The following is a 57,671-nucleotide window of genomic DNA, read 5'->3' as shown; positions in this document are numbered from 1 at the left end:
GCCTTCAGCCGCTTCTCTTTGGCCTCTTCGCTGTCCGGATAAGCCGTGGAGTGAATAAGGCCGAACCCGTTCAACTTGGACGGGTACCGCTGAGCAAGCGATAAAGTCACATATCCGCCCATGGAGTGGCCCAGAAGTATACAACGCTCAATGCCGAGCGAATCGAGGAGCAGCGCCACGTCATCCGCCATCTGCTCTATGGTGTAGGCGCCAAGCGGCGCATCGGTAGAGCCGTGGCCGCGAAGGTCGGGCGCAATGCAGCGATAATGCTTGGAGAGAATCGGCAGAATCCAATCCCAATATGCGGAGCTGCCGCAGAATCCGTGAAGCAGAACGATCACTTCTCCTGCTCCCTGGTCCTCGTAAGCCATTTTTATGCCATTAACGGTTGCACGTTCCATAATCTCAGCCCTCTTTCGTCTATGTACTCGAATAGATAACTACTACTATTATTAAGCCATAATCTGTACCTCTGAAACGTTCGTCAGGTTATATCCCTTATCCTTTTAAAAGCGGCTGCGGCCGCTGCGGCAATTTCATCAGCCATCTTCATTACCCGGTAAAGGGATGTCACCTGAAGAGCCTGATAAGGCCTCGGGCCATTACGGTTAACGACAGCTGCAATGCTGTAGTCTCCGACGGCCGGCAACTTGCCGCCTACAGACTCTGCCGGAAGCAATGGCGAGGATGATATAAGATAAGAACCGACAGAATGTTCGGAGCCCAGACAAGCGTCGATTGCGATCACGGTTTTGTCCTCTGGAACGGATAAGAGCTTTTGCTTCAGGTTATCCGCATCACACGGCTCCGGCAGCGTGCCGATCACGGACGAAATCCCGTATTCCCTAAGCCGGCTGCCTGTCAGCGGCCCGAGCGCATCGCCCGTGGAACGGTCGGTTCCGATGCAGACAAAAACAATGCTGTCCGCAGGATGATGCGTCAGAATATCCCGAAAGAATCCTTCGAGGCGCTCTCCGCCTACCTTTTCCCGGACAGCAATTCCCCCCTGCCCATCCGTATCCCGGTAGGTTGTCATAAGGCAGCTCTCCTCTTTTCCATGTCTTGTTCGATTATTGTAACCGATCTTCGGAAAGATCACAAAATAGTGTATCCCCCTCATGGCCATGGTACAATACGAACAGAGCACGCTTAAATGGAAAGGATGAACGCGGGTGGATTTGACTCAAAAAACACAGGAAAATGTAGAGTATATGATTGAAGCGATCAAGAACAAGCTTAGAATGGCTACAGGCGCTGCCATGCAGTCATCGGCTTTTTCCGTGGAGCGTTATGACGATATCCTTGAAGTATATGAAATTGTCATGAGCAAAGAACGGCTGAGCATATCCGAAGTGGAAGCTTTGGCCACTGAGCTGGGGCAGCTTCGGGGAAAATAATTTCAGCCAGAAGCCAGGCCCGCCAAATGGCGGGCTGGTAATGCACTGTGGCCGGTCAAATTGCCATCCAAAAGGGATGCAAGGTGTTTACTTTTTTTGGAGACGGTCCAACCATAGATTTTTGAAAAATTAAACAACTGCTTCCCGGTATTTAACTGGGAAGCAGTTGCTGCTTTAAGATGCCCTTTTTGATTATCTACCTAATGGATAAAACAATCGCATTGTGGTTTTGAACAAGATAATTTTCAATGCCCGAAACTACACTCTTAACAACTTGCAAGCTTATATCCCAGTTGTCTTCATGGATGCCGTTCACTTCAAGGTGAAGCAGAATGGTTATTGTGAAGTTTTACATGGCTGTAAGCTAGACATATAAACACACTCGATGTTTTTTTTCAAATTCTTCGGTTAGGTAGGGCTGATGCAATAATGAATCCCACAATGACGGTAGTTCCCAGATGTATTTGAATCGGGCTCGTCTTGCATCTCCATTCTTTAAATCATCAAGCTCCCTTTCAAATATTTGTTGCATTTTGGCATCGTTGTGGAGGTCTGTCATAGTCAGGACAGCATCATTGGATGGCTTTAGATACAACAAGTAATAGCCTACCTCCAGCAAGATGATGATGGCTAATATACTCATAGCTAATTTTCTTTTGGTCATTATCCGCCCCTTTAAATTGACGAATTTTGGATATCTTCAATAAACAGATCATAACACAAGAATGTGTAAATATAAACCATTTTGTAGAGTATACTACGTGTTTTTGTATCAAAATGTACGTCAATATGGGGATAAAACGAGGTTGATCCTTTGAATCCAGAATCTGTATTTGGCAAAGTCCTCAAAGCCCTTCGTATTAAAAATGATATTAGCCAAGAAGAATTAGCTTTTCGGAGCAACTTAGACAGAACTTATATTTCCATGTTGGAGCGCGGTATTCATCAACCAAGTCTAAGTTCATTAATGTCTATTGCTCAAGCAGTTAATATCAAAGCGTCTGACCTGGTGCGACTGTATGAAGTTGAACTAGGGAAACAAATTTCACTCCATGAAAAATCAAATGACAGCGAGCCATAGATAGCACCTATTATTCAGTGAAAAGACCTAGGTTGACTTCTGGTTCGAGTCGACATAGGTCTTTGCTTGTAATTTGTATTTTATTCGGTTATTGATTGACTAATGGATCATTCAGTATTGGGCGGGAGATACGCAGTAAAAAGAAACCACAATACGAGTATTAGTCTGATTGTGGCATTAAAACTTTAAGTTCTATCTGAAACTAGCCGGTTCCAGTCTGCACTGATTATTTTTTCCGTAAGTATATACTGTTGCATACTGCGAAAGTTTAGTTAAGAAAAAAGACTAGGTAGCGCAAATTTAAACCTAACACAAACCCAGTCTGATTAGATGATGTGCGCTATTAAAATTCAGAATTATACCATCACTGGATAAAATTTTTTCAGATCTTCATCCTCCTTCACCCAATCGTATTTCATCCACAATGGTATACCTAACAGCTCTTCAAGTTCTTCAATTACTAAATTCATCTCGTCATTAGTATTGAGGATTGATTTATAATCATCCTCTGTGAGTTGCAATACTTTAAAAAAATCGGTAATAAAGGAAATATCTATGGGGGTATATTCTAATCCGTACTCATCTAAGTTTTGTCCTGCAGTTATTACTTTAATCTCTTGTCCATTTTGATAGAAACGCCAGGTCAAAACATCATCATCAAAATAACCAAGAGCCCCTACTGGTTGAACAATTCTCCTCGACAGCTCTTCACCCAGTTCTCCAACCGTTTCCCAACTAAGCGTATTGCCTAATATAGATATCCAATCACCAAAAATACCCAAAGCAAACTTTTCTAATTCACTATCAGATATTAATCTCAACACAGATTGGACCGCCTGTATATCTTGACTATGAACTTGAATGTTGGCAAATGAGGTTCCCACGCTATCACCCACTTCATTGCGTTTTAGTGCCGTCGAATCGCTCCTGTGCTGCGACTATTCGTCTATCTTTTTGGAACCAAGCGTTACCGTCTCGAGAGTATAAGTAAAATCGTACTAGCAAGATGATCCTGCAACCACTACCACAGGCAGAAAAAACAGTGTTTCATCAAGTATGCCTACCACCAAGTCCAACACCGTGTCTTACTCTCCCTAATTAAAAAGTCCGCAAAGTGGCATAGGCCACTTTGCACTTTTTTTGTTCACAAATTTTCAAGCTACTATTGGCAAGTACAGTAATGAATTAAATACTCTTTTCCACAGAATAAGCGGTTAATTCAAGCAAGTAAGTGTCAGGATCAATTGTCCTAGTAACTAAACCATTATACGGACTGAAGCCAAACCAATTCAAAGCATGGTTAATCTTTTGACTCCATAACAGATTTCCTCGCCTGTTGTAGCACCACAAATTAGATGTAACTTTCTTCTTTTTTACATGCGTATAAAAGTAAACCTGATTTCGAGAGTCCAAAATAGGAGTAGACTGTATCATCTCACCAACTTTAGCCTGCCACAGCAAATTACCATTAAGATCTAAAGCGACTATTTGAAAGCCCGTAATTCCCATTACTAGATGACCCTCTTGGCTAATTGCTGGAGAACCAATAATTCCACCGTTAGTTAACTCAAATTTCCATTTAATCTCTCCCTGTTGGTCGATAGAGAATAGAGCATGATGAGGCTCTTCCCTAGCTGCGGCTAAATAAATATTGCCGGAAGTATCCATGACAGGATCATCTTCTAAAAAACAAGGAGCAAACTTTTTCTTCCAACACAGCTGGCCTTCAGAATTTAAAGAAATTAAAACTCCTCCATCCTCCCTGCTTGTGAAATATACATTCCCGCTTTCATCAATCACGGGACAAGAACTGATATTCATACACGCAAAGTGCCATAAACGATCACCTTCCGCATTAAATTTAATTAAATTGTCCCACGTAGCAATTAATATCTCGTCGTTTTGAGACAAGATAGGGGGATAGTGAGCTTCATTATTGAATCTATATCTTTTTATGACTTCGCCACTTGATGTTAAAATAACTAATTCCGACTCTGAGCTTTCTTTAGATACAATGATTAAACTTCTGCTAGAGTTAATAGTTGGGCCGATAATATTGCCACTGGTGACTTGATTTTTCCAAAGTACCTCACCATCTTTATTAATGCAAATTAACTGCCCACGATTAGTTCCAAAAATAATATTGGCCTCTTGATCAATAACGGGACTTGAAATGGATAAAGTGTTCTCAAATGAGACCTTCCACTTTTCAACACCTAATTGGGTAGGTCCTGTAAATGAAGATTGTTTGGACCAACCCCAATTGGCTGGATAAATTCCGTTCTGTTCCATACATTTTGTCTCCTTTAAACTGCAGGAATTGGTATTGGAATTGGAGCTAAACCTGGTATTGGTATTAAAGGGAGGTCAAACAAATGTTTTTTTTCGTAGTCCAGATATAATTTGTGATAAACCTCTTTGGTTTTCACCTCCGAAATGTGTACTACTCCTCTACTATCTACTTCTTTACGGTAAAACGAATATCTTGCTTCTCCATTTGAAGGAAATTCAACTTCCATGTAGATATTACCTACTACTTGGATATCTGTCATGGTATTTAGAAGAGTTACAGGACCAGGTACATAATCCGATAGAGCTGTGTACTTTTCAATTTGTTTTTTAGCTGAAGCCCCCCCTCTCGGTTTAACCTCCCACAAATATATTCCCGCGACAACGTCTGCCTCAACCGTCTTATACTTACCAAAAATATTCTTCTCATTAGATTGTATTGATTTTTCAAGTATAGGCGAGTAACCTTTTTTTACAAGTTGCTTATAGATATTAACTTGGGCTATTTCATGGAATGCAGTATAAAAGCCTTTTTTATTAGCCGTAATTATTGCTGCCGATGCTTCTCCTGAAGTCAAGATACCTGAGCTATAGAGAGCAGCTATTCCGTTAAGTTCATCAACTGCCATATGGCCTGTTGGATCCGTATAAACTAGCGGACTATTCTCCACATACGCATACAAGTTCAACGTCTGCGGGTTATTAATCTCCCCTTCATACGTATCCTCACTGATAAATCGCCCTATCGAAGGATCATACCATCTCGCCCGAAGATACTGCAGTCCCGTCGTATCATCCCACAACTCGCCAGAGTAACGGAATGGGTTATACACCTGTTCGTCTTTACTTAAAATGTTTCCCCAAATATCATACTGGTACGTGTTGAGGATGTTGCCTGAAGCATCCCGAAGTTCCGTAATATCCCCATGCCCATTCGTTTGAACATAAGCTTTTGATCCATCTGCGTACTCAATGGCCTCTAACTTCTTCCCACGGATGTAGTTCGCTTTAAGCTCGGGTTGTCCATTCACAATTTTAGCTTCGGCAATGATTTGATCGCCGTCATAGTAATAGCGTGATGTACCATTACTGTCCGTGCGCTCGGTCAACACCCCGTCACCATTATACCGGTAGTGAACAGTCGTGCCATTTATGGTCACATCCGTAAGATGGTCCCTTGAGTCAAAGGTATTGGTTATTTCCTTAATGTCAGGCATACGATCTGAACTCAACACCTGACGGTTGCCTTGCTTATCATAGGTATAGGTTTCGTTTCCTGGCGATGAAGTCGCTATGCGATTGACTTTATCATACGTAAACGTATCTGCCGCGTTATTTTGTACACGAGTCGTAATATTCCGGTTTGGATCATAATGATACTGGTAATTAGCCAGGCCGATCTGATCTCTAACCTGCTGAATATCAGTTAGGTTCGCACCATCATATGAATTTGTGGTTACTACCCCATTATTTGAAATCGTTCCTTTTTGCAAACCATTCAAATAGTAGCTATATTCCGCATCGGCTTGACTTGTGGATGTACCCACTGTTTTCAGCCGATGAAGCGGATCATACGAGTAGTAAACGTGATTGCCGAACGGCCCGGTCATTTCAGTCCGATTGCCCGCTTTATCATACTGGGCAGTTAATTGAAGGCCATCTGGATACGTGGTTTGGACCAGATTACCGGTGTAGGGATCATACTGATAAGACGTTGTACCGGTATTATCGGTCATGCTCAGCCGTTTCCCGGCAGCATCGTAAGTGTAATTGACGCTTCCGTCTATGCTATCCCTTTGAATCAAACGATCACGTAAGTCATAACGATAACTGAAGCTATTTCCGTTACGATCAATTAGCTTTGTCAAGTTTCCGTTTGGATCATAATAACTTTTTGCCTGCTGACCTGCCTTATCGATGGTGAGAATTTTGTTCCCAAGTTCATCATACCGGGTTTCTTTTACATTCCCTGCAGGGTCTATCGTTCTCGTCAAGTTCCCGAGCATATCATACTCATATCGGGTTTGATCACCATTTGCATCCGTCACCGTAATAAGTTGCCCTAAGCTATCATAGGCAAATTGCGTTGTATTCTGGTTACCGTCTATTTGCTTGACCACTAACCCACTGACGTTATCATAAACGTTTTGTTGTAAAAGTTTTGGAATGCTATCCAGCTGCGTCTTCTCTTCTGTCTTTAACAACTGGCCCCACGGATCATAGCTCTCGATCTTGGCGTAACCTTCTGCATCGGTTTGAGTCACGGTTCTTAAAGCATCGTCATAGCTCACATTGCTGGCGGACCCATCCGCAAAAGTCGTTGAAGCTAATCGACTCCATGAATCGTAGCTGTATCTGGTCCGGTTTCCAAGAGCGTCCTCGCTCCAGCTTTGTCTGCTGTATGGATCATACCCGATTCGCTGAGTAACCTCATAGTCGCCATTTTTGTAAAATCCTTGTTCAGTTTGAACCCCTAAGGCATTCCAACGGGTTAATGACTGAACACCAAGTTCATCGGTTATGGTCACTGTATTCTGTTGGTCATCATAAGCAGCAGACAAACTGTTACCATCCGGATAAGCAACCTTCACCGTACGGCCTAAAGCATCATATTGATAATCCGTTCGATGATGATTGCCATCCACAAAAGCTGTCATATGACCCATCGTCGAATCATATTCCGCTAATGTAGAAATGACATTGGTTTGTCCATCCACATCCGTTACCGTTACACTTTGTCCCGTTGGGAAGGCATAGTTATAGGTGCTACTGTAATCCGTTGTTGTCGTAATACTTTTCGATCCATTGGCTATGGTTTGAGTTACCGGATTGCCGTAAGAATCAAATGTATAATCTATTTGCTTAAGAATGGGGCCATCTGCATTGTCTTTCTTGACAACAACCTGAGCAACTTCACCTTGTGGTGTCCTTGTGAATTGACTATATTCCTTAGCATTTGATGCAACGTCAGTAACTGTACTTAATAACCAGTGCTTTTCACTATCATACGTATTGATTGTCGTTCGTCCTCGTTCATCGGTTGTCTGCGTAACATTCCCATAATCATCATATTGAGTACTGGTCGTTAAAGTATTCCCTGATAAATTGTCGCTCGTGGATGTAGCCGTCGCCGCAGGAGCAAAGTAAGCTCTACTTCCTACCTTTTTCGCATAGGAGTAGGCTGTGGTTTGTTCCTTTCCATCCGCTTTGACAAGTGACCGATCCACGTAAAACTGAGCCGGCGTATTGTCATCGATATAATCTTTTCTATACTCCAAAGTAGTCGATGTAAGACCATTGTTTAGTACCGTTGAGAATGTAAAATCTTGGCCATAACTCATTCCCATATCAGAGGTATAGCTTAGGGTCTGCCGATTGTAATCTTCTGTTGTGCCATTCTCATAGATAATTTGATCCTTACGGGAAAGAATCCGGTAAGCTTGGTCTACGGAGTCCGCGCCAATGTACCTGCTTACTGGGGTCTCATCATATTCGTAGAGGGTCTTTGCACCTGTTGGATGTACAACCGATGTAATGAGTGCATAAGGATTAGAAATAGCCCGCTCCGGGTAAGAAGCCATCAAATTAAATTTGGCTGCAGCTAATTTATACGAGAAAGTTGTTTTGCGGCCAAGTTCGTCCGTTACCGAGTCTAAAAGTTCAACTCCATCCTGAGTATGCTTATCATATACTACGGTTTTATCTCCTTGAGTGACAGTTACCTTGGTTGAAGAGTACGTAATATTGATGGTATTTCCTATTGCATCTTTGACTTGACTAAGAAGTTTGCGGCCATAGGCTTCATTTTGTTCATAACTGAATTGAATAGAGTTGTTATAGGCATCGGAAATTTGAAGAATCCGTCCGTCAGCAGTGAAATATTGCTTTTTAGTGCCGTCAGCCGAAACTAAAACGGAATCAGACGTTTCCCCGTTTACCGTAACCGATGTATCGCTGTTAAAGGTAGGCCCTTCCCAATCATAGCCTTTTAAGCTAGTACCGCTGATTTCATACGATCCACCCTCAGCTAAATGCATATATTTTTTATTCTCTTTAGTCTCAATGTAAGGAAGCTGCCAAGACCAGCCTTTGCCTAGAGGGTACATCAGTTCCTCAATTGGCTGAGTGGTCTTATTATAATAGGTTCGATCTGTTCCCGTGCCATATTGAAAGGATTGTATAGTTGCATTAGGCGAACTAGAGGTATAAATACTGTAAACTTTGTCCCCCTCATAAGAGTAATCGACAAACTTATTTGGATTACTGTTAATAAGATTTTGTAAATTGTATACATCCGTCCAGTTTTCAGTAGCGTCGGTGGAAATCGTAGTATTTGTGCCAGGTCCCTCATAATGTTCTGGTTCTACCCAAGGCAGTTCAGTTACATTGTAAGCGTACCTTTGTCTTGCTCCATCAGATAATGTAACCCATGGTTCATATTTCGTGTCCGATACACTTGCAGGTTTGGTGACTGTCCCTCTATAATTCTGCTGATAATTCCGAGTATCCGTTGGAGGTATTACCTTCGAACCGTTATATGTCGCTAGCCATGACTTGGTGCAAACATAGTTTGCAGATGACGGATTTGGCGAAGGACACGATTTCTGAACTTCAACGGTACGAGTCAATGTGATTGTGTAGCCTTCTACAACAGATGTTTTCGTCTCAGGACAAGTGCTTGCCTGTCCTGTTTGTACCCAATATCCTTGGCTGTCATATTTCCCTGGTACTGAACTTGTACAATATTGTGTTGTAGCAGTTATAGTTCTTTCAGGTGTATACTGTCCTGAGATAACAAATGGGGTTCCGCTTGGGTATAAGCTCCCACTAAACCCATCGCTATTATAGTAAATATAGGAAGGAAAGCTGCTAGGATCACTACTGTATCTTGCAGCATCTGCAGTGATACTTTGTGCAGGTATTTCATATTGAAATCGATGACTAGCTGCCTCGTTCGCCTCTTCTTGAGCATTATATACCCCAAGGTTTTTCACTGTGGAACTTATAATGGCCGTCTCCATATCCACAATACCATCGCCATCTTCATCCATCTGAACCCATTTATTTTCACGATATTTCACATTATATCTAGTTAATATTTCCTTTTTTACCGCATTAAATTGAACAAAGTATTTATAGAGCGAATATGTGTAAGTATTGTATCCATAGTCCATATCATAAAATTGAGAAGCACTTGAATCATATTGTCTTGTAAGAGAGAACGACATTCCATTTCTTCCAGGTAGCATCGCGTCCGTTTGTTTCAATGTAAGACTACCGGATACGCTTGAGATGGATTCACCATTATCTCCTACCGAATAAGGAGCCTCGTTAAAAGATGATTTGCTAACGTTGGGTGCTTTTTCGATGATATGTGGCTGTTCAGGTTCTGATAAAGCCATCATTTTCACGCTCATATCATCTGCATACACGTCGTCTGTAACTGAACTTGGCTGATCGTAAACTGCTTCAGTAACGGGAAAAAAGTTATAGTTTTGAACAATACTTGACTTAGATGATTCAACTACATTCACTAAATTTAATAATGGTGAAGACAAATCACTGTACACTTCACTTGTAACGGAATTGGACTGATTATCTTCTGAAGGAAATAAGTTTTTTAGTGCCTCCTCAAAGCTTGTATGGTCTTCCTGTGCCTTATAAAAGGCAGTAATAATTTGCTTAAGTGTATAGCCTTGGTCTAAATATTGTTGAATAAAGACTTCCGATGTGCCGAATAAATCAACAATGCGCTGAATGGTGCTTTGATCAGCAGCATCAAAATCACTAGCATATGTTTTTTGAGGAACGATATCCGAAACAATACCAAGTAAAATACTAAACACTAGAATAATGGATAATATTTTCTTTAGCCAATTATGATTTATCATAGAATTCTCCAATCTAAAAATATGATTTTTTAGTGTAGAATCACTTGGTGTATACAAATAAACTTCGTTACTCCCTAGATCCAATACACTGCAGATTAATGTTTTTTACAAAATCATTCGACAAAGGAATAGTTAGCCTCCATCGTTTAAACAGTACATTTTTTGAAGAATACTCTAGTGGGTGTTTTAAAGTTTGGAAGAGATGAAAAAATAAGCAGTAATAATAACGCCACTAGTTTGAGGCGTTGAGCCTGTGATGTGCTTTAATGGCTATTAATCTTACATCGCAGGAGGCTCAGGAACCTCAATCCAAGATCCGCTCTTAACGAAAAAAAACCGAGTAAAGGTTAGTTGCTTTCCATCCAGTCCCGTAAATACGACTTTTAATTGTTGTGACCCGGCTTCAGTAACTCCAATTGGATACAAAAATCCGCTATTAACTTCTCCATATTCTGGATGCAACTCAAAGATATCCTGACGTTCCTTCTTAAAATAAACAATAGATTGAGCACTAAGAGTAGTAACTAGCTCATTATTGAGATAAAAATCAATTTTAGAAAATCCCTGATCATTCAAAAACCATCCGCTTACAAATATTGTAGGAAGGTCATAGTCATCTTTTTTGGGAAGGAATATTGAGTTGAACGTCTCATTATCAAGAGGGCTTTCTAAAGCTCCAATTGTAGGTAGTGAAACTGTAAAGCTTCGGGTTAAAACGGTTTGCTCTCCATTTTTTCCAATGCCAATCACTTTTAGCACGTGAGTCCCTTTTGAAAAGGTATAACTTTTATCAAAACCGGCATTATGTAGGTTATATTTAGGATAGGCATTATAAACATCTTCACGTTCAACAAAGGTAGTGATGGTATCGATCAGCGTGTTGTTATCATAAATTTCAACTCTTGAATTGCCCCCCTCATTCAGAAACCATCCTTTAACTTCTACACCCTCATTTGATAAATAATCGGCATTAGCAATAGGGATATCCAAGTAACCTATTGGAATTAAAGTTAACTTTCTTTGAATTAGATTCCCATTTTGGTCATAGAGGTAAGTAACTCTCATGCCAGAATTATATGTCGCAGTCTTTAAACGCCCATTACTATCATATTCGTAGGTTATATTGCCTACCTCTCCAGCCGCTGCACTATACGGGTACAATGATGCGGTTAGTAACGTAAATAATGTCACAACTAAAAGCCTCATTCTTTTGAATTTCATTTTGATCGCTCCTTTAATATATTCTGAAATAAGAAATGCAACATTTGTAACAACGTACTACTGAAAACCCCATTTTTTTCAAGATAAGATTGATCCTTTTTCTATCCATGAAGAGCACTTCAATGTTATCTGTATGCCCTGATTTCTGTGTAGTGACCATCAAATATTTTTAGAATGGCTCATGAAAGATATTAAAAATCCACTTTCTTTCATATACATATTACGAGGCACACCTCGTCGTGCAGGGATCCGTAATAATAATGTTGCTTGATCCTTTTACAGTAAACGTTTCAATATAAGTCGTCCTTTGCCCATCTACGTCCTCTATAATTATCTTTAATTCTTTCGATTCTGTTCCAAACCATACTTGTGGTGTCGAGATTATGGCACTATAACCAGAGTATTGATTGGCATAAAGAGGATGTAGATTATAAATATCATTTCGATAGAGATTGATTGAGGTGCTTATAGGGGTAACCAGATAGTTGTCAATATAAATCTCTATTTTCTTCATTCTTACAAGTTCCAAATTCCAGCCTGTGATGGTCATTCTATTATTATTAGTCCCACCATTTATATAGTAGATGACAGTACTATTAGCTTGAGGGGTTTCTATTTCTCCGATTGGTTCCAAGATGACTTGCTTGAAAGACTTGGTATAGGTCATCTCTTCGCCATTATTATTTCTTACAACCACTTTTAGGTCATAGTTGTTATTTTCTTTAGGCAGTACCAAATCGAAATAAAAACCAGCATTATGGTTATTATAATTAGGATACTTCGAATATACATCCTCTCTGCTCTGCCCGTATGTAGCTAAGCCTTTGAACTCATTATTTAAATAAACTTTGATGCTTTCTATACCGGCTTTATCTAAATGCCATCCTTTTATAGAAAGAGTATTGGTGTAAATTTGATCCACTGCAGGGGATTCAAGTACTCCAAATCCTAATGGATCTTTTAGTTCTTTTCTTAACAGATTACCGTTTGAGTCATATTGAAAGTAAATACGGCCTTCGGTTGATTCTATATATGTTAACCTCCCATTTAAGTCATAGTGATAAGTATATGTGGCTCCGTATACATCAGGCATAAATAATACGGTCATAATCAAAGAAATAAATATTAATTTAAGACCTTTTTTCATATTTTTTTACTCCTTTTGGAAATATATAAACGATAGCTTAAATGCATAAGAAAAAAATAAATCTAGAATCGAACAGCCCTCCAATACTTCTTTAGATTTCGACTTCTAACCCCTTAAAAATTAGTTATTTTGCACTAATCGACTCCTTTCAAGAACACTTCATGAGATTTTGCAATTTTCACGCCACAAATAACATGCATCCATTTTCCTAGTGTTAATTCAATAATGCTATAACTATTTACTTAATTTACTACAAATATCCTGTTTTTTGAATCTTTTTCCGCAATTTAATTAATATCGCTCCCTGATCAAACCACCCTAACTAATCCCCCTTTGTTTCACGCCCCCCACTTCACGTTTATATACGAAGTAAGCAATTCTCTTTACTATGCGCCTTTGGATTCACGCTTGGGATCTAGGGCAGTCCTCGGCTGTTTCAGGACTTTGGTCCGGTTACCGGAGGCTGCACGGTTTTTTCTGGCCGTAAGAGGCTGCAAGATCTGAATTTTCCTTAGCCTCATCTCCAGGCTTCTGGCCCGGGCCTTGTAAAATATATACTAAATTAAGGAGTGATCTGATATGAGCAACACGGAAAAAGAATACCCGGTGAAAAGCGGCGCCGCCTTTGTAAAAGGCGCCCTGATCGGCGGTTTGATCGGCGCGGCGGCAGCCTTGCTGTTCGCTCCCAAGACGGGACGCGAGCTTCGCAGCGATCTGTCGGATAAAGTCAGCACCGCTGCGGACAAGTCTAAAGACGTGTACTCTGCCGCCAAGGAGAAGGCTGTCAGCCTTTATCAGAATGCGACCGGAAAGGCTCATTCGATCAGCGACAGCACGAAGACGGTCGTGAGCAGTCTTAAAGAAGTCTCGGCTGATGCAGCTGAGGAAGTCAAAGAGGGAAGCGAAGAAGTGATAAAGGCGGAAGCCGATATAGCCAAGGACGTACAAGAAACGGCAGCCGGCGCTGCCAAGGAAACCAAGTAAAGAACCGAGCGATCCCTTAACAAATAGCCAGCTGAACTTACGGCTGGTTATTTGTTGTCCGTCCATTAGCAACCGCAACCTGAAAGCGAGGGATGACCATGGCGAAAACCTATGACATGAAAGAGCATCCGTTCGAACTCCGGCATGAAGTGAAGCGTCTCAATACGCGTCTGGACAAAATCGCCGATACTTTGGAAAAAGCCGAGTTCCTGGATTTAATCGAGAACTATACCAATCCGAGAAAGCGGGTCATCTCCAACTTTATCGCAGGCTTGTCCAGGGGTCTCGGTCTTACGGTCGGCACGGCGATTGTGCTTGCTCTCCTCGGCTAGCGGATCAGCCTGTTTGTCCGCATTCCATTAAAAATGCTCCCTATGAAAAAAGACACGTCCATTTATGAAAAATGACGTGTCTTTCAAGGGTAAGCTGCGATCATGTTCCACTCCTCCTTATAACCCGGAGTTTGACATAATCTGCTTTAGTTTTTCAGTGGCCCGTTTTTGAATTCGGGAGACACTCATTTGCGAAACGCCCAGCTTCTGCGCAATGGCGCGCTGGGACTGCCCCTCCTGGAAGGCAAGCAGCAGTACCTTCTGCTCCTGCTCCTTCAATTGGCTCATGGCCTGCTGGAGGTCCATCCGTTTCTCAACCGTGTCGTAGTCGTTCGCATCATAGCTGATCAGCTCGCCAAGCGTGGCGGCACTCTCATCCTGGGAAAGTGGAGAATCCAGCGATACGTAATGATAGCATTCACGGCCTGCCAGCACTTCGACCGTTTCCTCTACGGACAGTTCAAGATAACTGGCAATTTCCTTGACGTCCGGCGAACGTTCGAGCTTAATCGTCAGCTCATCGATTGCCTGCTGAACCAGAGCTCCTTTTTCCTTGATCCGGCGCGGCACCTGAATATACCAGGACTTGTCCCGCAAAAAGTTTTTCATATGCCCGATCATACTTTTCATCGCATAGGGTTCAAAAGGAATCCCCAGCTCAATATCATACTGCTGCAATAATCTAATAAGCGCCATCTGTCCAACCTGGTATAAGTCTTCGTATAAGTCAGGGCGATTGCGGGCAATTTTGCCAGCAGCCATTTTCACCATAGGCTCGTATTTCCTGATCAACATTGTAGCAATTTCGTTGTCTTTGGTCTGCTGGTATTCCCATATCAATCCCGTTGACTCATTCAAACCTTCGGGGGGAGTCAGCTTATCCGTCATACTTTCTCCTCGCTTCGGGTGAGTTTTCGGGTCAGGGTAACGGTTGTTCCTCTACCTGATTCGTTGACCACGCTGACATCATCCATGAGCGCCTGCATCAGATAAAATCCAAGACCTCCAATCGGCGCTTCACCAAGCTCCTTGCCATGAAGAGTCGCTCCTTCATCGCTCTTTTCATACGATTCAAAGCTCTCCCCTTCGTCCTTGACCGTGATGATCAGCGCTTCCGGACTAACTTCAAAGGTAACTCCAACGAGGCCGTCCTCGTGGTTGTAGGCATACAATACGGAATTGTTGCAGGCCTCGGAAATCGCAACCTTCATATCTTCAATATCTTCGTAAGAGAAGCCCATCTTGGAAGCTATGCCATAAAGATTTAACCTGACAATATCGACAAAGTCCGCAGTCGCCGGTAAATTCAATTGTACTTTCTGCATTTCTTCTTTCATACTTTCTTCGATCCTTTCCTTATTGAGAATTCTCTTGTGAGGCAAAGAACTTCGCAATTCCTGTCATATCAAACAGCTTTTGAATTTGTGCCGGCACTTCGCGGACATAAAACTGCGCATTCATTCCATGTCTTACTTTGAGAATAGACAACAAGATTCCGATTCCCGTACTGTCAATATACTTCAAATCTTTCAGATTGAGAATCAAATCCAGATCGCCGTTTTCAACGAGCGGTTCCATCACCTGACGAAAGTCGGGAGCAACCGACAAATCCAGTTCACCGTTTAAAAATACGGTGCACGTTCTATTGTCCATTTGAGTAGCAGTTGTAAATTTTTCGCTTTTATTTGTATTCATAAGGCACTCTCTCCCTGGCCATGTGGTTTCTTTAGTCTTTACCCTTTTAAAGCCCCGTATGAAACAAAGCCTCTTTACATAGTTTCTTCCAAATCGTTTACTTCGTGCTTTCTATAGCCTGCTTATTCCCCACTACTGAATGGGGACGGCCCGCATATTTCGTCAGCATTTGCTTGACTGTGGCGAAACTTGCAGGCTTGCAGAAACAATCGTCCATGCCGGCCTCCAGGCAGCGGCTTTTGGTGCCTTCCATGTCCTTGGCCGTCATTGCGATAATCACCGGATGATGGCCATCTACAAGCTCCCTGCGAATCCGCCGGGTGGCTTCGAGCCCGTCCATGACAGGCATGTGCAAATCCATAAAAATATAGGAATAATCCCTTTGAGTTACGGCCATTTGGACCGCCTGCTTCCCATTCTCGGCAAGATCCGTCTCGTATCCCAGCTTGGAGATCATGCTCGCGATCAGCTTTTGATTGATCGGATGGTCTTCCGCAATCAGAACGCGTTCTTTGGGTACAGGCCGCTTTTGTTTCTGCCTTTCGTCGTGGAATGGATGAGGCCTCGGTTCTTCTTCACAGCGTCTGGTCACAATCGTGAAGGAGAAGATTGCCCCCTTATCTTCCGTCGATTCCGCTCGAATGTCGCCGCCCATCATCTGTACGAGCGTCCGGCAAATGGCAAGCCCGAGGCCTGTCCCGCCATACCTGCGCGTCATGGATGAATCAAGCTGGGAGAACGGCTGAAACAGACGGTCCTTTTTGTCCTCTGCAATTCCGATTCCCGTGTCTTTAATGGTAAATTCAAGCGTCAGCTGATTGCCATGCTCCTCCTTGGGGAGGACAACCAGATAAATGCCCCCCTGATCCGTGAACTTGACGGCATTGGAAATAAGGTTGATGAGCACCTGTCTAAGCCGCCCCATATCCCCATACAGCACACCGGGAATGGCATCGTCGATGAAATGGACAAGCTCCAGATGTTTACGGCCCGCATCCGCCGAGAACAAATTGAATACTTCCTGTACGCCGGCCCTGAGCTCAAAAGGACTCTCTTCCAGTTCCATCTTGCCGGATTCCATCTTGGTGAAATCCAGAATGTCATTGATGACCGAAATCAGCGAATGCGCGCTGCTGCGGATAATTTCGGTATATTCTTTCTGCTCTTCCTTCAGATCCGTCTCCATCAGGAGATCGATCATGCCGATGACGCCATTCATCGGGGTGCGGATTTCATGGCTCATCATGGCCAGAAACTCCGTCTTCGCTTTGGCGGCAATCTCGGCCGCTTCCTTGGCTTCCACCAGTTCCCGGTTCGTCCGCTCAAGCTCCTGCGTCTTCTGATGGAGCAGCATGGTCTGGGTTTTCAGCTTCTGATTGGTCCGGAACATACTGACGAAACCGTCGATTTTTGATTTTAAAATCTGCGGAATGAACGGCTTGACCATGTAATCAATCGCACCGGCCGAGTAACCGGCAAATAAATGCTCTGCCTGCTTGCTGTTGGCTGAAATGAAAATGATCGGAATATCCTTGGTTTTATCTCTGGCCTTGATCAGCTTGGCCGTTTCAATGCCATCCATGCCCGGCATCTGTACATCGAGGACAATCACGGCAAACTCATTTTTCAGCAGGTGTTTTAAAGCTTCTTCCCCAGAAGTTGCTTTTACCAGATTGTACTCTTCGCTCTCCAGCACAGCTTCCAAAGCCAGCAGATTTTCAGGACGATCATCAACCAACAAAATATGAATCGGTTCCTCTATCCCCATGTGATCCTCCTAAACAAAGTCGGCGTTCTCCAGCTGAATCATTTGATTTTGCGATAAATCTTCTCGGCCCTGTCAAGCGGCTCATAACAGCCTGCATAATCCGTGAAATGAATCGATTCCTTGGCGCCCAGAACGAGAATGCCGAAGTGGCTTAAGCTTTGATAAAACAAATCATGAACTCTGTTCCTCAGTTTCTCATTAAAATAAATCATAACATTCCGGCAAAAGATGACGTTAAATTCGTTGAACGAACGGTCTGTTGCCAAATTATGCTCCGCAAAAATAATGTTCTTCCGCAGAAACGGTTGAAAAATAACCGAATTGTATTTTGCCGAATAATATTCCGAGAAGGAGCGCCTGCCTCCAGCCTCGATGTAATTCTTCGTATAAAGCTGCATCTTCTGGATTCCGAAAATGCCTTCCTTGGCCTGCTCCAGCGACCGGTCGTTCATGTCCGTCGCATAAATGCGGGCTTTATCGATTAACCCCTCCTCATGCAAAAGAATGGCCATGGAATAAACCTCTTCGCCCGTGGAGCACCCGGCGTGCCAGATCCGAATATAAGGATACGTGCGAAGAATCGGCACAACCTTTTCCCGGAAAGTCCGGAAAAGCATCGGGTCGCGGAACATTTCCGTAACCGGAATCGAGAGATTGTGTACAAGACGGTCAAAGCAGCTCCGGTCATGCAGCACTTTTTCCTGAAGGGCGGAAATCGTCCTTAGATTCTCCCCTTGCACGGAATACCAAATGCGCCGTTTCAGGGAAGGAAGGGCGTAGTTTCGAAAATCATATCCATACATCTGATGAACGCCTTCCAGCAGCAATTCGATCTCGATCATCTCAACCTCATCCGAGGCTGCGCCGGAAGAAAAATCAATGTCTTCATCCTCCGAGGGCTCTCTTGCTGTCATCATCCAACCTCAATTCCATGTAAACTTTCGTGCCGATTAAATATCCTTACCTCTATTACCCCGTTTCGTTCTTTACGAATACAGCCATACTCTCATAAGCGATAATAATTGGTCCGTCTGGATCGGTTTTTTCATGTAATCGGAGGCCCCGGCTTCAATACATTTCACTCGGTCCTCTTTCATGGCTTTGGCCGTAAGCGCAATGATAGGAATCTTCTCGAACTCCTTCAATTCCCGAATCCGGCGCATGGCTTCATAGCCGTCCATTTCGGGCATCATCATATCCATTAGAATCAAGTCAAAATCACGCTGCTGTTCCAGCAGTTCAATCGCTTCCCTGCCGTTCTCCGCGAACACGACTTCCATCCTGTAGCTTTCAAGAATGCTGGACAGCGCAAATACGTTGCGGACATCGTCGTCTACAAGCAGAATTTTTTTTCCCTCAAATAACGTTTCTTTATTGTGCAGCTTGCGCAAAATGCGGCGTTTATCCTCGGGCAGGTCCGCCTCGACCCGATGCAGGAAGAGCGTCGTTTCATCCAGCAGCCGTTCAGGCGATTTGACGTCTTTGATGATGATGGATTCGGCATATTTCCGAAGGCGGGTTTCTTCTTTGTTATCCAGCTCCTTGCCGGTATAAATAATGATCGGCAGATCATTTAAATGCTCATCGTCCCTGATCTGGTCAAGCAGATCAAAACCGGTCATATCGGTCAGCATCAAATCGAGGACCATGCAGTCATAATGCTGCCGGTGCAGCTCCGCGAGCGCATCCTGGCCCGTGGATACGGCTTTGATGGCCACATCGTCATGACCGATCAGCTCGATGATCGCTCTTCGCTGCGTCTCGTCGTCTTCTACCACAAGCAGATGCTTCAGACTCTTCTCTATATACGATTCGATATGGGCGAAGGCGCCTTCCAATTCTTCCCGGCTGGATGGCTTCTTCAGAAAAGCGATTGCTCCCATCATTAACCCCTGTTTGATATCATCCACAACGGAAATGACATGAACCGGAATATGACGGGTCTCCGCGCTGTTCTTCAGTTCATTCAGAATGGACCACCCGTCGATGACAGGGAGCTGGATGTCCAGAATGATCGCATCCGGCAAGTACTGATGCGCCATCTCGAGACCCGTATCGCCTTGCATGGCCACTAGGGTTTTGTATCCATAGTCTCGCGCCATATCCAGCAAAATCTTGGCAAAATGGATATCATCTTCGATGATGAGAAGTACCCGGTCAGAGGGCTCGATGCTCTCTCTGTCATCCTCGAACAAATCCGGGTCTGCGCCCGCGAGCAGAGCCGGTTCATGTACAGGTTCAGGCTCTCGTTCCGAGCCAGCCGGCTTGTCCTGAACCGTGATCTCCCGGGAAGCGGCCGCCTCCTCTTTGGCCCCTTGTATGCTTGGTTGTTCAGCTTTCGGCAAATACAGGGTAAAGGCGCTTCCCTTGCCCTCTTCAGTCCTCAGGCCAATCCCTCCGCCAAGCAGTGAAGCGAGTCCTCTGCTGATCGACAGGCCCAAACCGGTTCCTCCGTATTTGCGGCTGGTCGTTCCGTCTACCTGTTGAAACGCATCGAAGATGAGCTCGGTTTTATCGTGCGGAATACCAATTCCCGTATCCTTTACCGTAAATGCCAAATAATCGACCGATTGATCAAGGTATGACGGCAACTCATCCTTGTCTGCGTCCGCAATAGTAAAGGTTACCGAACCCCGGCTTGTAAATTTGAATGCATTGGACAGCAGATTGCGCAAAATTTGCTTCACCCGGTATCCGTCTGTCATGATCCGGCCCTGCACTCCTTCTTCTACCTTGACTTCAAGAGCAAGCCGCTTCCTCTCCGCAACCGGGCCGAAGTTCTGAACCGCAAATTGTTCGAGCTCCTCCATGCGGACAAACTCAAGGGTTATCTCCATTTTGCCCGCATCCACTTTCGCCAGATCCAGGATTTCATCGATCATCTTGAGCAGGTCCGATCCGGACATATAAATCGTCTGCGCATATTCCATCTGCTTCTGAGTCAGATTATGCTCCTTGTTCTCGGACAACAACTGGGACAGAATAAGCAGACTGTTCAGAGGCGTGCGCAGCTCATGCGACATATTGGCCAGAAATTCCGATTTGTATTTGCTGGCCAAAGACAGCTGCATCGCTTGCTCCTCAAGCTGATCTTTTGTTTTCTCGATTTCCTGATTCTTTTCCTCAACCTCCTGAACCCGTTCCTCGAGCGCCCTTGTCTTGGCAATTAATTTGGTATTAAAATGCTCCAGCTCCTCCTGCTGCCGCTGCAGCTGGTCCTCGGACCGTTTAAGCGCAGCCGCCTGCTTCTCAAGACTGTCATTGGAACGCCGCAATTCATCCTGCTGGGTCTGAAGCTCCTCAGACTGAGCCTGCAGTTCTTCGGTAAGTGCCTGGGAATCTCTAAGGAGCTCCTCAATCTTGAGTCTTCCGGCAATGTTATTCAGGATAACCCCCAGATTGGCTGTCAGTTCGTTCAGTAGCTGCTCCTCAACCTTGGTAAATTCATCCAGACTGGCGATTTCCACAACCCCCAGCAGTTCCTCTTCAAATACGATCGGGTGAATGATCACGACCCGCGGAACACTCTCCCCGGTAGCCGAGCGTACAGAGATATAGTCCTCCGGCACTTCGCTCAGCCTGATCGGTTTTTTATCGACGGCTGCTTGTCCCACCAGCCCTTCGCCGAGCTTAAACTCTCTTCTGGGGCGTGCATCCTGATCCATTCCGTAAGCCCCCGCCAAATAAAGTCCGCCAGGACTTTTGGCTTCATCACAGATGTACAGGGCCCCGAGTTTGCCCCCGAGCATCGGGGTAAATTCGCTGATGAACATTTGCGAAACCTGCTCCATGGAATTAACCCCATGAAACAGGTCGGTAATACGGGCCAGGTTGGAACTGATCCAGGCTTGCTCCTTCTGGTTCTGAGCGAACTTTCGCTCCAGCTCCTGCTTCTCGCCCAGGTCCTCGGCCATCTGCTGAAATACTCTGGCGATCATTCCGATCTCGTCTTTCGTCGTGACCCTCATCCTGCGGATCGCTTTAAACTTGCTCTTGCCAAAGCTGTGGATCATAAGCTGCACCGTATTCAATCCCTTTGTAATACTCGGCAGCACCCAGACAATGATGCCCAGCGCAAGCAGCAATCCCGCGGTCATGACTCCAATGGTCATCTGCAGCGAATTCTGGTAGGCCTGATTCGCATTCTCGACTTCCTCGTCGATTTTAAGGTCCTGATAGGTAGAAAGAGAGTTCAGGTTGTCGAGCAGATTGTCCTGCACAGCTATGCCGGTTGCATTACGGTAAGCATTGGCCTTGCCGACGTCCCCGTTCTTCAGCAAAATAAACTGTTTCTCCAAATAAGCCGAGTAATTATTCCAGGAGTCTCTCACCTTCTGAACGATAAGGCGCTCGTCAATTTCCAGATCGGAATCGTAAATGTCCTGCAAATATTTATTCGCTTCATTCCTGAGCTTGTTGACCGCAGCCTGGCTGTCATCCAACGAAACGGCCGGACTCAGCATGATGTTCGCCATCTGTTTCGTTATTTCATTGACCGGCGTACGCATACTTCCTGAATTTCGGACCTTCATGTACCGCTCATGATACACCTGATCAAGCCTGTCATTCATATATTTCATCCGGTCATAGCTGATGAAAGTCAGCGCCAGCAGGATGGCGATCAGCATGCTGAAGCCAATCAGCAGCTTGTTCCTAATTTTCATGAGACGACTCCCCTTTTTTTAGCGATATCCATACCAGGCATTTATCGTCTTCACGTTCCTGTACGGTCTTATCGTCAAAAAACAACCGTTTCAGCTCCTCCTTGTCCATCCGGTGTCTGCCGCGGAGCCGGTTTGTCAAATATTCAATCTGGGTGTCCTGATCCCCCTCAACAGCTTCCAGCAGCCCATCGGTATAGAGCACAATGTGGCCCTCCCCTTCATAGGACAAGGTTCTTGGCGTCACCTCAATTTTGTCAAAAAGCCCTACGGGCGCGCAAACAGTCGACAGCTGTTCCACAGTTCCGTCTTCATGATAGAACAGTCCGGGCGGGTGTCCGGCGTTTACATAATCGATCCGCTTGAACCTGGTATCCACCACCATATAGATAGCGGTAAAATAATACTGCACGAGCCGATTCTCGATGTGGAGCTGGCTGAACCTGCGGTTAAGCTCCTGAATCACCTTCTCCGGATCGACATACGTATTCACCGTATCTTTCAGCACGGAAGCTATAAACATGCAGAACAGCGACGATGAGATGCCGTGTCCCATCATATCCAGCAAAATAATGCCATAACGGCCCTCGCCGAGCGGGTACCAGGCATATAAATCTCCGGCCAGCTCGAAAGAAGGCTTGTACAAAGCATCCACCGCAAATTCCCGTTCCGTAATCGGGGAGCTCAATACCGCATTTTGGACGAGTGCGGCCAGCTTTAATTCCTCCTGAATCCGTTGATCGCGTTCTTTATGCCAGTCTTTCTCCTGCTTCAGTCTGAGCGCCAGACGGATGCGGGCCATAAGCTCGACTTTATTGATCGGCTTCGTTACATAGTCTACAGCCCCGGCATCAAGCGCTTCGGCAAGCTTCTTGGAATCTCCGACGGCCGTCACCATAATAATCGGGATATCTTTCAGGTGTTCATAGCGCTGAACGATCCGGCATGCTTCAATGCCGTCCATCTCAGGCATCATCATATCCAGAAGAATCAAATCGATGGGGGAAGCCGCAGGCTTCCGGGAGGCTAGATCTTCTCCACCCCCAACCCCAAGTTCAAGCAGCATTTCATGCGCGGAGGATACGGAAGTAACGTTGCGGTAATTTTCTTTCTTTAATATTTCCCTGATAATAATCAAGTTTGTCGGATTGTCATCTACAATTAGTATTCTCATAAACCTCTCCTTATAAGCTATCGCGCTTCTATAGCTTCCGCTTGAGACTCTTGTAATAACTATACCACTTCAGCTAATTTACTCGCCAAAATAATACCTTTTCGCCCCTCAAATGACACAAGTTTCAAAAATGATCCAAAACACAGATAAGGAATGGAAGCATGGAAGCTTCCATTCCTTATCTATAATTTGAATAATGGCTATTAACCGGGTGGCGGCCCGTCTGAAACAGGAAAGCGGGCTTTTTTAAGAGGAATTTCTGAAATTATGAACGATATTTTTGCCATAGCCCTGCGGCCACATCCACCCATTTCACCCAGCTGGCTGAAGAGGGCTTCGGATTGGCGGCTGCAGCGGATTGTACAGCGCTGTCGGAAGAGACCGCCGCAACGGCAGCGCGTTCAGCCTGCCCCCGCGAGCCCTGCGGTTTTTTGATGCGTTCTATAAGCGTTGTGGAAACCTGCTTGGCAGCGAGCGACACTTCGTTCAGCACATCCCCGACATTTTTGACCGATTCGAGAACGGGATCGATCTGCTTCATCTTATGTTGTACATCCTCTGTAATTCCTGTAGCCTGCCGGAGCACCTGTTTGACCTCATACCCCAGCTCATCAATCGTCTTCTGGACCTCCTGAAGCGTCTGCGAGGTTTTGTTCAGCGACTTTTCCGCCGCTTTCAAGGTTTTGACCAGATAAATGACCAGTCCGGTAAAAGCAATTGCAATCAGCGCTACACTGAGCTGCCAGATTAATGATGACATAGCGTTCCCCTCTTTCTTTGCTATATATTTAGGTTAATTTCTAGTTACCCTAACCTATTTTCCGCGAAACAAAGCGCCTGCGAGCCCTTGAAAACATGCGGTTTCAAGCCCGCAGACCTTCAGCCCTTCAACTCTTCAGACTTCCAGGCCGCCTCTTGAAGGCGTGTAGTCTTTACCATTTACTTATGAATAAAGGCCCCATTTCATGTTGAAATGGACCCGAAAAATATCACCAGATCAACGAAGGAAGCTTGAACCAGTTCACCGAAAGGGTCACTTTCATTTCATTTGCCCCAAAATCGATGTCCGAGACTTTAATGACGCTTGGCAAATAACGGCCCGGCTTAGCCTCAATTGTCTTGAGCCCAAACATGGACGGAGACATCGTTTTGTTCCGAACCTGCACCGATTCCGGCGTAAGCTTCAGCATCCCCTCGCTGAAGGCCATGGAATAAATTACAGTTGCTTCCCCTCGCAGATATCCCCATCCCGCAATCACATCAGCCGAAAGCTGATTACCGTTTATATGGAAATCAGCCCCCTCAATATTGAACTCCAGTTCCGATCCCGATTCAGCGGCATGCTCCACGATTCTCTTCTTCGCCAGGTTGTTAATCTCTTCCTCGTTTAAAGTGATAACCGGCCGCCTGGTTTCCAGGATACTTTCGAGCTTGTCTTTCCAGTTTACATCCGTATAATCCAGATTCAATGATTTCGTCGGCTTCATATAATACAAGATTCCTGCCAGCGCAATAACAATGACTAGCAGCACGCACAGGGGGATTCCCCATAATAAACGTTTTCTGATCTTGATTTCCCCTTTCCATTTCCAAATTAATGCAGGCAAAAACAGGGCGATGATCTTGCTGTTGGAAAATTTTTTCGCTAAATCTGATTCTTAAGTTTACAATAGAGTTTATTATATAATGCAAACTATCAACCTAAATCAAAGGAGGAACTTTGTTATGAAAAAAATGACAGCCCTTACCGCTGCACTTACTTTAAGCGCAGCGATAGCCGCAACGGCAGCTACAGCAGCAACTGCTGCCTCGTCTGATACGCCTGCGGCTGAAGGTGACGTTGTCACAGGTCAAGTGGTGTCCGCTACAACTGCTACATATGCTACATACAACGGATCACCCATATTTGACGAACCGATTATTGTCTCTGATTTGATCACTGTTGCCCCAGCTCCGCTTGTACTCAGCAAATTCACTTACTTCTGCAAGGAGCCGAAAGGAACGGCCTGGGGAGCTCTCGCACCACAGACTGTCACACCAACAGGCAAAAAGGTCGGTGAATGGGTGGAAATTTACACCTGGCTTGGCACAGCATGGGTATATGCCCCCGGCTATATCCCATATCCATAATACCACAGTCCTGAAGCCTGTCTGTAGCGAAGGTAAATAACCCCGCAAAGCGGGGCTTTCACTTCGATACGGATTCGGTTACTTGGCTTCGGGCCCCGAAAGACCCCGAAACTTATAATTCTTTAGTAGCCAAAAAGGTTCCCGTTCATATTAGAACAGGAACCTTTTTCTTTAGAGCACGCTTCCGCCAAACAATAAGCGGCGCTGCCAGGAGGCGGATACATTATCGATTCGTACTCCGCCCGTGGAAACCGGGTAAGTATGCATCATTTGCCCGTTGCCCAGGTAGATGCCTACGTGAGTAATACGCTCCGCCGCCTTGCCCGGCTCCCTGATAGGCGGCATCCGTCGAGCCTTTTGGTTGTTTGTCAATGAGGTTCGGTTGGAGATGCTGAACAAAATTCTCGGGTTTGCCGCACTCCTATGGGCGATCGCACATAATTTATTTAAAGAAGGGATCTCTTATCCGTAAGGAGGCAGTACATTGGCATATTCGAGTTTCGAAGCAGCATCCCTGTTTGAAAACCGCTTTTGGATGCAGGTATTGGGGGATCACGCAAGGTTTATTTTTGGAGCTCTTGCTTCCAATGAGATTGAGGAAATACGGCAGGCAGAGAGGTTTATTCATATCTTCGACCGTCTATTGGAAACGGCAAGGAATGAGCTATCAGCGCCTTATATAGTTAACCTGAATTCGGCTGCCTATCAGAGAACGCAGGAATTTCGCTCGTTCAACCTGCATTTGCTGAAGCGACGCATTAGCGAGAAGATCGACATCAATATGCCTCCTACATTCCTGAACCATATGGTCAATGAGGCTGAAGAAGCGCTATCTGTCATGAAGTTCCTGCAAGCAGGACAAATTCCGCCGCTGGCTGATGCGCTGCATCACCATTTGGTCTGGCTCCAGGACGCTTACGGTCATGCGGCGGGTATCAACGGCGGGTTGGATTGGCTGGAGAAGAGAACGAAAGAGACGACCGAGAGCTTCGAGAAGCACTTTGAGGAGTTTTATTTGAAAGCCGTGGAGTTGGCCGGTTTTACGAGAACAGGGCTTAGGCATTTTCCGGGACTGGACCGCTTTAACCGCGAGGTGGAACTAGAAATGCTGCTGTTTGAAGAATTCCTGAATGAACTGAAAGAACTGAGGATCACCCAGGAGATTTTGGGCACGCTTATGCCGCTGTTAGCCGATCATATGGCCAGAGAAGAATGCTATTATTTGACGAAGCTATCTTGGGTGTCCGAAGTGAAAGCCCCGAACTGCGATCCAGGCAAGCCGAGAGTTATGAGCCATTTTTCAAGTGAACTGAGAACTTAAAGAGTCATGCATGTCTAAAATTACCCCTCAGGCAAGGACGCTTGCCCCTCTGGCATCAGACTCTTGCTGATGTCTATTTTCCCCGTTGTCCGCCCCTTTAAAAACGTTTAAAATAAGGACAGCCCCTTATCTGAGGAGATGAACGTATGAGTGATAACGAAAGCCGGCAGCCGAAAAAAATTGATCTGGCCGAAGCGGTCCGGCAAAAGCTGCAGCAAAAAAAGCAGCAGCAGGCTGCGAACGGCAAACCGTCTGCTGCTGGGAACCAAACTACAAAAATGCTAAAAAGCCAAAACAACAAGAAACCCAACAACCAGCGACGCCGAACGGGCGGATCATAAGCAGTATATCCATCTCCGGCCGCTTCGCCTGAGGCGGATTGTTCCTCTGATCGCTGTTATCCTCAAATTTTTTGAATCTTCTATGTTGTATAAATTTGAGGATAAAGGCGAACGCTGCGCTTCTGCAGAACAATTCCGCCCCTTTTTCCCTACTTAACAAAACCAAAACAAAGGCTGCCCGTGTTGATATGCTCCCCTTTAAGTAGACAGGTTTAATAAATAAACCGCTACTTGAAGGGGAGTTTTCTTTTTGGCAAAAAAGAATGAATATAACGCTGCTGAGAAATTAGCGATCATAGAAGAGCTAGAAGCCGGTGAAGGTACTCGGGGGGAAGTCTCCCAAAAGTACAACATCAGCGTTAACACGCTAGTGAAATGGCGTCATCGGTATGAGTTGTATGGAATGAAAGGATTGGAAATTCGCATTCGTAATAACCGTTATCCCTCGGAACTGAAGCTTCAAGCTGTCCAGGATTACCTCTCCGGTCAGTATTCACAATATGAAATCATTGATAAATACAAAATTGCAAGCCGTACTCAACTCAAGAGTTGGATCGACAAGTATAATGGTCATAGCAGCTTTAAATCGGTTAACGAGGGAGCAAGAGCTATGACAAAGGGTCGGTCTACCACTTGGCAGGAACGAATCGATATCGTGCTCTATTGTGTGGCGCATGAGCACGACTACCGGAAGACAGCGGATCAGTTTCAAGTCTCCTACAATCAAGTGTACCAGTGGGTTAAGAAGTACGAGAATGGCGGACAGGATGCTTTGCAGGACGGCCGGGGACGCAAGAAAGCAGCGGAAGAGTTAAACGAAGCCGAGCAGCAGAAGCTCGCCATGAAGAAGCTGGAGTATGAAAATGAGCGGCTTAGAGCGGAGAATGCATTCTTAAAAAAGTTACAGGAATTGCAAAGGAGGCGAGTTTGAGCGGGCACCGACAAGCGCATGTATACATGACCATCCAATCGGTTCACGAGGAACGGGGATTTAGCCTGCAAATGCTCTGTGACATTGCACAGGTGCCACGGTCAAGTTATTACAAATGGCGAAACCACAAGCCTAGCCAGCGTGAGCAAGCAAACGAGCAGCTGACACATGCCATGTTGGCCCTCCATGAGCAGGTAGGAGGCATTTACGGTTACCGGCGGCTTACCCTTCATTTGCGTCGTCAAACCAAAATTCAGATTAACCACAAACGTGTGACTCGCCTGATGAAGCTGGCAGGCATCCAATCGGTCATTCGCAGGAAGAGAAAGCGATATGCACGTTCCACTCCCCAACATATTGCCGAGAACCTGTTAAACCGCCAGTTTCACGCCGAAGCGCCAAATGAGAAGTGGGTAACGGATATAACGGAACTCAAATACGGACATGGCCAGAAGGCGTATCTCAGCGCCATACTAGATCTCCACGGCAACAACATTGTTTCTTACGTGCTCGGGCATTCGAACAACAACAAGCTTGTATTTGAAACACTGAACCAGGCGATCCAAGCCGCACCAGACACCACCCCCATGCTTCACAGCGATCGAGGGTTTCAGTACACCTCGCTGGCCTTCAAGAGGCGACTGAAGGCAGCAAGCATTACCCCGAGCATGTCCCGTGTCGGCAGATGCATTGATAACGGGCCCATGGAATCCTTTTGGGGAACGCTGAAATGCGAGAAGTATTATTTGCATACATACAGCACGTTTGAAGAGCTAAAGAAGGACATTGATGCCTACATCCACTTTTACAATAACGAGCGTTTGCAGGCGAAATTAAACGGCCTCAGTCCCATGGAATTCAGGACCAAGGCCGGCTAAACGTTTTACTTATTTGTACTGTCTACTTGACGGGGTGCAGTTCATGTTGGGCAGCCTTCTTCGCATTAGGGGAAGCAAAACATAATCAGTCAAGCACTTCGGCGGGGTACAGTTCCTTGCGCAGATTCTGGATTTCTTCGTTCTCCAGATATTCGTCATAGGACATTACACGGTCAATGATGCCGTTCGGCGTAATTTCGATAATGCGGTTCGCGATCGTCTGTACGAATTGGTGGTCGTGAGACGTAAACAGAATCGTTCCGTCAAAGTCAATCAAGCCGTTATTGAGGGCCGTAATCGACTCGAGATCCAGGTGGTTGGTAGGCTCGTCAAAGATAAGGACGTTTGCCCCGTTAAGCATCATTTTAGCCAGCATGCAGCGAACCTTCTCGCCCCCGGACAGCACGCTTGCCTTCTTGAGCGCCTCTTCGCCCGAGAACAGCATCCGGCCCAGGAAGCCCCGCAGGAACGTCTCGTCCTGATCATTGGAATATTGGCGCAGCCAATCAACCAGATTCAGATCAACGCCGTCAAAATAAGCCGAGTTGTCTTTCGGGAAATAAGCTTGCGACGTCGTGACGCCCCAGTTGTATTCCCCGGAATCCGCCTCAAGCTCGCTCATTATAATCTGGTACAGCGTTGTTTTTGCAAGCCCGTTAGGTCCGACCAAAGCGATCTTGTCTCCTTTGTTTACCACAAAGCTTGCATTGTTCAGTACGGTTTCGCCTTCCACGCTCTTCGAAACGCCGTCAACCGTCAGAAGCTGCTTGCCCGCTTCACGCTCCGCCTTAAAGTGCAGAAACGGATATTTCCGGTTCGACGGACGAATATCGTCCAGCGTAATTTTCTCGAGCTGCTTCTTCCGGGAGGTCGCCTGCTTCGACTTGGAAGCATTGGCGGAGAAGCGCTGAATGAACGTTTGCAGCTCCTTGATCTTCTCTTCCTTTTTCTTGTTCGCCTCGCGCGTCAGCTTGAGCGCAAGCTGGCTGGACTCGTACCAGAAATCGTAGTTGCCCACATAAAGCTGGATTTTGCCGAAATCGATGTCCGCAATATGCGTGCACACCTTGTTCAGGAAGTGACGGTCATGGGATACAACGATAACGGTGCCTTCATAATCGAGCAGGAAGTTCTCGAGCCAGGCGATCGACTCCATATCAAGGTGGTTGGTAGGTTCGTCAAGCAGCAGGTTGTTCGGTGACCCGAACAGCGCCTGCGCCAGCAGCACGCGCACTTTCTCGTTGCCGCTCAGGTCGCGCATCATCTTGTCGTGAAGATCGCGCGAAATGCCCAGGCCAATCAGAAGGGAAGCCGCGTCCGACTCCGCATTCCAGCCGTCCATCTCGGCAAATTCGCCTTCCAGCTCACCTGCGCGCAGACCGTCTTCTTCGGAAAAATCAGGCTTCGCATACAGCGCATCCTTTTCCTTCATAATGCTGTAGAGGCGCTCATGTCCCATGATGACCGTCTCCAGCACCGGAAAATCATCATATTCAAAATGGTTCTGTTTCAGGACCGCCAAGCGTTCCCCGGGAGTCATGTGAACTTCGCCGGAATTCGGCTCGATTTCACCGGACAAAATCTTCAGAAACGTCGATTTCCCGGCGCCGTTAGCTCCAATCAAGCCGTAGCAGTTGCCGGGCGTAAACTTTATATTCACATCTTCAAAAAGTGCCCGTTTTCCATAGCGGAGCGTTACACCACTGGTACTTATCATGAATTAATTACCATCCTTTATATAAAATCACACTACTAGCTTCCTATTATAACATAACCCCTGCCTCATTCGAACCCTTTTACAAGACAGATGCCATAAAAGTATTCGGGTCACTCCCCGGGCAGCCGCAGCGTTTCGCCATGAATCATGACGCGGATGGCTTCTTCGGAGATCCCCCGCTTGATGCGGTCCTGCTCCAGGCGGTCCAGAGCCTCGCGCGCTGTATCATCTGCGAGCCGGAACGTCCCGTAATGCATGGGGACCATCATTTTCGCCTCGACATCGATAAAGGCCTGGACAGCCTCCTCAGGTGTAGTATGCTGCTGGGTCATGAACCATTCCGGTTCGTAGGCGCCGATCGGCAGAAGCGCGACATCGATATCGAACCGGCTGCCGATTTCCTTGAAGCCTTTGAAATAGCCGCTATCGCCTGCAAAATAAATGACCGGCGGTTTCGCTTCCTCCCGCGGCTTCCCGGGTTCCAGCACATATCCGCCCCAATGGGAAGTATTTGCATCGAACGCAGTGCGGCGCGTCCAGTGCTGAGTCGGCACAAAAGAAATGTCTACCCCACGTATATGAAGACGATCCCACCAATTCATCTCTTCACAGCGGCTGAAGCCTTTACGCAGAAGCTTTTGTTTTAGCCCGGCCGGAACAATAATTTGCGTCCCTTCCTGATAAAGGCGCCGGATCGACGAGACATGCATATGATCATAATGCGAGTGGGATATAAGGATCAAATCAATAGGCGGAATATCCTTGATCGCAATGCCTGGAGAGGCGATGCGGCGCTGATGCCCCATTCTGACCGCCCATACCGGATCTGTAACGATATTCAAACCTTCATATTGAATAAAAAAGGTAGAATGTCCGATCCAGGTCAAAGTAGGCAGGGTCCGATTGTTACGCAGGAACTCAAGTTCAGGCGGCTTACTTGGGACAATAAAGGAGTAATCCTTTTTCTTGCACCGGCGTTCTTGCCGCCACTTACGGAACTGTTTAATTGTCTTGTCTGTACTGACATTGTCCAGGTTGCTGTATCGGTGTCTGGCCATGAAAAGGGGCTCCTCCCTTCCGTTATAAAAAGACAGCAATAGTTCGTATGCTTTATTCATTATTTTAACCAATATTATCTCCATTTCAAAACCGTGTACACCCGTGACGCTGGATGACGGCCTCCAAGACACTTTCGGTTAGGACGGCCATAGCCACGCTTGGGACTTCGCCGACAATTGTTGTAGAATAGTCTACAAAGGGAGGATGTGAAAATTCTATGAAAATTACATTTATTGAACCTACGCCAAGCCCTAACACAATGAAGCTGCATCTGGACGAGTCGCTGGCTCCAGGTGTACGCAAAACATATACGCTGGAAAACGAACGCTCGGCCCCGCCTTTTATTGTACAAATGCTGCATATCCCGGGTGTTAAAAGCGTATTCCATACCGCTGATTTTATTGCGCTGGACCGCAAGGGGAATGCGGACTGGTCAGCCATTCTGTCCGCAGTTCAGGAGCAGTTCGGGCAGGAGGGCGTGAATGCCGCCTGGTCGCCCGAGGACAATGAATCTGCAGCCGGACACTACGGGGAAGCTGAGGTTCTCGTCCAGTTTTTCCGGGGAATTCCGATGCAAATCCGGGTCAAATCGGGAGGCCGGGAGGAGCGGATCGGCTTGTCCGAACGTTTTGTAAAAGCCGTAACGGAGGTGGCCGGCGCCACCATGATCAAGGAACGCAAGCTCGTCGATTTCGGCGTCCGCTATGGAGAGCTGGCGGATATTGCGCGTGAGATCGAGCAGGAAATCGAAGCGGCCTTCCCGGAGGAACGGCTGGCTGATATTGTGAAGCAGGCGATTGCCCACGGCCGGAACGAAACCGAATTCGTGGAAGAGCGGCGCGCCTTTGCGCTTGAAGAAGTTCAAGAGCGTATGGCAAGTGAAGACTGGCATGAACGTTATGCCGCTTTGGAAGGCCTGAAGCTGGACGATAACGCGCTGCCACTTCTGGGCCGGGCCCTGCATGATGCCCAGATGCAGATTCGGCGTCTGGCTGTCGTCTATCTCGGTGATCTCCGTACACCGGAGGCCATGACTCTGCTGTATGAGGCCCTGCGCGATTCTTCCGCTGCCGTAAGACGCACCGCAGGCGATACGCTGTCCGATATCGGAGACCCCGCCGCAACGGGGCCGATGATTGAAGCGCTGCGGGATAAGAGCAAGCTCGTGCGCTGGCGGGCGGCGCGGTTCCTCTATGAGGTCGGCGGCGATGATGCCCGGGATGCGCTGCTCGAGGCTGCAGGCGATCCCGAATTCGAAGTTGGCCTTCAGGCCCGCATGGCGCTGGAGCGGATTGACTCCGGCGAGGAAGCGGCCGGAACGGTATGGCAGCAAATGGCCAAGCGGAACCAGGGGTAACTCGGTTTCACAGTATAGCGGGTTCACAGCACATAAAGCATCCACACCTGTATATCGTCTAACAAAGAAAGGAGCGTTCAGCGCGCTTAAACCGCGTTTTGAACGCTCCATTTTTCTATGACAAAGCCTACTCCCTCCACTCAATGCGGACCTTCAAATCACCCGTGCCGTCCAGCGGCTCGCAGGAATAGGTAATATCCGTGATCATCAGCTCATACAGATGGCTCAGATCTTTAAGCAAGCTGGCTTCTTGTCCGGCATAACGGACTGTTGCCGCATGTTCGCCGGCTTTAACGGCCTCGCCTACTTTTTCCATCAAGCCTTCGCTGTCTTTAACGGCCTGATTGTCCCGGTAAAGGTCATAGCCCAGCTCCCGTTCCAGGGCTTTATATAACTCGGCCTTGGAAGAATCGGTCTTCTCAAGCGAAGCAAGGGTCTGGCGATAAACGGCGTCAGCCTGCGGGTAGGATTTGCTCCAGGCGTGGTCTTTGCGAATCTGACGGTCGGAGAGCAGATAATACGAATAATCGATCACATTGTCCGGATTCGGCACAGGGTCGTCCCAAGTCGTGTCAAGGTGATACCACTTGTTTTGCAGGAGCACCAGATTCCAGGCATGCGGCTGCCCTCCCGCTGTTCCTTCCATGATGATATTGTGAATCCCCGCTTCCTTCAATAGCTTGTAGGTGAGCAGCGAATACCCCTGGCAAACCGCCTCACCGGTTGCAAGCCCTTCATACGCGGTATATTTACGCAGGCTCAGATCATACTTCAAATCGCGAACAACAAAGTCATGCACCGCTTTGACTTTCTCATGAGCGTTCATTCCCGGTGTAAGGATCTCCGCCGCAATCTCTTTGACCCGCTGGTTAACATAGGCGGACTGTTCAGCCGATTCCCGGTATACAAATGAGACCGTAACCTGAACCGCCGTGGAACTTCCACGCCATTTGTAGTTGTAACGGTCAATGATATAACGCATGTAGGGATCGTGCTCGATCGAGGAGAGCAGTACCTGATCAAGCATATGCTCAAATTTTTTGATATCTCCCTTGTATTTGAAAGTAACCGTGCTCAGATGGGCCTTAATTGACGTGTCCAACAGCTGTTCAACCTGGTATTTCGAGACAAGTGTCGTCTGTACAGGTTGAATAGGCGCATTGTCTCCAACAGCCCCTGCCGGAGAAGTACCCGCTACGAAAGAACTGATCAGAGCAGCTTTCCAAACCACTGTCCGGAGGCGTTTCATCCTTTTCTCCCCTTTGTCACGGCATGGGCAAGAACCGTCTTCAGCCGATTTATGCCCCGATACACTTGTACCCTGATTGTACCACAGCCGTTCTTACCCGGCAGGTTCTAGTTTTGTCGAGGCAGAACGAACAATTGCCTGCAGACACTATACAAAATACAACAATTTCCTCATAGACCGGATCGCCCCGAGCTAGAAGAAACGAAAGGCGCGATGATTTCAATATAGAAAAAAGGAGCTGTCCTCCAAGCTTGTTTCCGCTTAAAGGTCAACTCCCCGCCTGTTTCTCGTATAAATGCTTAGGCCAGTTCAGCCAGCGCCTTGTCAAACTGGGTTTTGTTCATGCCCATAATCTTATATTCACCGATCAATGTGAGCGGAACGGCCCGAACGCCCATATCCCATACTTGCTGTGCAAATTCGTCATTGGTCTCGATGTTGCGTTCTTCATAAGCAATGCCTTTGTCTGCAAGAAAGCTCTTGACTTGACGGCAGTGCGGACAGTTCGTGCTGGTGTACACAATTACATTTTCCATGGTTCCCATCTCTCCTTCTGATTAAAATGATTTATCCCAGAATAGCAGCCTCATGATGCTCGAGCGATTCAATAAACTTCTCGCAATCGATCGCCGCCATGCAGCCGCTGCCTGCAGCGGTAATCGCTTGGCGGTAACGGGTGTCCTGTACGTCTCCGCAGGCGAATACTCCCGGTACATTCGTTTCGGACGTGCCCGGTTTAACCATAATATACCCGTTCTCATCCGTCGTGATTTGTCCGCCAAGGAAACCGGTATTCGGATGGTGGCCAATCGCTACAAACACGCCGTTTGCGCCGATGATTTCTTCTTCTCCGGTCGCGTTATTGCGGACTTTCAGTCCGGTTACGCCCGAACCGTCCGTCAAAACTTCAAGAGGAGTCCGGTTCAGCGCCCATTCTACCTTCTCGTTGGCGCGAACGCGGTCCTGCATGATCTTCGAAGCCCGAAGCTCGTCTCTGCGGTGAACCAATGTTACTTTGGAAGCAAAGCGGGTAAGGAAGCCGGCTTCCTCAAGCGCGGAATCCCCGCCGCCGACGACAATGATTTCTTTACCCCGGAAAAAGAATCCGTCGCAAGTCGCGCATGTGCTTACGCCGCGGCCAACATTGTCCTCTTCTCCCGGAATGCCCAAGTATTTGGCGCTTGCGCCGGTCGAAATAATGAGCGTTTCGGTTACCAGCTCTCCAAGCCCCTCAACCTGCAGTTTGAACGGTCTGGCGCTCGTATCAACGCTGTTTACCCAGCCTGTGCGGAACTCGGCGCCGAAGCGTTCGGCTTGCTGGCGCATGTTATCCATCAGCTCAGGTCCCATAATTCCTTCCGGGAAGCCAGGAAAGTTCTCGACTTCCGTCGTTGTCGTCAGTTGTCCGCCTGGCTGCGGCCCTTCAATAATCAACGGCTTCAAATTCGCACGAGCCAAATAAATAGCCGCAGTGAGTCCGGCAGGACCCGTTCCAACAATAATAGATTTATACATATCAAATACCTCCCCAAGGCCAAAATAAACAATGAAATCTGTCAAATTCACTAAATCAGTTTCATTCGCTGTATCTATTTATTATTATCTGGCACGGTGAAAATGAAGTCAACATACGTACCGGGAGTATGCCATGAAAGTTAGATGAAGAAATCATGAAGATGAAGGCGATCCGTACCGCAGCAGGCGAAGCCCGTTTAAAATGACCAGAATCGTGCTTCCTTCATGTCCGACCACGCCAAGGGGCAGCGGAATGTTAGCGCCGAAGTTGCCCGCAACCAGCAGAGCTATGACCAGAATAGCAAACGTGATATTCTGCTTCACAATGCGGCGTCCCCGGCGGGACAACGCGATCGCTCCCGCAATCCGGTCGATGTCGTCGTTCATCAGAACGACATCGGACGCTTCCAGTGCCGCTCCGCTGCCCGCTCCCATCCCGATGCCTACGCTAGCGGAAGCCAAAGCCGGCGCGTCATTGACGCCGTCTCCGACCATAACGACGCTGCCGTAGCGCTCGCGGAGCGCCTTGACCTGCTCGGCCTTATCCTGAGGCAGCAGATCGCTGAGCACGATGTCCACTCCGGCTTCGGCTGCAATCGCTTTGGCCGTAGCGGCATGGTCGCCGGTCAGCATCGCGACCTGGATGCCCAGCTTATGGAGGCGGTCGATCGCCGTCTTGGCGACCGGTCTGATTTCATCCCGCAATGCGATCAGACCGACCGTCTGATCGCCGCGAATAATGACGGAAACGGTCTTTCCTTCCGCTTCAAGCCGGCTCAAGCCTTCGCCCCACCAATCCGGCGAAGCGGAAGAAAAGTCCGGCTTGCCGATCTTCCACGGCTCCCCGCCAATTCGGGCCTCCACTCCCCACCCGGCAACGGCTTTCATTTCGGCTGCCGGCCGAAGCGTGAGGCCGCGGCGTCTTGCTTCCGCCACGACGGCTTTGGCGAGAGGATGTGCGGACAACAGCTCGGCCGAGGCTGACATTTGCAGCAGCCTGTCAGGGTCCTCCCCTTCCGCAGCCAGCACATCGGTCACCACCGGTTCGCCCAGTGTCAGCGTACCCGTTTTATCGAAGGCGATCACACGGGTCTCAGCCAAATTTTCCATGTGAACACTGCCTTTAAACAGCACCCCTTTTCGCGCGCTGCTGGAAATGGCCGACAGCATCGCAGGCATGATGGACGCAACAAGCGCACAAGGGGAAGCGACGACGAGAAATACCATCGCTTTATAGAAGGATGCTGCCCATGACCAGCCAAACAGCAGCGGCGAGAACGCAATGAGCAGAACGGTTACCCCAACGACCGTACGGGCATACAGCCCTTCAAAGCGTTCGATGAAACGCTGCGAAGCCGGCACGGCTTCCTGCGCTTCCTCGACCAAGGCAATTATTTTCGCAAAAAGCGTGCTTTCTGCCTTGCTCGAAACTTCTACATACAAAGCGCTCTCGCCATTCAGCGTGCCTGCATAGACGCCGTTCCCTTCCGTTTTGTCCACCGGGATGGATTCCCCGGTAATTGCAGCCTGATTGACCGAAGAAGATCCGCTTTGAATCACGCCGTCGGCAGGAACGATTTCTCCCGGACGAACCAGCACCAGATCCCCGATCTCAAGCTCGTTCACCGCCACACGCTGCATTTGGCCGCCATTCAGGCGCATCGCCGTTTCCGGTCTAAGCGCGATAAGCGATGAGATGCTTTTGCGGCTTTGATCGGTGGCAAATGATTCAAGCGCCCCGCTCAGCGCAAAAATAAAGATCAGCATCGCCCCTTCGTTCCAGTAGCCGATGGAGGCGGCGCCAATGGCGGCGGCGATCATCAGCAAATTGACATCCAGGTCGCGCTCCTTGATGAGGGTTGCGATCCCTTCCTTCGCTTTCGTCCACCCCCCTACGCCATACGCCGTTACATAAAGAATAACGGCAAAGACATGGGACCAGTGGTTCACGCCCCAGCCTGCCAGCATCAAGGCACCGCTGATCAAGGCCTGCAGCATTTCTTTATGTCGAAGCAGCGCCGCAAAAGACATCTTTCGTTTGTTCCGCGGATCCCGCCCTAGGGTCGTCTCACTGACGGAAAGCAGCTTTTTTTCGAGTGCCTGCATTTGTTTGCACGTCCTTTCCGGATTTCATTTCTACTCGCTGAGAATGAGAAACATTTTTATTCCCCTTAAAACAGGACATGCTGCCCCGGGATCCCCCGAAGCAGCATGGTAATGAGAATGATAATCATTTTTTCACTTATACAATATTGTTTACTTGATGAAACTTTTGATGCCATTATATCCCTTCCAGCAGCAAATGTAAATAGGCTGACAGGCTTACAAACTGGCAAAGAACGCATTACACAAAAAACCGTTCCCTCACGAGGAGAAAACGGCTTTAGATGATCGGATTCTGCTATACGTCAAAAGATGCGGCAGCCCTCAGCCTGCTTTAGATAGCAGTAGCCTGAACAGCAGCAGCTTGAATGGCCTGCTCCACATCGTCAATAATGTCGTCAATGGCTTCCGTTCCGTTCCCTTCCGTTCCGACGGACAGGCGGATGAGCTCAGGGCTGACTCCAGCTGCAAGCTGTTCCGCTTCGGACAACTGCAGACCTGACACCATTTGAACAGATTAAACCTACTATTTACATAGGGTTATATCATGATTTTTTACAATCATTCTTCTGATAAAAAAAGCATCCTCCAGCGTGGGCTCAGAGGCGTCCAGTCCTTCCGCCGGGGCGTCATATGCGGCAAAGCGCACGTAAACGGAATGGTCCGCCGGTCTGAAATGAATCATCCGGTCAAGGGGGAGCGCTTTGAAGCAATCGGCGGACACTTCCCCCGTCCACACCTTTAGCGGCAAATTCCGCTTCCAGTTCGCGGCGCTTCCCTCAAAGCAAATGGTTCCGTTTTCGAGCCAAATCACCCTGTCTGCAGCGGCTTCCCATTCATTCAGCTCATGCACGCAGGCCACCACAATTCTTTCGGCCGCATAGCGCACCAGATAAGCAATGATGAGCTTTCTTTCCTCGGCATCCAGTCCGTTCAGCGGCTCATCCAGAAACAGAAACCTGGGCTCGGCCAGCAGCGATTGAGCCAGGGCTATCCGGCGCTGCTGACCCTGCGACAAGCGTCTGATCCGGGTTTTCGCATATTCGCCCAAACGAAAATCGGCGATAATATTGCGAACTGCCGAAGGCGCATAGACACCTTTGAGTTCAGCCAAATAGCGCAGCAATTTTTCCGCAGTCATCCCGCCGTAAAGCTCAATTTCGGAAGGAACATATCCGATCTGGCTTCGAATCAGCGGAAGATGGCTTGCCGCTTCCATTCCCTGATAGGTAATCTTGCCCTTTTCGGGGATGCGGACTGTGGACAAAAGCTCCAGCAAGGTTGTTTTGCCAGCGCCGTTTGCCCCAACAAGCAGCGTGATGCCCGAAAATAGCCGGGACCGGTCTATATTTAAAGTAAAAGAAGGCTTCTGATGTTCCACCTGTTCAATTCGAATCATCCAATTCACCCGCATCACACGCCCATGGCGATAATTTTTCTGCTCCGGCTATAGGAGCCGAGCAGCAGCAGGGCCCCTGCCGCCATCATTGCAGCTTCGGCCGCCAGTCTGATTTGAAACGTGACATGTTCCGGACCCATCATCCCGAACAAGATCCACAGCACATAGAGAACGGCCGCTCCCCCTATCGCCGTACCTATGCCCTTACGAAACAAAAGCTCCATGATGATCCCCGCCGTCAAAAGCGTAATGCCGAGCCATTCCAGCAGGAAAGGACCGAAAGGCAGTCTGGCATCCTCTCCGGCAATCCATATCCGGATTCCCATGATGAGGGAGCTTAGCCCGGCCCAGCCGACGATAAGCGCGATGACGGTAATCATTCGGCTGAATAGAACGAGAAACGGCGGATAGGGAGTAATGCTCTCGATCATCCGCATCCCGGGGTCCCAGGTCCGATAGCTGAACAGGATCGATGCCATCAACATGAGCGGGGTGATTAAAGAAAATAAACTTGCCGGCAAGAGTGGGGACATTGAATCGATTCCGGCCTTCGGATCGATCAGCAGCACCAGCATCAGAAACACCGCCGCTCCCGAAAGCATCAGCGCCTTGTGATTCAGCCTGAATTGATTCGACAGCAGTCTTCCCAAAGAAGGCGGCTTGACCTCCGGATTGAACGTCAGCGCCTTACCGGACGCCTTCTCTCGCAACTGGTCAAACTCCGGCTGCAGCGCCCCGAGAAGAAGCGCCGTCTCTTCGGGTGAAGGAGGCAGCTCCAGGGCTCTTCTAATCGGGTCCCGCAGCTGTGCTTCGAGCACCTTCAGCTCGTTATCGACAGGATGGTTCATGCCAGTTCACCTCGTTTTTTTGGACTTTGACTCTTTCCGGGTCGTTCCATAATTCGCCTGAGCTTTCTCAATCCGCTATACAAATTGGATTTGACCGAGCTCAGCGGAATATCCAGAAGTTCGGCTATTTCCTGAAGCTTCAGATCCTGAAGAAAACGCAGCCGTATAATATTCCCCTGCTGTTCGGGCAGCGAATCCAGGCAGGCGGCAACTTCCGCCGCCATCTCCCGTCGCTCCAGAATGCCTGGCACGTCATGATCCAGGTCGGCGTGCTCCGGCATTTCCCCATGGGCTACAGTCTCGGAACGAAACGCTGCGCTGCGCCAATAATCCCGGCACAAATTCAGGACAACCTTGTAGAGCCAGGGACGAACATGTTCCAGTTCACCATGAAGCCGCAGATGGCGAATGAGCCGGATGAACACTTCCTGAACGATATCCTTCGCTTTCTCACGATCGTTTAATTGTTGGGCCGAATAACTAAGCAGCGGACCGTGATAACGCGTCACCAGCATTTCAAAGGCTTCCTGCTCGCCCTGAACCATTCGCTTCACAAGTTCTTCATCTGTAATCATGCGTCCCTCACTCCTCTCCTCCCGGGCTTGTTAAAGCTTCATTATTCTTCTTCGTCTTTCGCCGTCCATCTTTCCCGCTGCGCAATGAACCAGATGGCCGCCCCCGCCAGCAGCGCCGAGCCTCCAAGCAGCATTACGCGGTTCAGCGGAAAAGAAGCCGTTTTCGGCAAATAGGCCGTATACAGGGTCCAGCGCTCCAGCAACTGGCCGGAAGTGATTGTATCAAGCATAAAGACAGCAGAACCGATCAGCAGACCGGCGAAAATCTTTTTAAACACAATAATTCCGGCCATTGTCAGTGAGATTAACAGCATAATGGCAGGCAGCGTCTGCAAGAGTATACCAAGTGGGCGAGCTGCTGTAACGGAGAACCCCGGTTCTCCCCCCTTCCAGTCATACATTGCGGTCTTTATGCCGCCGTATTTCAAATGATATATGATCATCCAGCCCAGCTCCAGCACAGCCGCTAACAGAATCGAGAAGACCCATTTGCGCAAAGCCATCGCCCGGAGGGAAACGGGATAGGAAGCAACCATTTCCATATCGCCTGAAATTTCACGCTGGAACATTGCGCCCGTAGCGATAATGCTGAGCAAATACAACCCCATTTCGGAAAAATAATAAACGCCACGCGGCCGCTCCGGGCTGCCCGTCAAAATGCCCACAAGCATACTGCCATAGATCAGCAGCAGCACCCAAAACAGCGGCTGACGGCCAACCCGAACATCCATGAACCATCTGGCTGCAAGCGCCCGGGTTTTACTCATTTCCCATCACCTGCTTCCAAACGTCCATCCAGTCTGCGTAGCTGATCGGAGCCGATTTGGCTGTCTCTTCGGTTTCAAGGTCCGGAATTTCGAGGCCCCGCTCGTACATCCGCTTCAGCACCTGCTTGACCTCCTCGTTCCTTCCTCTTTGCAGAGCAGCCTCCACCTGGTCCTTCATCTTCAGTCCGATCTGATCAGGATCGTTGCTTCCGTCATTCAGCCCGTCAAGCATGATGCTTCGCGCCTCTCCCATCCTGATCTGCCGCTCTGTCAAATGCATCTCCTCCCGGTAATAGAGGTACCAAAAGAGTGCTCTCAGAGGTATTCTTACATCGCTCCTCGTATCCTCGATCAAATAATCTCCGGTCCGAACCCCAAGCAGTTGGCGGTTCATCCACCCTTCGGCCCGCTTATTGTCCTCTTGAAAAAACACGCCCGGATCCATGAAAAGGGATGTGCTGCGGTTCGAATTAAACCACCACGAACTCAAATTATAGTGATCTCCGACGAATAGAACTTCCCGGATCGGAGACTGTTCCAAGGAAGGAAGCCACGAATGAAAATAAGCATACTGCCGTTCCCACAACTTCAACTGATCGCGTGCGCTCTTCTCATAGTAAGGAGTCGTAATGACAACAGCCGGAATTGAGCTGCTTCTAACCTCTACCAGTTGGCCGCCGATCAAGTTGACGTTGGCTGCCGCGCTCCCCTCAAAGGTTTGCCCCGAGGCATCCTGCACCGTTTGCGGCAAACTCGAATAAAGCTTTGGTCCAAAGCCTATCGCCCTGAGCCGGAAACGGGACAGGGACACCGTTTTGTTGAAGTAAGTAGGCCCGGCCACGACGGACGACGGCGAGTCCCGAAGATAAACCGGCTGCTTGCCCGGAAGCGGGTACCAACCGATGTATGAAGGAAGCAGGACATTGTGCTCTTTTACAAAGGCGTTATAGAACTCGGAGCCTCTCCTCTTTTGGAAATCCATCAACGTTCCTTCGTAATCAACCGTGACCGAGATGCTTGTTGGAAGCGGTTTGGGAAGGCTAAACCGGATGAAGTCTCCCAAGCGGGTGTAGGAGGTCTCCTTCCCTTGAATGGACACGGACCGGACTTGGAATGCACGATTTAGCGTCAAGTTTATTTCCGTTTGATTGTGCAGAGCGCTCACGGCAATATCCAGCACGGCCGTTCCCTTGAGCAAATCTTTCTTTCCTTTCTCGAGTTTAATGTCATATCCCCTGACGGCAAAAGAAGAGCGGTCCAATCTGGCCTCATCAAAGGTCGGCACATTCGGGTCCAAGAGCTTGCTGTTATAGCTGTCAAAGCGCTCTTTCCAAACTATTCCATACGGGATATAGGCTGCAACAACAAGTAATGCAGCACTTCCGGCAACCAGCAGACTTCGCCTAAAGTGAAAAGTCGGGCGCTGTTTATTGAGCACCGCCGCGCTCGCCGTGAGCAGCAGCAGAACGAAGGACAACACAAAGAGATTGGACAACAATCGTTCCTCGTCCATAATCCGGTACCCCCACAGCTCCTTTTCTCCGCCTATGCCGTTTTCGATAAACAATTGACTAAGATGAAATACTTTGAGCGCATACAGCTGATAGCGGTAAATAATGAACTGCTCCATGAAAAAAGTGCCGAACATCCACGCGCAAAAGCCGATCAAATAGACAACGCGGTTCGGTATGGCAACCGCCAGCAGCATGGCTAGCGCCAGTGTAATGGCATAGGACACTTCATACATCCCTGCAAAATGAAGGGCATGGCCCATATATACCGGGCCGGCAATTCCTTCGCCCGCCGAGAAGCCTGCGAACAGAGCCGCGGCCGCGATGGTAAAAACGGACAAATACGCCATTCCCGCCGTAAATTTGGCAGCAAGCAGCATACCGAAGGACAGAGGCAAGCTCCGGCTCCATTCAAATGATGGGCGGCGGATATCCCTGCGAATCATCAGAATGCCGATCTGGACAGCTATGCCCACCGACAGCGATTGGGCAACGGAATGAAAGGAGTATGCTCTTTCATACAAGTTGGAGAAAGTGCTGCTTGCGGCGGCTTCGAACGTGTACGCAGCCGTCCCGGCAAACAGAAACTGGATCAGCAGCAAGACGGGGCTGCGAAACAGCAATTTAAGCTCAAGCCCGAGCTGACTTTGAAACTTAGTCATGCCTGTCCCCCCCTGCCTTGCGGCCCGTCTGAAGAAGTGCAAGATAACCTTCCTCAAGGCTGGGCGACAGCCCGGCTTTGAAGCGGCCGGCAGCAGCGGCAGCGGCAGGCGGTTCATCGGCCACGATCCGGCAGAGCAGACCCTCTTCCGTACGCTGCGTGGACACAATGGACATCGGGTCCAAAGCGGCATACGCCCGGTCATCGACAAGCAGCTCCCATACCTTTCCCTGCCCGTAGGCGGCAAGATCGGGCTGCTCCCCCGCAAGCAGCAGTTTGCCTTTATCGAGCACCGCGATCTGCCTGCAGTTGCTCTCAATATCGGCTACGATATGAGTCGACAGCAGGACGATGCGTCCCAGGCTGAAACGGGTCAACAAATTGCGGAAGCGGACTCGTTCCTCCGGGTCCAGCCCCGCTGTCGGCTCGTCGACAATAAGAACCTGCGGCGACCCGAGCAGCGCCTGGGCAATCCCGAGCCGCCGCTTCATGCCGCCCGAATAGGTGCGCACCTTTTTGCGCGCCTTATCCTTCAAGTTCACTTCCTCAAGCAGCCTGTCGATCTCCTCTTTACGGCGTCTGCGGTCCCCTATTCCTTTCATCACGCCAACATAATCCAGATAATCGGCTCCCGTCAGCTGGGGATACACCTGAAACTGCTGCGGGAGATAACCGATCATTTGGCGGATCTGTTCGGCATGCCCAAGCGGTTTCCCATTGACCAAAGCGCTGCCGGAGCTTGGGCTTATCAGAGTGGCCAGAATGCGCATCAAGGTCGTCTTCCCGGCTCCGTTCGGACCGAGCAGGCCCACCATTCCTTCCTGAATGGTCAAATTTATATCCTGCAGCGCATACGCTCCGCCACGGTACTTCTTGGACAAATGCTCGATTTGAATCATTGAGTTCCTCTTTTCTCGTTCCTCGTTATTGGACAACTTGAATTTCCCGCGGGTTCATAGCTGAAACGAAATCGGGTCCGAAAAAGTTTGCCCTTCCTTCAAAAAAATCCCGCCCATCCGGGCGGGATCAAAAAAAATGCGGCAGGCCGGCTGCTTGCTTCAATCAGGCCAGGCCATCTGCCTTAATATTCGCTATCGTTACGAAGCCCTTGCGCAATGGCCACGCCGCCGCTGGTGCCGATCCGGGTCGCTCCGGCTTTGATCATCGAAAGCGCGTCTTCCGCGGTTCTTACGCCGCCGGACGCCTTGACGCCGATGCCCGGTCCGACCGTCTTCGCCATCAAGGCGACATCTTCTACGGTCGCCCCGCCTTTGGAGAAGCCCGTCGAGGTCTTGACGAAGTGGGCTCCCGCCGAAACGGACAGGCGGCAGGCCCGCTCTATTTCCTCCTTGGTCAGCAGGCAGGTTTCGATAATCACCTTCACCAGCTTGCCTCCCGCAGCTTTCACCACGCCGTTGATATCGCGTTCAACCAAAGCGTCATCGCCATCCTTGAGAGCGCCGATATTGATGACCATATCGATTTCCCCGGCTCCGTCTTGCACGGCCTGAGCCGTCTCAAACGCCTTGACTTCCGGATGGCATGCTCCCAGCGGGAAGCCAATCACGGTGCAGACCTTCACGTTCGGGGTGTCTTTAAGCGCCTCCGCGGCGGTCTTTACCCAGAACGGATTTACGCACACGGAAGCAAAGCCGTATTCCGCAGCTTCGGCCGCCAGCTTCAGGATGTCCTCCTTGCGGGCTTCCGGCTTCAGAAGGGTATGGTCAATTTTTGAAGCAATTGATGGATTATTCATAGATAAAAAGCCTCCAATGTAATGTTCTGCGGCTGTATGTCCGATCGCTGATATTGCCTTGTTTCCCGGCGGATTGCCGCGAGAGTAGAAGTGCAGTGCCATAGTTCTCTGGCTGCTGTTCCTATCATAGCAAAGGTGGCCTCTTTTTGCATCAGCATGCATCTGGTGATGGAACACCGGATGGCCCGATCCTGTGCACATATGACAATTGTCATCCCAAAGTCATGACAATCATGAATAGGCTTTCCGCCCCCTTTCACCTAAGATTGACTCATGACAATGAAACGGGGTGCAACGTGAAATGAAATCCGTCATTACTATGGAACACGTAATCAAACATTTCAAAGGACATACAGCGGTCAATGATCTGTCCCTGGATATTCAGGAGGGCAGCATCACCGCGCTGCTCGGACCCAACGGAGCCGGAAAAACGACAAGCATCTCCATGATGCTGGGACTTGCGCGCCCGTCAAGCGGCACAGTGACCGTCATGGGCGGAAGCCCGCAGGATACGGCTGTCCGGCAAGCGATTGGGGCGATGCTGCAGGATATCAATGTGATCGACCGGCTTAAAGTGGACGAAACGCTTGACCTGTTCAGAAACTGCTACACACGGCCGCTTTCTCTGAAACATTTGCTGGACATTTCCGGACTGGACGCGGCCCGTCATCAATATGCGAACGCCTTGTCCGGCGGTCAGAAACGAAGGCTGGACTTTGCCCTGGCCATGGCCGGCGACCCCTCCCTGCTGTTTCTGGATGAACCGACAGTAGGCATGGACATAGAGGCTCGCCAGCTGTTCTGGGAGACGATCCGGAAATTGGCGGCTGAAGGGCGCACTATTCTATTGACCACCCACTATCTGGAGGAGGCCGACAGGCTGGCAGACCGGGTGATTGTCATCAACCGGGGACGAAAGATTGCAGACGGTTCTCCGGCCGAAATCAAAGGGCTCCGGGGACAAAAGACGGTCGCTTTCTCCGTCCCTACTGAAGAAGCTGCATCAGGCAGGGCTGCAAATTTGATAAGCACGCTGCAGGACGTGCTGAGCGCCGAGTGGGATGGCAGCAGGGTGACGCTGACCAGTCCCGATACGGACCGGCTTATTTACGAGCTTGTCCGCAGCGGAATCGATATGAGCGAGATCGCGATCGAATCCGGCGGTCTTGCCGATGCCTTTCAATTTTTGATCCAGGGAGATGAACAATGATGATGACCGCCTTAAAAGCCCAATGCAAAGCCGAACTATTAAGGACGATGCGAAACAGACGCTTTCTCCTTTTTTCTCTGCTGATGCCTCTGATCTTCTATTTTATTTTCACAGGGACGTTGGGAGATCATAGGATGGTCGACGGCGTGGAATGGAAAGCGTATTATTTGATGTCGATGACCATATTCGGACTGATCGGCAGCAATGTCATTACCCTCGGCGTAAGATTTGCCCAGGAAAGAACCCAAGGCTGGACTCGCCTGCTGCGAATTTCGCCGCTGCCGCGTTGGTGCTACATCGCATCGAAAATGTTCGCCTGGTCCATGATTAATCTGGGTTCCATTTTGCTCATGTTCATCGTATGTGGACTTGCGAAGGGCATTCGCCTTCCGGCGTACGAGTGGATCGGCTGCGGGCTCTGGATCTGGATCGGCCCTCTCCCGTTCATGGCGCTCGGCATTCTGATCGGCATGCTGAAATCAGCGGAGGTTGTCCAGATCGTCGGCAATCTTGTATACATGTCGATGTCTGTGCTGGGTGGACTGTGGATGCCTCTTTCAACCATGCCTGATCTCATTCAGAAAACAGCCCGCTTTCTCCCCTCCTACCGGTTCGGACAAGGTGCCTGGAGCATACTGGGGGGACATTTGCTGGGCGTGGCTGGGACGGTTATTTTGGCTGCTTATACGCTCGTGTTTATGGTATTATCAGCCTATATTCTAAAACGACAGGAAGCGGTATAGTTGCCTGACCCAAGTTCCACCATGTCACGAAAGCTGAATATAGTTCCCTTCGTATTTCTGGTCTACTTGACTTCTCCGGTCATCGCATTGCTGCAGGAGCCTCCTGCAGTCAAGCTGCCGGGCCTCTGCTTGCTGGCCGTCTTTGCCTTTTGCTATGTGCACGGATTTCTTGTGCCCAGATTTCGTTTTGCCAACATGCTGATTCTGGTGGCGATATTCAGCTACTTAAGTTTAGTGAGCGATCCATACATGATGCTTATGGGGTTCTTCTCGGCTGCCTTGCTCAGCCAGATGCCTTCAGGCAAGCTGCTCTGGCTGGCCAACCTTGTTGAAATTGCGGCGTTTATCGTGATCATTCTCGGGACAGACCGGCAATTCATGATCAGCAACTGGCCTGCTTTATTACCGCCGTTTATTGTTATTGTATTATTTCCGTTTGGCCTGCGGATTTTTCAAAAATCCAGGGTGCTGAAAGAACAGCTGTCGATTGCCAAGGAAGAAATCGCCCGCCTCAGCAAAATCGAGGAACGCCAGCGCATTTCCCGGGATTTGCACGATACGCTGGGCCACACCCTTTCGCTCATAACGCTAAAAAGCGAACTCGCGGAGAAGCTTGTTCCGAAGGCCCCGGAGAGGGCCGTCCTTGAAATCAAAGATGTGCAGAAGGCCGCAAGAGCCGCGCTCCAGCAGGTTCGGGAGCTGGTGGCAGATATGCGTTCCATGTCTGTGAAAGATGAGTTTCCGGGCATAAAGGAAATGCTGAGTGCAGCGGGGATCGCGCTTACCTTGAAAGATGACGGCGAGATCAGCAAGGCTCCTCCCCTGACGCAAAATATTCTGGGCTTGTGTCTTAAAGAAGCGATCAACAACGTGGTGAAACACAGCGGTGCCACGGAATGCGATATAACATTGAGGCAATCTCCCCAGGAATGGAGACTGACTGTCTCGGACAATGGACATGGCAGCATTTCTAAAGGAAGCGGCAGCACAGAAACCGTTACAGAAGACGCCGTACCCATTAGAAAACCATTTTCTTCAACGGGAAGGGGGCTGCTGGGCATGCAGGAGAGACTGAAGCTGATTCAGGGAAAGCTCGTCTTTACAAGCCTCCCCGATCAAGGCTCAACGCTAGAAATACGGATCCCCCGGGTGTTAAAAGAACAAATCGATTAGGAGGTTTGGTACCGATGAGAGTAGTCATTGCAGAGGATCAGGCTATGCTTCGGGGCGCAATGGCGGCCCTGCTTGATCTGGAGGAAGATATTGAAGTCGTCGGGCAGGCGGAGAACGGAAATCAGGCGCTTGAAATGGTGCTGTCGCTGACTCCCGACATTTGCCTGCTTGATATTGAAATGCCTGAAAAGAGCGGTTTGGAGGTTGCCGAAAGGCTGCTCGAAATGAAGCATCCCAGCCATGTCATTATCGTAACGACCTTCTCAAGAGCAGGCTATTTCCAGCGGGCGATGCGATCGGGGGTAAAAGGGTATTTGTTAAAAGACTCCCCGGTGGACGAGCTGAGCAACGCCATGCGGAGAGTCTATAAAGGCGGAAGGGCAGTCAGCCCGGAGCTCTCCATGACCTTTTGGGAAGTGGAAAATCCGCTTACGGAACGGGAGCAAGAAGTATTGAAGCTGCTTTCGCAAGGACTGTCCGTCAAAGAAATTGCTGACACGATTCACTTGTCCTACGGAACGGTACGCAACTACGTTTCCGAAATTCTGCAGAAGCTCGAAGCGAAAAACCGCATTGACGCTCTGTCCATTGCTGAAAAAATGGGATGGACTTAAAATTGCAGACTAATAAAGGCTTGAGATCCGGACATTTGAAGGCAGCTTGTAAGGATTTTCTTTATTAATGTGATCGTAGAACATAATCCCATTCAAATGATCGATTTCGTGCTGTATAATGATAGAGCCAAATCCCCGAAACCGCATTTTGACCTCTTGGCCTTCCCGGTTCCAAGCCTTGACCTGAACCCTTTCATATCTCGGCACAAACCCCTGAACGATGCGATCTACTGACAAACAGCCTTCGCTTTCCGGCAAATAGGTCATCGCTTCCGAATGGCTCACGATCTTTGGATTGAACAGAGCCAGTTCCCTCATTTCCCCGGAATCGTCCATGAAATAGGCAGCAAACATCCGTTTGTTGAGCCCAACCTGATTGGCGGATATTCCGACGCCTGCCCGAAGCTTGTATTTTCGCGCCAGCTCTTCGTTCTGGCTGTTCTTCAGAAACAACATCATGGCATCCATTTCAGCAACATCATCTTCTGTAGGCGGAATGCTGACCGGCTCCGTTACCGTCCGTAATATCGGATCCCCTTCGCGAATAATGTCATCCATCGTAATAATATAATCACTTGAAAATTTCATAGAGAAATACTTCATCCACCTTTACAGTTGTTTGCGGTATTTTGCTAATGCCTTCCGCTTTCTATTATTTTAGAACGCTTATAAATTAGCATTTTCAGGGCCTTCTTGTCAAAAAATGTTATGAATACTCCCGCCACTTACCTCGACTAACGCTTCGGTTAAAGTGGGGGTTTCTGGTGTGTCAATCGTAACTACCGAATGCTTAACACCAGTGGAGTTGACACGTTGACGGGCTGGTTACCGTCCAACCCCTCTATCCCATAAGCCGTAGCGTTTGGGACTACTTTTCGTAAAATGTTCGCCGCACCGTTCACATCTGCATGGATTAACCCTTGCAGGCTTTGATATAAGCCGCGTTTGATCCGCTTTCCTGAGAACGCCCATGTCTTCCCTTCTTCATATCCGGGCAACGGGTCGTGATCCAGAAAGCTGGCTTTGGATGTGAAAGCTTCTTCCGTCAACTGCACTTGAATGCCCTGTTCAGCGGCTTTATAGCGGATCATCGAAATCAACAGGTGATGAGGGATGTGGCAAAAGGTCTGGTTGTTTCGCTTCCCCATGTCGGATCGCTGTTTCCATCCCCGGTTTTGTCCGATGATGATCATACCGACGTTCTGTCCGGCAGCCAGCTGCACGATATTGTAACTCGCCTTGTGGAACAGGTCTTTGATTTTACGATGGCGGATTCGGTGCATCCGCTCTATTCGCCTGGAGGTATGCTGTCCTTCTTTCGGCTGTTTGCCATGACGGAGGATGCCCATGTAATGGGCCTTCATCTTGTTGTAGTACTGATTGATCGCCTTGATGTGTTTGCCCTTCACCAACACGGGTCTTGAACCGGTAGTGGTGACGATGGTTGCAAGATTATGAACGCCAAGATCGATCGCCATGCAGCTCCCATGATCCAACGTTTTCGTTTCAATCGTACATGCAAAGATCAATTCCACGACGTATTGCCCATACCTCGGAACAACCCGAACCTGTTTCAGCTTTCCTTCGGTGTATCCCAGCTTACCGATATTTAGCTGCTGTTTGGTTTTCGGGAGCTTGAGGAACTTCCTATCCCGGATGACACAATCCTGATTTGTGAACTGGATTTCCTTCTCCTTGGCACGACAGTAAGATGGAATGCCGGGCCTTCCATTGTACTTTTCCGGGTGCTGACGATAATCCTTGATACTCGCATAGAAGGATTTCCAATTTTGCAGGACGCTCTTCATCACCCATTGGCTGCTTTGTGCCGGAAGCGCCCGGTAATCCGGTTGTTCCATGACCTTAAATAAACCGTCCAAGAAATGATAGTCTACGAAAGGCTTCTCTTCGGACGGCAGGTCGAAACGATTAAAGCGAACTTCTTTACGCTCATCTACGGGTTTGAGCTGCTCCTTCGCGACTCTCGACTGATAAGCTTGGAGCTGTCTTTCATTCATGACCCCGATGTATCGATTCAGCGTGTCCAGCACCTCTTGCTGCAACGGTTGGAGGGGCTTCTCCTGCCGGAAAGCCGTGAAAACTTGACGGATGTAAAAGTTGGTCGTGTTAAATAAATGCTTGGATTCCTGACACATCCGCTCAAAGTAGGGGAATAAGCGGTGACCTTTTTTGATTTCAATTTGCAACGTTTTGTATGCCATCGTAGATATGGTTTCACCCCTTTTATACAAACATACGTTCTGTTTTATTTTAACATAATGGGGTCTTCACAGAGAAGGATTTCTGACTGAATGACGAGCAAGTCACCGATTCACCGCCCCCTTAGCTCCTAGCCTCGCTTGAAGAGGGCGTCCTCTCGATTGATATGATAGATTGGACCTATAATGTATCCCTTGCACCTTTGCCCAAATTATGGTATACAGAATGAACTAAAGCATTCTTTTTTTCTTTCGTTTGTTTAATCGCCCTGTAATCCAGTGTAAAAATAATCATGCACCATTTTATGGCCGAAGCAAACTGCGGCTAGGATTAATCTATCTTTTAAATAAAGAAGCGAAACACGGGAGGACCTATGAGCGAAGAAGAAAATATAATGCCACCAAAGCATGCACCGGTCCAGCGTGGCCGGTTTGCCAGACTCAAAAGGCTGAAGGAAGAGCAGATCATGAAATGGCAGCCTGTCAAAATCCAGCTCGCCCATCACTGGATCGAAAACGAAAAGACGCAAATGGGTCGAAAAATGACACGGGGAGCCGTTCATTTTTGCAACTTCGGGGAAAATATCGGCTGCGAGCAGAACGAGGAGCGTCCAGTTGTCATTATTTCCAATAATACGGTAAATTCGACCTCGGGCAATGTGCTTGTCATTCCACTCACCAAAAATTTGAAATCAAAAACAAATTTCAAAACCGGACAAGCCGTACTGACTAAGGATGGCCTGCCGGTGCCCAGATTTCAAAGCCATTATTTTCTGTTTAAACATAAGTATGAATTTCTGGCCTTTGACTCCGCCGCCAAAACCGAGGAAACCACCTCAGTCAGCAAAGTACGTCTGAAGGAGCATTTGGGCAATCTGGATGAAGAGGATATTAACCGGATTGAAAACCGTGTCAAATGGACGTTTGGACTATAAAAAAAGCGCAGAATATGGTTGACAATAACCAACGAAAAGGTTAGTATTATGCCAAGAAGTGTTTTCGTCTAGCAAAACTTATATGTCATCCACCCTGTCGTGGATAAATTCACACGTTATACGTGTCTTGAGTCTGAATTAGGAGCCTAGTGCTCCTTTTTCCATTTACTTCATCTTTTTTTTCATGTGATTAGGAATAAAATTCCTGTTTGAAGATAGGATTATAATATGTCGCTCACCGGGTCGTGGGCAAAGTCACCCCGCCAACTTGTATGACGGGGATTATTTGTGCCCAAATGCCAGAACGTTCCGCTTTGAACAAGAGCTCCATGTTTTTCATTTACCCGTCTGCACCGATCTTTAATCAGTTTTCTCTCGTCTTTCTATTTTAACAATGGCGTGTACCCGTCAGGCTTCTATAGAGCGTATTGCCCCGCTCCTTCTCTCCCCCTTCTGAAGGATTTGGCCGGTGCTTGGCCCGCTTGATCTCGTACATCTTCCGGTCCGCTTCCGCAAACAGTTCATCTACCTTGCCTAGTGAACACTCCGTATAGGCATAGCCGATCGACATCCCAAGCGTAACTCCGGAAACGCTTTGGGCATTTGCTGCAGCCTCCTTCATCCGATGAATCAGTTCCGCCCCCTCCTCCTCGGACATGCCCGTGATCAAAATGGTGAACTCGTCTCCACCGATTCGGCTGATGACGACCCGGTCCGAAGCGAAGCTTTTAAGCAGTTCTGCGGCTTCCTTGATGTAAATGTCCCCCATTTTGTGACCGAGCGTGTCGTTGATTCGCTTCAGATTGTTCATATCGCAGATCGCAAGCGACAGTGAAACAGGTTCCTGTTTATTGAGCCGTTCCATCTGTTCTTCAAAGAATTCGCGGCTTCTTAGTCCAGTCATCGCATCATGGGAGATTCGGTATTTCAGCATTTCCTGCACCTCCACCTTATGATGAATGTTGCGAAGAATCCCTTGAATGGCTACAAGTCTTCCCTTCAAGTAGATAGGAGTCAAATAATCTTCAAACCAAGTATACTCCCCCTCACCCAGCTTCAGCCGACAGACCAAGGGCTCATTAAAATTAAAGCTTTTATGAAAACGGCTTATGTATTGTTGTAATCTTCCGGATGCAGTAAGGAGAAGAGCAGCTCCGGTTGTTTGTAAGCTTTTTTTCCTATTTCCGGTCCGAGTATACTCTCAAGCGGGGGACAAGCAAAAAAAATGCGAAGGTCAGGATGTAATTCCAAAATATATACCAGATCGTTGGATTTTTCAGGGAATTGTAATGTTGTAAAAAAGCGCCCTATTATACCTACTGTTTTTGTTGGATTTTGTCTTGTGAAAAAGAATATTGTCGAAAGTATAACGATTCCGGCAAATACACAACCGCCTATGAAGTTTAAAATGAACATTTCATCTCACCTTCTTACTTAAATGTCTTTCTGTATCCTGGGAAAATTCATCCTTGAGCATGTGTATGTATAATTCTTCCTACATATTATTCGTGAACAGTTTCAAAATTCCTAGCGCCAAGTCTAAAAAAATAAGAAAAAAGTCCTACCCTCTATAAACTAAACAACCGACAAGAAACAGGCTTCTTGTCGGTTAATCATTACGGACTATTTAAATTTCTTCCAATCCTGACTGCTGTTATTCAGCAAATATTCGAAGTCGTTCTCTAACCGTTTCCGCTCCTTCCTGCGGGCTTCTTCAGCCTGCTCCCTAAGTTCCTCCTTGCGTTTCTCTTCCGCCTGCTTCATTTCCGCCGCCTGCTCCTTCAGCTTGCCGACGATCTCCGGATTCAGTAAATCCTTAAGTGTCGCAGGCTTGTCCTGCAGGCTCTTTTGCTCCTGGCCTTTTCTCTTCGCCATTCTATTCACCTCGCCTAGGTAACGGTATTGTCTTCAGTCCTTAATCACAAGCCCTTTCGTCTCTTTACCCAGGAACAGGACGGCTGCGGCACCCGCCAGTACGGTAATAAAAAACATAGTGAATATCGCAGCGATCGGTACGTCCTGTTCCCTCATGTAGCCGACAAGCAAGGGGCCGATCACTCCCCCGATCCGCCCGAACGAAGTAGCCATGCCGACGCCCGTTGTCCGAAGCTTGGTCGGATACAATTCCGGGCTGTATGCATACATAGCGCCCCATGCGCCGAGGTTGAAGAAAGACAGGCAAATTCCCGCCGATAGAAGCGAAGCTTCCGTCTCTGCCAATCCGAACCATAAAGCGCTGAACGCGGTCATCACCAGGTAAATCACGAGCACAAATTTTCGGCCCAATTTTTCAATAAAATACGCGGCCGTGAAGTAGCCGGGAAGCTGTGCCAATGTCATTATAAGCACGTATTCGAAGCTGCGGACCATACTGTATCCTTTGGCTGCGATAACCGTAGGGAGCCACAGAAACATCCCGTAATAGGAAAAGACGACCGTAAACCACAGGATCCACAGCATCGCCGACGAACGCCAAGCTTCCCTGGACCAGATTTGGGCAAACCGTTCCCCGAATGGCAGCCTGGTCTCGGGTTTGCGGATCAGGTACTGCGGGGAGTCCTCGATCGCTCTGCGCAGGTAAATAGCGTACAGCGCCGGGAGGGCTCCTATTATAAATGCCGCCTGCCAGCCGTATTTCGGAATGACAAAGTATGCAACGAGAGCGGCAGCAATCCAGCCGACGGCCCAGAAGCTTTCGAGCAGCACAACGGCTCTCCCCCGGTCCTTGACCGGAACGGACTCCGATACAAGCGTTGAGGCAACCGGCAGCTCGCCGCCAAGACCGAAGCCAACAATGAAACGCAGCAAGCACAATACGGCAAAGGTTGCCGCCAGCGCCGAAAGTCCGCTTGCCACCGAGAAGATAACCAGGGTCCACAGCAGAATGGCTTTCCGGCCGAAACGATCGGCTAGGGTGCCGGCAAGCGCTGCGCCAAATACCATTCCAATCGCATTAATGCTTGTGAGAACGCCGACCTGTGAAGATGAGAGAGACCATTTTTTGGCCAGGTCAGCCACAACGAATGAAAGCAGTCCGACATCCATTGCATCAAAAAGCCAGCTGAGGCCTGCGCTGAGCATCAGCTTGCGCTGCTTGGGCTGCCGGAACAAATCTATACTGCCCATATGAATCCTCCTATCCGGGAATTTGCTTAAGCCTTCCCTAGGACAAGCCGGGAAGACGCCTTAATCTGGATTCCAAGCGATTACTATAATACTGCAGATTGCCCGCAAACTCCATGTTTTGAGGACAATATTTGAGGACAAAAAACGAATTGGATTCCCTATTGCCGCTTCATCCGTCCCCCTGCCAAACGGCTTTCAGCCCGATGTCTGCCGGCTGGAAGCAGCCGTCCAAGCAAAAATACGGTTAGGAAGAGCAGCATTACAAAGGATGCCCAGCGGTACATAACGGCATAGCTGGAATGGGAAGCTATTGCGCCAAGCAGCATAGATCCGGCAGCTACGCCGAAGTCGATCGAGTTATAATACAGACTGTTCACTGCCCCATGGCGCTCAGCCGGACTTTCCTGCAGCATCCAGGCCTGGGTAACCGGTTGAATCGCGCCGAAGCCAAGTCCGTACAGCATGGCGGAGACGATCAGCAGAGCAAGCCCGTTAACATATGAGAGCAGCAGCAGGCTGGCAAACACAATGAGGCCTGCGGGGATCAGAACTGCTGCAGGTCCTCTTTGGTCGAACACGCGGCCGGAAACCGGACGGATGATCAGCACGGTAATCGCATTGAAAAGGAAGAACAGGCCGATTTGATCCAGATGAATGGCTTTGCCGTACAAAGCGAGAAAACCGAGCAGACCGCCATAAGTCACCGACAGCATGGCGTTCAAGAAGGCCGGCATGGCAATGCGCTTATTGATATAGCGCGGAGGTTTCTCTTCACCGGGCACAGGCGCATGGCGGCGCATAGCCGGAGTCGGCTGCGGAGGAATGCTCCGGCTTAAAGCCAGCATCGGGATGATCAGCAGGACGGATAAGGTGCCTGCAGCCGTCAGAGGTCTGAAGCCGAAGCTGTTAATAATGGACAGGCCGATCATAGGTCCAAATGACATGGCCAGGCTTGTAGACAGACCGAAATAGCCGATCCCTACGCCCAGGCGATCCTTTGGTATGATCTGCGATACGAGCGTCGGCATAATCGTGCTCGACATCCCGAATCCAATGCCGAACAGCACCCGAAGCAGCAGCACTGCTTGGATGGAACCTGCAAAGGAATAAAGCGCTGTAGCCACGGTAGCCAGAATAACGCCTGTAAACAGAACCACGTTCCGGTGCACTCTCTTCAGAACCGGAACAACGGCGAGTCTGGTAACGATAGCGGACAGGGCAAACAGGCTGGTAACCAGACTCAATGCGAAATCACCGGGATGAAACTTATCTTTTACATAAGTTGGAAAAGGCGAAAGCAGCATTTGCAGACTTAAAAACAGCAGCAGGTAGCTTAGAGTAATCATAATAAACGACTTGCTCCACAGCTTTTCGGAGGTCTGACTGCCTATGATAACCACTCCTTGTCTCTCTATCTAAAACATTTATAAATGAAAATTATTCGATCAATTTGTCCGCATTTCCGATAATCCGCTGCAGCAGGTTCACAAAGAGGGCATAGTCCTCTTCGCTGATGCCTTGACTCACTGCGGACATCGTCGCTCTCTCTATAGGCTCGATCTGCCGAACCTTATCCCGGCCGGCCTCAGTAATATAAACCCGGAAGGAACGTCTGTCGGTGGAGCCCTCCACTTTCCGGATCATCCCCTTCTCTTCCAGGGCGACAAGAATGCGTGTCGTAGTTGGCTTATCCTTGCCGGCACGCTGCCCGATCTCCCGCTGGATCATTCCATCCTGTTCACCGGTCCTGTACAACACGGCCCATTGCTCGGGAGTCAGGTTGTGATCCTTCAACTGCTGCTGAAATAGCTGTGAAACTTTCCGGTAGGCTACACCAAGCTTAAATCCAAGCGACTGGTCGAGGCTGTTATGCAAAATAATGGCTTCCTCCTC

The 57,671-nt window shown here is 48.4% G+C and carries 54 protein-coding genes and 1 pseudogene (1 of these 55 only partly in view); 15 read left to right on the top strand and 40 right to left on the bottom strand.

Going from position 1 to position 57,671, the window contains the following annotated elements; genetic code table 11:
- Both K7397_RS09930 and yyaC read right to left on the bottom strand, forming a co-directional pair.
- Positions 1 to 401, bottom strand: the 5' portion of a protein-coding gene (locus K7397_RS09930) for an alpha/beta fold hydrolase (RefSeq protein WP_223067794.1). It extends 394 nt beyond the left edge of the window; the window shows 401 of its 795 coding nt (coding positions 1–401); it begins with the start codon at positions 399 to 401; the stop codon falls past the left edge of the window.
- 83 nt (positions 402 to 484) lie between these two features.
- A complete protein-coding gene (gene yyaC / locus K7397_RS09925) occupies positions 485 to 1,036 on the bottom strand; it encodes a spore protease YyaC (RefSeq protein ID WP_223067793.1) in 552 nt (183 codons plus the stop codon).
- Between the two features lie 136 nt (positions 1,037 to 1,172).
- Here yyaC and K7397_RS09920 point away from each other — a divergent pair, with 136 nt between their 5' ends.
- On the top strand, positions 1,173 to 1,397 hold the full coding sequence (locus K7397_RS09920) for a DUF1128 domain-containing protein (RefSeq protein WP_223067792.1): 225 nt from the start codon (positions 1,173 to 1,175) through the stop codon (positions 1,395 to 1,397).
- Positions 1,398 to 1,761: 364 nt separating this feature from the next.
- Here K7397_RS09920 and K7397_RS09915 read toward each other — a convergent pair whose 3' ends face one another.
- A complete protein-coding gene (locus tag K7397_RS09915; RefSeq protein ID WP_223067791.1) occupies positions 1,762 to 2,061 on the bottom strand; it encodes a hypothetical protein in 300 nt (99 codons plus the stop codon).
- Between the two features lie 150 nt (positions 2,062 to 2,211).
- Between K7397_RS09915 and K7397_RS09910 the strand changes: the two genes are divergently transcribed.
- A complete protein-coding gene (locus K7397_RS09910; RefSeq protein WP_223067790.1) occupies positions 2,212 to 2,478 on the top strand; it encodes a helix-turn-helix domain-containing protein in 267 nt (88 codons plus the stop codon).
- Positions 2,479 to 2,834: 356 nt separating this feature from the next.
- Here the strand turns inward: K7397_RS09910 and K7397_RS09905 are convergent, their stop codons facing one another.
- The 5 genes from K7397_RS09905 to K7397_RS09885 all read right to left on the bottom strand — a co-directional run bounded on the left by K7397_RS09905 (position 2,835) and on the right by K7397_RS09885 (position 13,026).
- Positions 2,835 to 3,362, bottom strand: coding sequence for a hypothetical protein (locus K7397_RS09905; protein ID WP_223067789.1), 528 nt, complete (start codon positions 3,360 to 3,362; stop codon positions 2,835 to 2,837).
- 301 nt (positions 3,363 to 3,663) lie between these two features.
- Positions 3,664 to 4,770 carry an outer membrane protein assembly factor BamB family protein gene (locus K7397_RS09900; protein WP_223067788.1) on the bottom strand — a complete coding sequence of 369 codons (1,107 nt, stop codon included), beginning with the start codon at positions 4,768 to 4,770 and terminating at the stop codon, positions 3,664 to 3,666.
- A 14-nt stretch (positions 4,771 to 4,784) separates the two neighbouring features.
- Positions 4,785 to 10,658 carry an RHS repeat-associated core domain-containing protein gene (locus K7397_RS09895; protein WP_223067787.1) on the bottom strand — a complete coding sequence of 1,958 codons (5,874 nt, stop codon included), beginning with the start codon at positions 10,656 to 10,658 and terminating at the stop codon, positions 4,785 to 4,787.
- A 279-nt stretch (positions 10,659 to 10,937) separates the two neighbouring features.
- A complete protein-coding gene (locus tag K7397_RS09890) occupies positions 10,938 to 11,879 on the bottom strand; it encodes an RHS repeat domain-containing protein (protein ID WP_223067786.1) in 942 nt (313 codons plus the stop codon).
- Between the two features lie 220 nt (positions 11,880 to 12,099).
- Positions 12,100 to 13,026: a hypothetical protein gene (locus K7397_RS09885; protein WP_223067785.1), complete on the bottom strand. Its 927-nt coding sequence runs from the start codon at positions 13,024 to 13,026 to the stop codon at positions 12,100 to 12,102.
- A gap of 579 nt (positions 13,027 to 13,605) precedes the next feature.
- Between K7397_RS09885 and K7397_RS09880 the strand changes: the two genes are divergently transcribed.
- Positions 13,606 to 14,010, top strand: coding sequence for a YtxH domain-containing protein (locus K7397_RS09880; protein ID WP_223067784.1), 405 nt, complete (start codon positions 13,606 to 13,608; stop codon positions 14,008 to 14,010).
- A 92-nt stretch (positions 14,011 to 14,102) separates the two neighbouring features.
- A pseudogene (locus K7397_RS09875) lies at positions 14,103 to 14,336 on the top strand (DUF5665 domain-containing protein); the annotation flags it as partial.
- 123 nt (positions 14,337 to 14,459) lie between these two features.
- On the opposite strand, the gene K7397_RS09870 reads toward K7397_RS09875, so the two are convergent.
- From K7397_RS09870 to K7397_RS09830, 9 genes are all read right to left on the bottom strand, one after another.
- On the bottom strand, positions 14,460 to 15,230 hold the full coding sequence (locus K7397_RS09870) for a sigma-70 family RNA polymerase sigma factor (RefSeq protein ID WP_223067782.1): 771 nt from the start codon (positions 15,228 to 15,230) through the stop codon (positions 14,460 to 14,462).
- A complete protein-coding gene (gene rsbW / locus K7397_RS09865) occupies positions 15,227 to 15,679 on the bottom strand; it encodes an anti-sigma B factor RsbW (RefSeq protein WP_223067781.1) in 453 nt (150 codons plus the stop codon). Before rsbW ends, K7397_RS09870 begins: the two co-directional genes overlap by 4 nt.
- 19 nt (positions 15,680 to 15,698) lie before the next feature.
- Positions 15,699 to 16,037, bottom strand: a complete 339-nt coding sequence (locus K7397_RS09860; protein ID WP_223067780.1) for an STAS domain-containing protein — start codon at positions 16,035 to 16,037, stop codon at positions 15,699 to 15,701.
- A gap of 97 nt (positions 16,038 to 16,134) precedes the next feature.
- Entirely contained in the window at positions 16,135 to 17,805 is a 1,671-nt protein-coding gene (locus K7397_RS09855) for a response regulator (protein WP_223067779.1), read from the bottom strand.
- 38 nt (positions 17,806 to 17,843) lie between these two features.
- Entirely contained in the window at positions 17,844 to 18,647 is an 804-nt protein-coding gene (locus K7397_RS09850) for a CheR family methyltransferase (protein WP_420488772.1), read from the bottom strand.
- A gap of 144 nt (positions 18,648 to 18,791) precedes the next feature.
- On the bottom strand, positions 18,792 to 22,469 hold the full coding sequence (locus tag K7397_RS09845; RefSeq protein WP_223067778.1) for a response regulator: 3,678 nt from the start codon (positions 22,467 to 22,469) through the stop codon (positions 18,792 to 18,794).
- On the bottom strand, positions 22,459 to 23,640 hold the full coding sequence (locus K7397_RS09840) for a PP2C family protein-serine/threonine phosphatase (RefSeq protein ID WP_223067777.1): 1,182 nt from the start codon (positions 23,638 to 23,640) through the stop codon (positions 22,459 to 22,461). Before K7397_RS09840 ends, K7397_RS09845 begins: the two co-directional genes overlap by 11 nt.
- A 265-nt stretch (positions 23,641 to 23,905) precedes the next feature.
- Positions 23,906 to 24,400, bottom strand: a complete 495-nt coding sequence (locus K7397_RS09835) for a DUF948 domain-containing protein (protein ID WP_223067776.1) — start codon at positions 24,398 to 24,400, stop codon at positions 23,906 to 23,908.
- Between the two features lie 229 nt (positions 24,401 to 24,629).
- Positions 24,630 to 25,172: a hypothetical protein gene (locus K7397_RS09830; protein WP_223067775.1), complete on the bottom strand. Its 543-nt coding sequence runs from the start codon at positions 25,170 to 25,172 to the stop codon at positions 24,630 to 24,632.
- Positions 25,173 to 25,365: 193 nt separating this feature from the next.
- Here K7397_RS09830 and K7397_RS09825 point away from each other — a divergent pair, with 193 nt between their 5' ends.
- On the top strand, positions 25,366 to 25,770 hold the full coding sequence (locus tag K7397_RS09825; RefSeq protein ID WP_223067774.1) for a hypothetical protein: 405 nt from the start codon (positions 25,366 to 25,368) through the stop codon (positions 25,768 to 25,770).
- Between the two features lie 171 nt (positions 25,771 to 25,941).
- On the opposite strand, the gene K7397_RS09820 is transcribed toward K7397_RS09825, so the two are convergent.
- A complete protein-coding gene (locus K7397_RS09820; RefSeq protein ID WP_223067773.1) occupies positions 25,942 to 26,115 on the bottom strand; it encodes an NlpC/P60 family protein in 174 nt (57 codons plus the stop codon).
- Positions 26,116 to 26,254: 139 nt separating this feature from the next.
- Between K7397_RS09820 and K7397_RS09815 the strand changes: the two genes are divergently transcribed.
- The 4 genes from K7397_RS09815 to K7397_RS09800 all read left to right on the top strand — a co-directional run bounded on the left by K7397_RS09815 (position 26,255) and on the right by K7397_RS09800 (position 29,241).
- Entirely contained in the window at positions 26,255 to 27,091 is an 837-nt protein-coding gene (locus K7397_RS09815) for a DUF2935 domain-containing protein (RefSeq protein ID WP_223067772.1), read from the top strand.
- 146 nt (positions 27,092 to 27,237) lie between these two features.
- Positions 27,238 to 27,432 (top strand): hypothetical protein, encoded by a 195-nt coding sequence (locus K7397_RS09810; protein WP_223067771.1) that lies wholly within the window; start codon positions 27,238 to 27,240, stop codon positions 27,430 to 27,432.
- 250 nt (positions 27,433 to 27,682) lie between these two features.
- Positions 27,683 to 28,363: a helix-turn-helix domain-containing protein gene (locus K7397_RS09805; RefSeq protein ID WP_223067770.1), complete on the top strand. Its 681-nt coding sequence runs from the start codon at positions 27,683 to 27,685 to the stop codon at positions 28,361 to 28,363.
- The gene (locus tag K7397_RS09800; protein WP_223067769.1) at positions 28,360 to 29,241 is read left to right on the top strand and encodes an IS3 family transposase; all 882 of its coding nucleotides are present in this window, start codon (positions 28,360 to 28,362) and stop codon (positions 29,239 to 29,241) included. The genes K7397_RS09805 and K7397_RS09800 overlap by 4 nt, the downstream gene beginning before the upstream one ends.
- Positions 29,242 to 29,326: 85 nt before the next feature.
- On the opposite strand, the gene K7397_RS09795 is transcribed toward K7397_RS09800, so the two are convergent.
- Together K7397_RS09795 and K7397_RS09790 are read right to left on the bottom strand one after the other, a co-directional pair.
- Positions 29,327 to 30,958 (bottom strand): ABC-F family ATP-binding cassette domain-containing protein, encoded by a 1,632-nt coding sequence (locus K7397_RS09795; RefSeq protein ID WP_223067768.1) that lies wholly within the window; start codon positions 30,956 to 30,958, stop codon positions 29,327 to 29,329.
- Between the two features lie 110 nt (positions 30,959 to 31,068).
- A complete protein-coding gene (locus tag K7397_RS09790) occupies positions 31,069 to 32,016 on the bottom strand; it encodes an MBL fold metallo-hydrolase (RefSeq protein WP_223067767.1) in 948 nt (315 codons plus the stop codon).
- A 218-nt stretch (positions 32,017 to 32,234) separates the two neighbouring features.
- Between K7397_RS09790 and K7397_RS09785 the strand changes: the two genes are divergently transcribed.
- Positions 32,235 to 33,374 carry a conserved virulence factor C family protein gene (locus K7397_RS09785; protein WP_223067766.1) on the top strand — a complete coding sequence of 380 codons (1,140 nt, stop codon included), beginning with the start codon at positions 32,235 to 32,237 and terminating at the stop codon, positions 33,372 to 33,374.
- Positions 33,375 to 33,501: 127 nt separating this feature from the next.
- Here the strand turns inward: K7397_RS09785 and K7397_RS09780 are convergent, their stop codons facing one another.
- The 12 genes from K7397_RS09780 to deoC form a co-directional block, all read right to left on the bottom strand.
- Positions 33,502 to 34,623, bottom strand: coding sequence for a transglutaminase domain-containing protein (locus K7397_RS09780; RefSeq protein WP_223067765.1), 1,122 nt, complete (start codon positions 34,621 to 34,623; stop codon positions 33,502 to 33,504).
- Between the two features lie 299 nt (positions 34,624 to 34,922).
- Positions 34,923 to 35,159, bottom strand: coding sequence for a glutaredoxin family protein (locus tag K7397_RS09775; RefSeq protein ID WP_223067764.1), 237 nt, complete (start codon positions 35,157 to 35,159; stop codon positions 34,923 to 34,925).
- A 31-nt stretch (positions 35,160 to 35,190) separates the two neighbouring features.
- Positions 35,191 to 36,138, bottom strand: a complete 948-nt coding sequence (trxB, locus tag K7397_RS09770; RefSeq protein ID WP_223067763.1) for a thioredoxin-disulfide reductase — start codon at positions 36,136 to 36,138, stop codon at positions 35,191 to 35,193.
- Between the two features lie 153 nt (positions 36,139 to 36,291).
- Complete coding sequence (locus K7397_RS09765) at positions 36,292 to 38,244, bottom strand: heavy metal translocating P-type ATPase (protein ID WP_223067762.1); 1,953 nt, start codon at positions 38,242 to 38,244, stop codon at positions 36,292 to 36,294.
- A 331-nt stretch (positions 38,245 to 38,575) separates the two neighbouring features.
- Positions 38,576 to 38,749 carry a hypothetical protein gene (locus K7397_RS09760; RefSeq protein ID WP_337926704.1) on the bottom strand — a complete coding sequence of 58 codons (174 nt, stop codon included), beginning with the start codon at positions 38,747 to 38,749 and terminating at the stop codon, positions 38,576 to 38,578.
- Between the two features lie 18 nt (positions 38,750 to 38,767).
- Positions 38,768 to 39,640 (bottom strand): ATP-binding cassette domain-containing protein, encoded by an 873-nt coding sequence (locus tag K7397_RS09755; RefSeq protein WP_223067761.1) that lies wholly within the window; start codon positions 39,638 to 39,640, stop codon positions 38,768 to 38,770.
- A 14-nt stretch (positions 39,641 to 39,654) separates the two neighbouring features.
- Entirely contained in the window at positions 39,655 to 40,488 is an 834-nt protein-coding gene (locus K7397_RS09750) for a hypothetical protein (RefSeq protein ID WP_223067760.1), read from the bottom strand.
- Entirely contained in the window at positions 40,485 to 41,063 is a 579-nt protein-coding gene (locus K7397_RS09745; RefSeq protein ID WP_223067759.1) for an RNA polymerase sigma factor, read from the bottom strand. Before K7397_RS09745 ends, K7397_RS09750 begins: the two co-directional genes overlap by 4 nt.
- A gap of 41 nt (positions 41,064 to 41,104) precedes the next feature.
- Complete coding sequence (locus K7397_RS09740) at positions 41,105 to 41,830, bottom strand: hypothetical protein (protein WP_223067758.1); 726 nt, start codon at positions 41,828 to 41,830, stop codon at positions 41,105 to 41,107.
- Positions 41,823 to 44,003, bottom strand: coding sequence for an ABC transporter permease (locus K7397_RS09735; protein WP_223067757.1), 2,181 nt, complete (start codon positions 44,001 to 44,003; stop codon positions 41,823 to 41,825). The genes K7397_RS09740 and K7397_RS09735 overlap by 8 nt, the downstream gene beginning before the upstream one ends.
- Positions 43,996 to 44,901: an ABC transporter ATP-binding protein gene (locus K7397_RS09730; protein WP_223067756.1), complete on the bottom strand. Its 906-nt coding sequence runs from the start codon at positions 44,899 to 44,901 to the stop codon at positions 43,996 to 43,998. Before K7397_RS09730 ends, K7397_RS09735 begins: the two co-directional genes overlap by 8 nt.
- A 182-nt stretch (positions 44,902 to 45,083) precedes the next feature.
- Positions 45,084 to 45,758, bottom strand: a complete 675-nt coding sequence (gene deoC / locus K7397_RS09725) for a deoxyribose-phosphate aldolase (protein ID WP_223067755.1) — start codon at positions 45,756 to 45,758, stop codon at positions 45,084 to 45,086.
- 301 nt (positions 45,759 to 46,059) lie between these two features.
- On the opposite strand from deoC, the gene K7397_RS09720 reads away from it, so the two are divergent.
- Genes K7397_RS09720 through K7397_RS09705 form a run of 4 tightly spaced genes read left to right on the top strand, consistent with a single transcriptional unit; the run spans position 46,060 to position 49,498 of the window.
- Positions 46,060 to 46,968 (top strand): ABC transporter ATP-binding protein, encoded by a 909-nt coding sequence (locus K7397_RS09720; protein WP_223067754.1) that lies wholly within the window; start codon positions 46,060 to 46,062, stop codon positions 46,966 to 46,968.
- Positions 46,965 to 47,711 carry an ABC transporter permease gene (locus tag K7397_RS09715; protein ID WP_223067753.1) on the top strand — a complete coding sequence of 249 codons (747 nt, stop codon included), beginning with the start codon at positions 46,965 to 46,967 and terminating at the stop codon, positions 47,709 to 47,711. Before K7397_RS09720 ends, K7397_RS09715 begins: the two co-directional genes overlap by 4 nt.
- Entirely contained in the window at positions 47,712 to 48,884 is a 1,173-nt protein-coding gene (locus K7397_RS09710) for a sensor histidine kinase (protein WP_223067752.1), read from the top strand. It abuts the gene before it with no gap.
- Positions 48,885 to 48,898: 14 nt separating this feature from the next.
- Positions 48,899 to 49,498, top strand: a complete 600-nt coding sequence (locus K7397_RS09705; RefSeq protein WP_223067751.1) for a response regulator transcription factor — start codon at positions 48,899 to 48,901, stop codon at positions 49,496 to 49,498.
- 9 nt (positions 49,499 to 49,507) lie between these two features.
- Here K7397_RS09705 and def read toward each other — a convergent pair whose 3' ends face one another.
- Positions 49,508 to 50,086 (bottom strand): peptide deformylase, encoded by a 579-nt coding sequence (gene def, locus K7397_RS09700; RefSeq protein ID WP_237690815.1) that lies wholly within the window; start codon positions 50,084 to 50,086, stop codon positions 49,508 to 49,510.
- A 191-nt stretch (positions 50,087 to 50,277) separates the two neighbouring features.
- On the bottom strand, positions 50,278 to 51,720 hold the full coding sequence (locus tag K7397_RS09695) for an RNA-guided endonuclease InsQ/TnpB family protein (RefSeq protein WP_223067749.1): 1,443 nt from the start codon (positions 51,718 to 51,720) through the stop codon (positions 50,278 to 50,280).
- 392 nt (positions 51,721 to 52,112) lie between these two features.
- Here K7397_RS09695 and K7397_RS09690 point away from each other — a divergent pair, with 392 nt between their 5' ends.
- Positions 52,113 to 52,652: a type II toxin-antitoxin system PemK/MazF family toxin gene (locus K7397_RS09690; protein ID WP_223067748.1), complete on the top strand. Its 540-nt coding sequence runs from the start codon at positions 52,113 to 52,115 to the stop codon at positions 52,650 to 52,652.
- 388 nt (positions 52,653 to 53,040) lie between these two features.
- On the opposite strand, the gene K7397_RS09685 is transcribed toward K7397_RS09690, so the two are convergent.
- From K7397_RS09685 to K7397_RS09660, 6 genes are all read right to left on the bottom strand, one after another.
- Positions 53,041 to 53,586, bottom strand: coding sequence for a GGDEF domain-containing protein (locus tag K7397_RS09685; RefSeq protein ID WP_223067747.1), 546 nt, complete (start codon positions 53,584 to 53,586; stop codon positions 53,041 to 53,043).
- Between the two features lie 173 nt (positions 53,587 to 53,759).
- The gene (locus K7397_RS09680; protein WP_223067746.1) at positions 53,760 to 54,068 is read right to left on the bottom strand and encodes a hypothetical protein; all 309 of its coding nucleotides are present in this window, start codon (positions 54,066 to 54,068) and stop codon (positions 53,760 to 53,762) included.
- A gap of 207 nt (positions 54,069 to 54,275) precedes the next feature.
- The gene (locus K7397_RS09675) at positions 54,276 to 54,527 is read right to left on the bottom strand and encodes a YqkE family protein (RefSeq protein ID WP_223067745.1); all 252 of its coding nucleotides are present in this window, start codon (positions 54,525 to 54,527) and stop codon (positions 54,276 to 54,278) included.
- Between the two features lie 33 nt (positions 54,528 to 54,560).
- Positions 54,561 to 55,778: an MFS transporter gene (locus K7397_RS09670; protein ID WP_223067744.1), complete on the bottom strand. Its 1,218-nt coding sequence runs from the start codon at positions 55,776 to 55,778 to the stop codon at positions 54,561 to 54,563.
- A 158-nt stretch (positions 55,779 to 55,936) separates the two neighbouring features.
- Positions 55,937 to 57,172: an MFS transporter gene (locus tag K7397_RS09665; RefSeq protein ID WP_420488771.1), complete on the bottom strand. Its 1,236-nt coding sequence runs from the start codon at positions 57,170 to 57,172 to the stop codon at positions 55,937 to 55,939.
- 43 nt (positions 57,173 to 57,215) lie between these two features.
- Positions 57,216 to 57,653: a MarR family winged helix-turn-helix transcriptional regulator gene (locus tag K7397_RS09660; RefSeq protein WP_237690814.1), complete on the bottom strand. Its 438-nt coding sequence runs from the start codon at positions 57,651 to 57,653 to the stop codon at positions 57,216 to 57,218.
- Positions 57,654 to 57,671: the final 18 nt, after the last annotated feature.

The organism is Paenibacillus caui, assembly GCF_019904135.1.
GTDB lineage: Bacteria > Bacillota > Bacilli > Paenibacillales > Paenibacillaceae > Fontibacillus > Fontibacillus caui.
The sequence above is the reverse complement of the archived record's forward strand: the minus strand, read 5'-3'. Positions and strand labels throughout refer to the sequence as shown.

Bases quoted from the DNA above. Each gene is read 5' to 3' on its own strand.
- K7397_RS09745 (WP_223067759.1), bottom strand. From the start codon at position 41,063: ATGATTACAGATGAAGAACTTGTGAAGCGAATGGTTCAGGGCGAGCAG.
- K7397_RS09775 (WP_223067764.1), bottom strand. From the start codon at position 35,159: ATGGAAAATGTAATTGTGTACACCAGCACGAACTGTCCGCACTGCCGT.
- trxB (WP_223067763.1), bottom strand. From the start codon at position 36,138: ATGTATAAATCTATTATTGTTGGAACGGGTCCTGCCGGACTCACTGCG.
- K7397_RS09870 (WP_223067782.1), bottom strand. From the start codon at position 15,230: ATGACGGATAAGCTGACTCCCCCCGAAGGTTTGAATGAGTCAACGGGA.
- K7397_RS09915 (WP_223067791.1), bottom strand. From the start codon at position 2,061: ATGACCAAAAGAAAATTAGCTATGAGTATATTAGCCATCATCATCTTG.
- K7397_RS09850 (WP_420488772.1), bottom strand. From the start codon at position 18,647: ATGATCGAGATCGAATTGCTGCTGGAAGGCGTTCATCAGATGTATGGA.
- K7397_RS09785 (WP_223067766.1), top strand. From the start codon at position 32,235: ATGAAAATTACATTTATTGAACCTACGCCAAGCCCTAACACAATGAAG.
- K7397_RS09730 (WP_223067756.1), bottom strand. From the start codon at position 44,901: ATGATTCAAATCGAGCATTTGTCCAAGAAGTACCGTGGCGGAGCGTAT.
- K7397_RS09755 (WP_223067761.1), bottom strand. From the start codon at position 39,640: ATGATTCGAATTGAACAGGTGGAACATCAGAAGCCTTCTTTTACTTTA.
- K7397_RS09795 (WP_223067768.1), bottom strand. From the start codon at position 30,958: ATGATAAGTACCAGTGGTGTAACGCTCCGCTATGGAAAACGGGCACTT.
- K7397_RS09720 (WP_223067754.1), top strand. From the start codon at position 46,060: ATGAAATCCGTCATTACTATGGAACACGTAATCAAACATTTCAAAGGA.
- K7397_RS09695 (WP_223067749.1), bottom strand. From the start codon at position 51,720: ATGGCATACAAAACGTTGCAAATTGAAATCAAAAAAGGTCACCGCTTA.
- K7397_RS09840 (WP_223067777.1), bottom strand. From the start codon at position 23,640: ATGAGAATACTAATTGTAGATGACAATCCGACAAACTTGATTATTATC.
- def (WP_237690815.1), bottom strand. From the start codon at position 50,086: ATGAAATTTTCAAGTGATTATATTATTACGATGGATGACATTATTCGC.
- K7397_RS09735 (WP_223067757.1), bottom strand. From the start codon at position 44,003: ATGACTAAGTTTCAAAGTCAGCTCGGGCTTGAGCTTAAATTGCTGTTT.
- K7397_RS09715 (WP_223067753.1), top strand. From the start codon at position 46,965: ATGATGATGACCGCCTTAAAAGCCCAATGCAAAGCCGAACTATTAAGG.
- K7397_RS09670 (WP_223067744.1), bottom strand. From the start codon at position 55,778: ATGGGCAGTATAGATTTGTTCCGGCAGCCCAAGCAGCGCAAGCTGATG.
- K7397_RS09765 (WP_223067762.1), bottom strand. From the start codon at position 38,244: ATGCAGGCACTCGAAAAAAAGCTGCTTTCCGTCAGTGAGACGACCCTA.
- K7397_RS09825 (WP_223067774.1), top strand. From the start codon at position 25,366: ATGAAAAAAATGACAGCCCTTACCGCTGCACTTACTTTAAGCGCAGCG.
- K7397_RS09690 (WP_223067748.1), top strand. From the start codon at position 52,113: ATGCCACCAAAGCATGCACCGGTCCAGCGTGGCCGGTTTGCCAGACTC.
- K7397_RS09820 (WP_223067773.1), bottom strand. From the start codon at position 26,115: ATGCCGCCTATCAGGGAGCCGGGCAAGGCGGCGGAGCGTATTACTCAC.
- deoC (WP_223067755.1), bottom strand. From the start codon at position 45,758: ATGAATAATCCATCAATTGCTTCAAAAATTGACCATACCCTTCTGAAG.
- K7397_RS09750 (WP_223067760.1), bottom strand. From the start codon at position 40,488: ATGAACCATCCTGTCGATAACGAGCTGAAGGTGCTCGAAGCACAGCTG.
- K7397_RS09790 (WP_223067767.1), bottom strand. From the start codon at position 32,016: ATGGCCAGACACCGATACAGCAACCTGGACAATGTCAGTACAGACAAG.
- K7397_RS09680 (WP_223067746.1), bottom strand. From the start codon at position 54,068: ATGTTCATTTTAAACTTCATAGGCGGTTGTGTATTTGCCGGAATCGTT.
- rsbW (WP_223067781.1), bottom strand. From the start codon at position 15,679: ATGAAAGAAGAAATGCAGAAAGTACAATTGAATTTACCGGCGACTGCG.
- K7397_RS09705 (WP_223067751.1), top strand. From the start codon at position 48,899: ATGAGAGTAGTCATTGCAGAGGATCAGGCTATGCTTCGGGGCGCAATG.
- K7397_RS09845 (WP_223067778.1), bottom strand. From the start codon at position 22,469: ATGAAAATTAGGAACAAGCTGCTGATTGGCTTCAGCATGCTGATCGCC.
- K7397_RS09885 (WP_223067785.1), bottom strand. From the start codon at position 13,026: ATGAAAAAAGGTCTTAAATTAATATTTATTTCTTTGATTATGACCGTA.
- K7397_RS09835 (WP_223067776.1), bottom strand. From the start codon at position 24,400: ATGTCATCATTAATCTGGCAGCTCAGTGTAGCGCTGATTGCAATTGCT.
- K7397_RS09675 (WP_223067745.1), bottom strand. From the start codon at position 54,527: ATGGCGAAGAGAAAAGGCCAGGAGCAAAAGAGCCTGCAGGACAAGCCT.
- K7397_RS09810 (WP_223067771.1), top strand. From the start codon at position 27,238: ATGAGTGATAACGAAAGCCGGCAGCCGAAAAAAATTGATCTGGCCGAA.
- K7397_RS09860 (WP_223067780.1), bottom strand. From the start codon at position 16,037: ATGAATACAAATAAAAGCGAAAAATTTACAACTGCTACTCAAATGGAC.
- K7397_RS09890 (WP_223067786.1), bottom strand. From the start codon at position 11,879: ATGAAATTCAAAAGAATGAGGCTTTTAGTTGTGACATTATTTACGTTA.
- K7397_RS09895 (WP_223067787.1), bottom strand. From the start codon at position 10,658: ATGATAAATCATAATTGGCTAAAGAAAATATTATCCATTATTCTAGTG.
- K7397_RS09685 (WP_223067747.1), bottom strand. From the start codon at position 53,586: ATGCTGAAATACCGAATCTCCCATGATGCGATGACTGGACTAAGAAGC.
- K7397_RS09880 (WP_223067784.1), top strand. From the start codon at position 13,606: ATGAGCAACACGGAAAAAGAATACCCGGTGAAAAGCGGCGCCGCCTTT.
- K7397_RS09740 (WP_223067758.1), bottom strand. From the start codon at position 41,830: ATGAGTAAAACCCGGGCGCTTGCAGCCAGATGGTTCATGGATGTTCGG.
- K7397_RS09760 (WP_337926704.1), bottom strand. From the start codon at position 38,749: ATGGTGTCAGGTCTGCAGTTGTCCGAAGCGGAACAGCTTGCAGCTGGA.
- K7397_RS09855 (WP_223067779.1), bottom strand. From the start codon at position 17,805: ATGGGGATAGAGGAACCGATTCATATTTTGTTGGTTGATGATCGTCCT.
- K7397_RS09900 (WP_223067788.1), bottom strand. From the start codon at position 4,770: ATGGAACAGAACGGAATTTATCCAGCCAATTGGGGTTGGTCCAAACAA.
- yyaC (WP_223067793.1), bottom strand. From the start codon at position 1,036: ATGACAACCTACCGGGATACGGATGGGCAGGGGGGAATTGCTGTCCGG.
- K7397_RS09780 (WP_223067765.1), bottom strand. From the start codon at position 34,623: ATGAAACGCCTCCGGACAGTGGTTTGGAAAGCTGCTCTGATCAGTTCT.